Annotated in this window: 59 protein-coding genes (2 of these 59 running past the window's edge); 26 read left to right on the top strand and 33 right to left on the bottom strand. The window is 58.4% G+C overall.

Translation table 11 applies throughout. From position 1 onward, the window contains the following. The 13 genes from gstA to blr all read right to left on the bottom strand — a co-directional run. A protein-coding gene (gene gstA / locus OHJ17_RS11340) for a glutathione transferase GstA (RefSeq protein ID WP_004175870.1) crosses the window boundary here: on the bottom strand, nt 1–116 show its start. Its footprint begins 490 nt before the window's first position; 116 of the gene's 606 nt are visible here — the first part of the coding sequence; it begins with the start codon at nt 114–116; the stop codon falls past the left edge of the window. Between the two features lie 110 nt (nt 117–226). Beyond that, nucleotides 227–1,732 carry a dipeptide/tripeptide permease DtpA gene (gene dtpA / locus OHJ17_RS11345; protein WP_004151206.1) on the bottom strand — a complete coding sequence of 502 codons (1,506 nt, stop codon included), beginning with the start codon at nt 1,730–1,732 and terminating at the stop codon, nt 227–229. Between the two features lie 607 nt (nt 1,733–2,339). Next, nucleotides 2,340–2,975 carry an endonuclease III gene (gene nth / locus OHJ17_RS11350; RefSeq protein ID WP_002907734.1) on the bottom strand — a complete coding sequence of 212 codons (636 nt, stop codon included), beginning with the start codon at nt 2,973–2,975 and terminating at the stop codon, nt 2,340–2,342. Nucleotide 2,976: 1 nt separating this feature from the next. After that, the gene (locus OHJ17_RS11355; protein ID WP_002907733.1) at nt 2,977–3,675 is read right to left on the bottom strand and encodes an electron transport complex subunit E; all 699 of its coding nucleotides are present in this window, start codon (nt 3,673–3,675) and stop codon (nt 2,977–2,979) included. 2 nt (nt 3,676–3,677) lie between these two features. Beyond that, on the bottom strand, nt 3,678–4,298 hold the full coding sequence (rsxG, locus tag OHJ17_RS11360; protein WP_002907731.1) for an electron transport complex subunit RsxG: 621 nt from the start codon (nt 4,296–4,298) through the stop codon (nt 3,678–3,680). A gap of 10 nt (nt 4,299–4,308) precedes the next feature. Next, on the bottom strand, nt 4,309–5,361 hold the full coding sequence (rsxD, locus tag OHJ17_RS11365) for an electron transport complex subunit RsxD (protein WP_002907730.1): 1,053 nt from the start codon (nt 5,359–5,361) through the stop codon (nt 4,309–4,311). Further along, nucleotides 5,362–7,419 (bottom strand): electron transport complex subunit RsxC, encoded by a 2,058-nt coding sequence (rsxC, locus tag OHJ17_RS11370; RefSeq protein WP_058886408.1) that lies wholly within the window; start codon nt 7,417–7,419, stop codon nt 5,362–5,364. Then, the gene (gene rsxB, locus OHJ17_RS11375) at nt 7,412–7,990 is read right to left on the bottom strand and encodes an electron transport complex subunit RsxB (protein WP_004143816.1); all 579 of its coding nucleotides are present in this window, start codon (nt 7,988–7,990) and stop codon (nt 7,412–7,414) included. The genes rsxC and rsxB overlap by 8 nt, the downstream gene beginning before the upstream one ends. Then, entirely contained in the window at nt 7,990–8,571 is a 582-nt protein-coding gene (gene rsxA, locus OHJ17_RS11380; RefSeq protein ID WP_032433147.1) for an electron transport complex subunit RsxA, read from the bottom strand. The genes rsxB and rsxA overlap by 1 nt, the downstream gene beginning before the upstream one ends. 78 nt (nt 8,572–8,649) lie before the next feature. Next, nucleotides 8,650–9,090, bottom strand: coding sequence for a DUF2569 domain-containing protein (locus tag OHJ17_RS11385; protein WP_002907654.1), 441 nt, complete (start codon nt 9,088–9,090; stop codon nt 8,650–8,652). 75 nt (nt 9,091–9,165) lie between these two features. Then, nucleotides 9,166–9,381, bottom strand: coding sequence for a transcription modulator YdgT (gene ydgT, locus OHJ17_RS11390; RefSeq protein WP_002907652.1), 216 nt, complete (start codon nt 9,379–9,381; stop codon nt 9,166–9,168). A gap of 216 nt (nt 9,382–9,597) precedes the next feature. Then, nucleotides 9,598–10,968 (bottom strand): GH1 family beta-glucosidase, encoded by a 1,371-nt coding sequence (locus OHJ17_RS11395; RefSeq protein WP_004180160.1) that lies wholly within the window; start codon nt 10,966–10,968, stop codon nt 9,598–9,600. Between the two features lie 115 nt (nt 10,969–11,083). Then, nucleotides 11,084–11,221 (bottom strand): division septum protein Blr, encoded by a 138-nt coding sequence (blr, locus tag OHJ17_RS11400; protein ID WP_004898594.1) that lies wholly within the window; start codon nt 11,219–11,221, stop codon nt 11,084–11,086. 190 nt (nt 11,222–11,411) lie between these two features. On the opposite strand from blr, the gene OHJ17_RS11405 reads away from it, so the two are divergent. Further along, a complete protein-coding gene (locus OHJ17_RS11405) occupies nt 11,412–12,452 on the top strand; it encodes an oxidoreductase (protein WP_002907650.1) in 1,041 nt (346 codons plus the stop codon). A 35-nt stretch (nt 12,453–12,487) separates the two neighbouring features. On the opposite strand, the gene add is transcribed toward OHJ17_RS11405, so the two are convergent. Next, complete coding sequence (gene add, locus OHJ17_RS11410) at nt 12,488–13,489, bottom strand: adenosine deaminase (protein WP_023278948.1); 1,002 nt, start codon at nt 13,487–13,489, stop codon at nt 12,488–12,490. Nucleotides 13,490–13,646: 157 nt separating this feature from the next. Then, nucleotides 13,647–14,801, bottom strand: coding sequence for an MFS transporter (locus OHJ17_RS11415; RefSeq protein WP_032433146.1), 1,155 nt, complete (start codon nt 14,799–14,801; stop codon nt 13,647–13,649). 274 nt (nt 14,802–15,075) lie between these two features. Between OHJ17_RS11415 and OHJ17_RS11420 the strand changes: the two genes are divergently transcribed. Next, entirely contained in the window at nt 15,076–15,459 is a 384-nt protein-coding gene (locus OHJ17_RS11420) for a winged helix-turn-helix transcriptional regulator (RefSeq protein ID WP_020802132.1), read from the top strand. Between the two features lie 245 nt (nt 15,460–15,704). Continuing rightward, nucleotides 15,705–15,890 carry a hypothetical protein gene (locus OHJ17_RS11425; RefSeq protein WP_002907644.1) on the top strand — a complete coding sequence of 62 codons (186 nt, stop codon included), beginning with the start codon at nt 15,705–15,707 and terminating at the stop codon, nt 15,888–15,890. A gap of 9 nt (nt 15,891–15,899) precedes the next feature. On the opposite strand, the gene OHJ17_RS11430 is transcribed toward OHJ17_RS11425, so the two are convergent. After that, on the bottom strand, nt 15,900–16,262 hold the full coding sequence (locus tag OHJ17_RS11430; RefSeq protein ID WP_002907642.1) for a hypothetical protein: 363 nt from the start codon (nt 16,260–16,262) through the stop codon (nt 15,900–15,902). Between the two features lie 259 nt (nt 16,263–16,521). On the opposite strand from OHJ17_RS11430, the gene cybB reads away from it, so the two are divergent. The 3 genes from cybB (at nt 16,522) to OHJ17_RS11445 (ending at nt 18,572) form a co-directional block, all read left to right on the top strand. Beyond that, nucleotides 16,522–17,049 carry a cytochrome b561 gene (gene cybB, locus OHJ17_RS11435; RefSeq protein ID WP_002907640.1) on the top strand — a complete coding sequence of 176 codons (528 nt, stop codon included), beginning with the start codon at nt 16,522–16,524 and terminating at the stop codon, nt 17,047–17,049. A gap of 104 nt (nt 17,050–17,153) precedes the next feature. Beyond that, entirely contained in the window at nt 17,154–17,429 is a 276-nt protein-coding gene (locus OHJ17_RS11440; protein WP_002907563.1) for a metal/formaldehyde-sensitive transcriptional repressor, read from the top strand. A 24-nt stretch (nt 17,430–17,453) separates the two neighbouring features. Then, on the top strand, nt 17,454–18,572 hold the full coding sequence (locus tag OHJ17_RS11445) for an S-(hydroxymethyl)glutathione dehydrogenase/class III alcohol dehydrogenase (protein ID WP_004143804.1): 1,119 nt from the start codon (nt 17,454–17,456) through the stop codon (nt 18,570–18,572). A gap of 69 nt (nt 18,573–18,641) precedes the next feature. Here OHJ17_RS11445 and OHJ17_RS11450 read toward each other — a convergent pair whose 3' ends face one another. The 4 genes from OHJ17_RS11450 to pcaH form a co-directional block, all read right to left on the bottom strand. After that, on the bottom strand, nt 18,642–21,014 hold the full coding sequence (locus tag OHJ17_RS11450) for a membrane-bound PQQ-dependent dehydrogenase, glucose/quinate/shikimate family (protein WP_032424194.1): 2,373 nt from the start codon (nt 21,012–21,014) through the stop codon (nt 18,642–18,644). A gap of 299 nt (nt 21,015–21,313) precedes the next feature. Beyond that, on the bottom strand, nt 21,314–22,237 hold the full coding sequence (locus OHJ17_RS11455) for a LysR substrate-binding domain-containing protein (protein WP_004143800.1): 924 nt from the start codon (nt 22,235–22,237) through the stop codon (nt 21,314–21,316). A 177-nt stretch (nt 22,238–22,414) separates the two neighbouring features. Continuing rightward, nucleotides 22,415–23,035, bottom strand: a complete 621-nt coding sequence (gene pcaG, locus OHJ17_RS11460) for a protocatechuate 3,4-dioxygenase subunit alpha (RefSeq protein WP_004184258.1) — start codon at nt 23,033–23,035, stop codon at nt 22,415–22,417. Continuing rightward, on the bottom strand, nt 23,032–23,772 hold the full coding sequence (gene pcaH, locus OHJ17_RS11465) for a protocatechuate 3,4-dioxygenase subunit beta (RefSeq protein WP_002907552.1): 741 nt from the start codon (nt 23,770–23,772) through the stop codon (nt 23,032–23,034). Before pcaH ends, pcaG begins: the two co-directional genes overlap by 4 nt. A gap of 239 nt (nt 23,773–24,011) precedes the next feature. Here pcaH and OHJ17_RS11470 point away from each other — a divergent pair, with 239 nt between their 5' ends. Together OHJ17_RS11470 and OHJ17_RS11475 are read left to right on the top strand one after the other, a co-directional pair. After that, complete coding sequence (locus OHJ17_RS11470; RefSeq protein ID WP_002907549.1) at nt 24,012–25,355, top strand: 2-oxoadipate dioxygenase/decarboxylase HglS; 1,344 nt, start codon at nt 24,012–24,014, stop codon at nt 25,353–25,355. A 41-nt stretch (nt 25,356–25,396) separates the two neighbouring features. Further along, complete coding sequence (locus OHJ17_RS11475) at nt 25,397–26,902, top strand: carboxylesterase/lipase family protein (RefSeq protein WP_021466042.1); 1,506 nt, start codon at nt 25,397–25,399, stop codon at nt 26,900–26,902. Nucleotides 26,903–26,948: 46 nt separating this feature from the next. Here OHJ17_RS11475 and OHJ17_RS11480 read toward each other — a convergent pair whose 3' ends face one another. Continuing rightward, nucleotides 26,949–28,037 carry an NAD(P)-dependent alcohol dehydrogenase gene (locus OHJ17_RS11480; RefSeq protein ID WP_009484803.1) on the bottom strand — a complete coding sequence of 363 codons (1,089 nt, stop codon included), beginning with the start codon at nt 28,035–28,037 and terminating at the stop codon, nt 26,949–26,951. A gap of 437 nt (nt 28,038–28,474) precedes the next feature. On the opposite strand from OHJ17_RS11480, the gene OHJ17_RS11485 reads away from it, so the two are divergent. Further along, nucleotides 28,475–30,130: a glucan biosynthesis protein D gene (locus tag OHJ17_RS11485; protein ID WP_002907489.1), complete on the top strand. Its 1,656-nt coding sequence runs from the start codon at nt 28,475–28,477 to the stop codon at nt 30,128–30,130. A 53-nt stretch (nt 30,131–30,183) separates the two neighbouring features. After that, the gene (rimL, locus tag OHJ17_RS11490; protein ID WP_002907487.1) at nt 30,184–30,762 is read left to right on the top strand and encodes a 50S ribosomal protein L7/L12-serine acetyltransferase; all 579 of its coding nucleotides are present in this window, start codon (nt 30,184–30,186) and stop codon (nt 30,760–30,762) included. Here rimL and ydcK read toward each other — a convergent pair. After that, complete coding sequence (ydcK, locus tag OHJ17_RS11495) at nt 30,748–31,728, bottom strand: YdcK family protein (RefSeq protein ID WP_004148564.1); 981 nt, start codon at nt 31,726–31,728, stop codon at nt 30,748–30,750. The two genes, rimL and ydcK, sit on opposite strands and share 15 nt — an antisense overlap. 111 nt (nt 31,729–31,839) lie before the next feature. On the opposite strand from ydcK, the gene tehA reads away from it, so the two are divergent. The 3 genes from tehA (at nt 31,840) to OHJ17_RS11510 (ending at nt 34,366) form a co-directional block, all read left to right on the top strand. Beyond that, nucleotides 31,840–32,844 (top strand): dicarboxylate transporter/tellurite-resistance protein TehA, encoded by a 1,005-nt coding sequence (tehA, locus tag OHJ17_RS11500; protein WP_002907483.1) that lies wholly within the window; start codon nt 31,840–31,842, stop codon nt 32,842–32,844. Further along, nucleotides 32,841–33,437, top strand: a complete 597-nt coding sequence (gene tehB / locus OHJ17_RS11505) for a tellurite resistance methyltransferase TehB (RefSeq protein WP_002907481.1) — start codon at nt 32,841–32,843, stop codon at nt 33,435–33,437. Before tehA ends, tehB begins: the two co-directional genes overlap by 4 nt. A gap of 260 nt (nt 33,438–33,697) precedes the next feature. Next, on the top strand, nt 33,698–34,366 hold the full coding sequence (locus OHJ17_RS11510; RefSeq protein ID WP_002907480.1) for a DUF3313 domain-containing protein: 669 nt from the start codon (nt 33,698–33,700) through the stop codon (nt 34,364–34,366). 46 nt (nt 34,367–34,412) lie between these two features. On the opposite strand, the gene OHJ17_RS11515 is transcribed toward OHJ17_RS11510, so the two are convergent. Then, a complete protein-coding gene (locus tag OHJ17_RS11515; RefSeq protein ID WP_004180146.1) occupies nt 34,413–35,309 on the bottom strand; it encodes a DMT family transporter in 897 nt (298 codons plus the stop codon). Nucleotides 35,310–35,489: 180 nt separating this feature from the next. Between OHJ17_RS11515 and OHJ17_RS11520 the strand changes: the two genes are divergently transcribed. Beyond that, entirely contained in the window at nt 35,490–36,359 is an 870-nt protein-coding gene (locus OHJ17_RS11520; protein WP_004151213.1) for an AraC family transcriptional regulator, read from the top strand. On the opposite strand, the gene OHJ17_RS11525 is transcribed toward OHJ17_RS11520, so the two are convergent. Further along, nucleotides 36,336–37,502, bottom strand: a complete 1,167-nt coding sequence (locus OHJ17_RS11525) for a benzoate/H(+) symporter BenE family transporter (RefSeq protein WP_009307732.1) — start codon at nt 37,500–37,502, stop codon at nt 36,336–36,338. The genes OHJ17_RS11520 and OHJ17_RS11525 overlap by 24 nt on opposite strands. Before the next feature lie 185 nt (nt 37,503–37,687). Between OHJ17_RS11525 and OHJ17_RS11530 the strand changes: the two genes are divergently transcribed. After that, complete coding sequence (locus OHJ17_RS11530; RefSeq protein ID WP_002907473.1) at nt 37,688–38,257, top strand: helix-turn-helix domain-containing protein; 570 nt, start codon at nt 37,688–37,690, stop codon at nt 38,255–38,257. A 10-nt stretch (nt 38,258–38,267) separates the two neighbouring features. On the opposite strand, the gene OHJ17_RS11535 is transcribed toward OHJ17_RS11530, so the two are convergent. Beyond that, nucleotides 38,268–38,435 carry a hypothetical protein gene (locus OHJ17_RS11535; RefSeq protein WP_014343127.1) on the bottom strand — a complete coding sequence of 56 codons (168 nt, stop codon included), beginning with the start codon at nt 38,433–38,435 and terminating at the stop codon, nt 38,268–38,270. A gap of 33 nt (nt 38,436–38,468) precedes the next feature. On the opposite strand from OHJ17_RS11535, the gene OHJ17_RS11540 reads away from it, so the two are divergent. Beyond that, on the top strand, nt 38,469–40,430 hold the full coding sequence (locus OHJ17_RS11540; protein WP_002907469.1) for a peptidase U32 family protein: 1,962 nt from the start codon (nt 38,469–38,471) through the stop codon (nt 40,428–40,430). A gap of 12 nt (nt 40,431–40,442) precedes the next feature. Here OHJ17_RS11540 and OHJ17_RS11545 read toward each other — a convergent pair whose 3' ends face one another. From OHJ17_RS11545 to OHJ17_RS11565, 5 genes are all read right to left on the bottom strand, one after another. Beyond that, the gene (locus OHJ17_RS11545; RefSeq protein ID WP_004143781.1) at nt 40,443–40,673 is read right to left on the bottom strand and encodes a DUF2554 family protein; all 231 of its coding nucleotides are present in this window, start codon (nt 40,671–40,673) and stop codon (nt 40,443–40,445) included. A gap of 149 nt (nt 40,674–40,822) precedes the next feature. Further along, the gene (locus OHJ17_RS11550; protein ID WP_032433143.1) at nt 40,823–41,149 is read right to left on the bottom strand and encodes a hypothetical protein; all 327 of its coding nucleotides are present in this window, start codon (nt 41,147–41,149) and stop codon (nt 40,823–40,825) included. Between the two features lie 95 nt (nt 41,150–41,244). Continuing rightward, entirely contained in the window at nt 41,245–41,370 is a 126-nt protein-coding gene (locus OHJ17_RS11555) for a DUF2474 domain-containing protein (protein WP_004180143.1), read from the bottom strand. Then, a complete protein-coding gene (gene cydB, locus OHJ17_RS11560) occupies nt 41,370–42,380 on the bottom strand; it encodes a cytochrome d ubiquinol oxidase subunit II (RefSeq protein ID WP_031589990.1) in 1,011 nt (336 codons plus the stop codon). Before cydB ends, OHJ17_RS11555 begins: the two co-directional genes overlap by 1 nt. Beyond that, entirely contained in the window at nt 42,380–43,777 is a 1,398-nt protein-coding gene (locus OHJ17_RS11565; RefSeq protein WP_004189768.1) for a cytochrome ubiquinol oxidase subunit I, read from the bottom strand. The genes cydB and OHJ17_RS11565 overlap by 1 nt, the downstream gene beginning before the upstream one ends. 687 nt (nt 43,778–44,464) lie before the next feature. Here OHJ17_RS11565 and OHJ17_RS11570 point away from each other — a divergent pair. The 6 genes from OHJ17_RS11570 to patD all read left to right on the top strand — a co-directional run bounded on the left by OHJ17_RS11570 (nt 44,465) and on the right by patD (nt 51,534). Further along, nucleotides 44,465–45,877 carry an aminotransferase-like domain-containing protein gene (locus OHJ17_RS11570; protein WP_004175937.1) on the top strand — a complete coding sequence of 471 codons (1,413 nt, stop codon included), beginning with the start codon at nt 44,465–44,467 and terminating at the stop codon, nt 45,875–45,877. 304 nt (nt 45,878–46,181) lie between these two features. Beyond that, the gene (ydcS, locus tag OHJ17_RS11575; protein WP_002907384.1) at nt 46,182–47,327 is read left to right on the top strand and encodes a putative ABC transporter substrate-binding protein YdcS; all 1,146 of its coding nucleotides are present in this window, start codon (nt 46,182–46,184) and stop codon (nt 47,325–47,327) included. A gap of 16 nt (nt 47,328–47,343) precedes the next feature. Beyond that, nucleotides 47,344–48,357 carry an ABC transporter ATP-binding protein gene (locus OHJ17_RS11580; RefSeq protein WP_004151215.1) on the top strand — a complete coding sequence of 338 codons (1,014 nt, stop codon included), beginning with the start codon at nt 47,344–47,346 and terminating at the stop codon, nt 48,355–48,357. Nucleotide 48,358: 1 nt separating this feature from the next. Continuing rightward, nucleotides 48,359–49,288 (top strand): ABC transporter permease, encoded by a 930-nt coding sequence (locus tag OHJ17_RS11585; protein ID WP_004189770.1) that lies wholly within the window; start codon nt 48,359–48,361, stop codon nt 49,286–49,288. Then, on the top strand, nt 49,278–50,084 hold the full coding sequence (locus tag OHJ17_RS11590) for an ABC transporter permease (RefSeq protein ID WP_004143773.1): 807 nt from the start codon (nt 49,278–49,280) through the stop codon (nt 50,082–50,084). Before OHJ17_RS11585 ends, OHJ17_RS11590 begins: the two co-directional genes overlap by 11 nt. A 22-nt stretch (nt 50,085–50,106) precedes the next feature. Beyond that, complete coding sequence (gene patD, locus OHJ17_RS11595) at nt 50,107–51,534, top strand: aminobutyraldehyde dehydrogenase (RefSeq protein WP_004151216.1); 1,428 nt, start codon at nt 50,107–50,109, stop codon at nt 51,532–51,534. 340 nt (nt 51,535–51,874) lie between these two features. Here the strand turns inward: patD and OHJ17_RS11600 are convergent, their stop codons facing one another. After that, on the bottom strand, nt 51,875–51,997 hold the full coding sequence (locus OHJ17_RS11600) for a small membrane protein (protein ID WP_004175940.1): 123 nt from the start codon (nt 51,995–51,997) through the stop codon (nt 51,875–51,877). Between the two features lie 148 nt (nt 51,998–52,145). Here OHJ17_RS11600 and OHJ17_RS11605 point away from each other — a divergent pair, with 148 nt between their 5' ends. Both OHJ17_RS11605 and OHJ17_RS11610 read left to right on the top strand, forming a co-directional pair. Next, nucleotides 52,146–52,343, top strand: coding sequence for a hypothetical protein (locus tag OHJ17_RS11605; RefSeq protein ID WP_032433142.1), 198 nt, complete (start codon nt 52,146–52,148; stop codon nt 52,341–52,343). 137 nt (nt 52,344–52,480) lie between these two features. Next, nucleotides 52,481–52,732 (top strand): hypothetical protein, encoded by a 252-nt coding sequence (locus tag OHJ17_RS11610; RefSeq protein WP_002906893.1) that lies wholly within the window; start codon nt 52,481–52,483, stop codon nt 52,730–52,732. Nucleotides 52,733–52,783: 51 nt separating this feature from the next. Here OHJ17_RS11610 and yncL read toward each other — a convergent pair whose 3' ends face one another. Next, complete coding sequence (yncL, locus tag OHJ17_RS11615; protein ID WP_002906891.1) at nt 52,784–52,876, bottom strand: stress response membrane protein YncL; 93 nt, start codon at nt 52,874–52,876, stop codon at nt 52,784–52,786. 194 nt (nt 52,877–53,070) lie between these two features. Here yncL and OHJ17_RS11620 point away from each other — a divergent pair, with 194 nt between their 5' ends. After that, nucleotides 53,071–53,244 (top strand): GhoT/OrtT family toxin, encoded by a 174-nt coding sequence (locus tag OHJ17_RS11620; RefSeq protein ID WP_002906888.1) that lies wholly within the window; start codon nt 53,071–53,073, stop codon nt 53,242–53,244. Nucleotides 53,245–53,332: 88 nt separating this feature from the next. Next, nucleotides 53,333–54,082: an alpha/beta fold hydrolase gene (locus OHJ17_RS11625; RefSeq protein ID WP_004200090.1), complete on the top strand. Its 750-nt coding sequence runs from the start codon at nt 53,333–53,335 to the stop codon at nt 54,080–54,082. A gap of 13 nt (nt 54,083–54,095) precedes the next feature. Here OHJ17_RS11625 and OHJ17_RS11630 read toward each other — a convergent pair whose 3' ends face one another. After that, nucleotides 54,096–55,315 carry the 3' portion of an aldehyde dehydrogenase gene (locus tag OHJ17_RS11630; RefSeq protein WP_004180137.1) on the bottom strand. It continues 214 nt past the right edge of the window, so only the last 1,220 of its 1,434 coding nucleotides appear in the window; its start codon lies beyond the right edge, outside the window; its stop codon occupies nt 54,096–54,098.

Raw genomic sequence — 55,315 nt, forward strand, 5'->3', positions numbered from 1 at the left:
TTTTCCAGCCGTTTCTGGGCCAGATCCACGCTCTGCAGGGTAAAATCCAGACCGCTTTCGCGCAGGGCAATATGCGAGGCAAGGGAACAGGCGCCGGGTTTGTAGAACAGTTTCATGCGTGACTCCTCGTGGCTGCAGTTTTCTGTATGTTAGTCCTGCCAGGGGTAAAAAAAAAGCCGCTAAACTAACGTTAGCGGCTTAAAAATAATTAGTTTTCCCTGCGGCGTCAGGCAGCCGCGGTTTCGCGTGCTTTAATGTCCGCGCTGTCGTCCTGAGTCATACGATTCAGTTTCGGCGCGGTCAGCAGCATCAGGGCGGCGATAACCGCGGTGACGATACCAATCTGCAGGAATACGTGACCGTACACTTCCAGCGACACCAGCGGATCGGTGACATTCTCCGGGACTGCCATCAGGTTAGCGATTTTCCCGGCGATGATCGCCGCGCCTGCCGTGGTGAGGAACCAGCTGCCCATAATGAAGCCCATCAGACGCTGAGGAACCAGCTGAGCGACCATCGCCAGGCCGAGGCCGGAAATCATCAGTTCACCGATAGACTGCAGCGCGTAGCTCAGAATCAGCCAGTTGACCGAGACGATACCGGCGTCGCTGGCGAACTTCGCCCCTAAAGGCAGGACGAGGAATGCGCCAGAGCACAGTACCATACCGATAGCAAATTTGTGCGGCATCGGCAGGCGGTCGCCCATCTTGTTGTAGATGGCGGCCAGAATCGGGCTACCAATCATGATCCAGAACGGGTTCAGCGCCTGATACTGTTCCGGTTCAAAGGCGAGACCGAGGATCGAGTGCTCCACGTTACGGATGGCGAAGAAGTTCAGCGAGGTCGGCATCTGGCTGTACAACACGAAGAAGACAATCGCTTCTACCATCAGCAGGAAAGCGACGATCATTTTACGACGCGGAGCGCCTTTCAGGCCTATGGTTTCTTTGGCGAAAATCACGACGATACCCAGTGCGACGACGCCCAGCACCATACGTGCGATACCCTGGTTGTGCAGCAGCCAGGTGGCGATAGCGACCAGCACCACCACGCCAGCGATGGTCGCCAGCAGTTTACCCATGTGTACCGGGGCAAAGTCCGGTTTAGAGCCGTACTGTTTAACCCATTTCTGACAGAAGGCGAAGTTAATAATGGTGATCACCATCCCCACCACGCTGAGGGCAAACGCTACGCTCCAGCCAAAACGTGCGGCCAGCCACGGGGTTGCCAGCATAGAGAAGAACGAACCGATGTTGATGGACATGTAGTACATGGTAAATGCACCGTCCAGACGTGGGTCGTTTTTGTCATAGCAGGTAGAAAGCAGGGAGGACGGGTTGGCTTTAAACAGGCCGTTACCGACGGCGATGGTCGCCATACCCATATAGACGATAGCGGCGTCATGACCGGACCAGGCCACCAGCGCATAGCCAATCGCCAGCACGATAGCGCCCAGCATGATGACACGCTTGGTACCCAGCACTTTATCACCCAGCCAGCCGCCAATGGCGACGAGGCCATAAACCAGCGCGCTAAAGGAGGAGAACAGAGTAATGGAATCCGCTTCCGACATACCCAGCTGTTTTACCAGGTAAACGGCCATGATCCCTTGCAGGCCGTAGTAACCAAAACGCTCCCACAACTCGATCGAGAAAATGAGATAGAACGCGCGTGGTTGTTTGAAAGCGTTCAGACTCACGCTTTCTGCTGGTTTATTGTTTGCAGTAGACACATATACCTCTTTTTTTACATCCCATATTTACTGGGGGGTGTTCGGGGCGCAATCTCGTTGGACCGCCGCCTTTATAGTTATTCTTGGAGGGAAAACGGCAAGTAATGTTCACTATCCTGGCGCATCAGGCAAGGCTTTTGTAATAATCTGTTACACATAATCAGGGTGGTATAATGCTCCAGACATATGAATGTTATACAGCGTTAAATTTTACCGTTTCGATATCGTTGGTATTTTTATCTTTTGGGTTCGCCGGTTTTCCGGGAAAAGGCGATATATTCTACTGATCTGGCGTAAGCATAGTGATATGGTCCATTATCTTAAAAAATCATGGGTCATTATCCTGACAATCTTTACTCATCCGTTGTATTGCCTGACATTTATTTCCATTCCAGTAACATTCATTCAACATAAAGTTGCGAGCATGATCTGGATCACAAATGCATAGAAATTTTGCGCTGATAAAAAATGAATGAACTAGTTGTTTGTTATATAACCGGATAATCATCCATAATCATGATGATTATGTGGTGTTAATGGCCGGTGAAATAGATGAATGCGGGCCATAACCCAGAGTTAAGCTATGACCGCAATAGAGACGAGACAGTCAGGCGTAGACTTTATCTTTGTATTCGCAAAGATCTTCAATCAGGCAGGAGCCGCAGCGCGGCTTGCGGGCAATACAGGTATAACGCCCATGCAGGATCAGCCAGTGATGACAATCGACCTTAAACTCGGCGGGGACCACCTTCAGAAGCTTCTCTTCCACCTGTTCAACGTTCTTGCCCGGGGCGAACTGCGTCCGATTACAGACGCGGAAGATGTGCGTGTCCACGGCGATGGTCGGCCAGCCAAAGGCGGTATTCAGCACCACGTTGGCGGTTTTACGGCCCACGCCGGGCAGCGCCTCCAGCGCTGCTCTGTCTTCCGGCACCTCGCCATTGTGCTGCTCCAACAGGATGCGGCAGGTTTTGATGACGTTTTCCGCTTTGCTGTTAAACAGGCCGATAGTCTTGATATACGATTTCACCCCATCCACCCCCAGGGCCAGCATCGCTGCGGGCGTATTGGCCACCGGATAGAGTTTGGCTGTCGCTTTGTTGACGCTTACATCGGTGGCCTGCGCAGAAAGCAGAACGGCAATCAGCAGCTCGAACGGCGAACTGAAATGCAGTTCGGTGGTGGGGTGGGGATCGTTTTCCCGCAGCCTGGTGAGGATCGCCAGGCGTTTGGCTTTGTTCATATTATGCTTTCCCTGTCACGTCGGACGGGGCGACAGAGACGGCCCGGGCCGCTTGCGCCTTCCGCTGTTTGCTACGTTCATCGATAAGGTATTTAATCGCCAGCATCATGCCGAGGCCAATAAAGGCGCCTGGCGGCAGCATAGCCAGCAGGAAAGGGGTGTCGGTGTGGAAAACCTCGATGCGCAGAACCTTCGCCCAGCTGCCAAGCAGACTGTCGGCGCCGTCAAACAGGGTGCCGTTGCCAAGGATCTCGCGCAGGGAGCCCAGCACAAACATCGCGCAGGTAGCGCCCATGCCGATCGAGAAACCGTCCAGCGCCGACAGCGCCGGCCCTTTTTTGGCGGCAAAGGCTTCGGCGCGGCCGACCACGATGCAGTTGGTCACGATAAGCGGGATGAAAATCCCCAGCGACTGATAGAGGCCGAAGGCATAGGCGTTGATCAGCATCTGCACGACGCTCACCACCGAGGCGATAATCATTACGTAGATGGGGATCCGGATCTCCGCCGGCGTCCAGCGGCGCAGGCTGGAGATGGTCAGGTTGGTCAGGGTTAACACCAGGGTGGTGGCCAAACCCAGCCCGAGGGCGTTGGTGGCGGTCGAGGTGACCGCCAGCAGAGGACACATACCTAACAGCTGAACCAGGGCGGAGTTATTTTTCCACAGGCCCTGGACGATGACGTCTTTAACTTCGCTCATGGTTATTCTCCACAGGCGGTGAATTCAGGAAGTTGCGCAGGCAGCGTTTGTGCATATAAGCCTGCGCGCTTAACGGCATTGACCACCGCCCGGGGGGTGATGGTGGCGCCGGTGAACTGGTCAAAATCGCCGCCATCCTTTTTGACCGCCCAGTGGCTATCGCCCTGGCCGTGGATGACTTTCCCGGCAAAATGGGTAATCCAGTCCGACAGGCGAAGTTCGATTTTATCACCCAGGCCCGGCGTTTCATGATGCTCAGTTACGCGGGTGCCGAGGACCGTGCCGCTAAAATCGGCGGCAACCAGCAGCTGTATTGCTCCGGAGTAGCCGTCCGGCGCAGTGGCTTCCATCACCGCGCCGATCGGTCGATCGTTATTTTTGGCGATCCACACTTTATGCTGGCCTTTGCCCAGCGCCGGGGCGCTGACCAGATAGCAACTCTTAAGCAGATCGTTATTATAGCGGTCGGCAGGTAAAACCTGGTCGAATAACGCCTTTTGCTGCAGGGCCGCCTGCTGGTCGATGGTGCTTTTGGTCAGCTCATTGATCGCCGCCGTCAGCCCGGTGGAACCGGCGGCAAACAGCGCCAGCGTGACGCCGTGTTTACGCATCGTTTTTAACATCATTGCTCTCTCAACGGTGGCCATATACGCGCGGGCGCGTGTAGTAATCGATCAGCGGCACGGTAATATTCGCCAGCAGAACGGCAAACGCCACGCCGTCCGGATAACCACCGAAGCTGCGGATGAGCCAGACCAGCAGGCCAGCGAGGGCGCCAAAGATCAGACGGCCGCGGTTGGTTGTTGAGGCCGTCACCGGATCGGTCAGGATAAAGAAGGCGCCAAGCATGGTCGCCCCGGAGAGCAAATGCATCTGCGGTGAGGCCAGGCTCTGCGGCGAAAAAATCCAGCCGAGGGTGGCGCACAGGCCGAGGCTAACAAGGAAGCTGACCGGGATATGCCAGCGGATCGCCTTCTGCCACAGCAGGAAAAGGCCGCCTGCCAGCCAGGCGATATTCACCCACTGCCAGCCCAGACCTGCCAGCACGCCGCCGTAGACCGGCAATTGGAGCACCTGCTGAACGCTATGTCCGGCATGCAGGGAGGTTTTAAAGGTATCCAGCGGGGTGGCCTGGCTGACGCCGTCGATACCCAGCCGCAGACTGGCCATGTCGCCTCCGGCGGCGGTATGACCGGTGAAGATCATCTGCAGCGCGTCGCTGAATGCCGGGATATGTGCGGCTATCTCATAGGAAGGCAGCCAGGAGGTCATCTGCACCGGGAACGAAATCAGCAGCACGACATAGCCGATCATTGCCGGGTTGAAGGGGTTATGGCCCAGGCCTCCGTACAACTGCTTGGCAATGACTACGGCAAAGGCAGTGCCGAGCACCACCATCCACCACGGGGCCAGTGGCGGAATACTCACCGCCAGCAGCAGGCCGGTGAGCAGGGCGGAATTATCTTTCAGCGTGGCAGCAACAGGCTGTTTACGCAGTTTGAGAATAGCGGCTTCGGTCGCCCAGGCCGTCAGGGCGGCGAGGACAATCTGCAGTACGGTGCCCCAGCCGAAAAACCAGGTCTGGACCACAATGCCAGGCACAGCGGCGAGCAGCACCAGCAGCATAATACGCGAGGTCTGCCGCTGGTTATGGGTATAGGGGGAGCTTGCGATTCTGAAAACCATTTATTCCTCGTTAACTGCCTGCTGTGTTGCTTTACGCGCCTGAACGCGGGCGATAGCCGCGGCGACGGCCGCTTTACGCGGGTCGTCATTGGCTGCGGCTGACGCGAGATCCTGTTGTGCGGCCTGCTGTTCGGCTTTACGCGCTTTGGCGCGGGCGATGGCGGCTTCCACCGCCGCCTTGCGCGGGTCGACCGGTTCGGCGGCCGGGGCGTCCACCGGCGCGGCCTGCTGTTCTGCTTTACGCGCTTTGGCGCGGGCGATAGCGGCTTCCACCGCCGCCTTGCGCGGGTCGACCGGTTCGGCGGCCGGGGCGTCCACCGGCTCGGCCTGCTGTTCGGCTTTACGCGCTTTGGCGCGGGCGATAGCGGCTTCCACCGCCGCCTTGCGTGGATCGACCGGTTCGGCGGCCGGGGCTACCATCGGCGCGGCCTGCTGCTGCGCTTTGCGCGCCCGGGCCTCAGCCTTACGCGCTTCGCGGGCGGCAATCGCCTCGCTGTTGTCAGGTTTGGCGCCGGCCTGGATCACGATCGGCTGCGCGGCATCGCGCTGTTTATGCCGTACCCGGGCCAGGGCGGCGCTAATCGCCTCCTGATCTTTGGCGGCAGGCTGAACGGCGGCTTTTTTATGCCGCTCGGCGCGGGCCGCTTTCTCACGCTCCAGGCGCGCCTGTCGGGCCTCGAATCGGGCTTTGGCTTCCGCAGCGCGCTGCTCTTCCTGACGAATCGCCGCGATCTCGGCCTTTTCCTGACGGAAGTACTGCACCAGCGGAATATTACTTGGACATACCCAGGCGCAGGCGCCGCACTCGATGCAGTCCGCCAGATTATGGGCAGTGGCTTTATCGTGCTGCTGACCTTTGCTGAACCAGTACAGCTGCTGCGGCAGCAGATCGGCCGGGCAGGCGTCAGCGCAGGCGCTGCAGCGAATGCAGCCTTTCTCTTCCTGCGGTTCGCCCATCTCGCTGGCGGAAGGCGCCAGCAAACAGTTGGTTATCTTCACCACCGGGACGTCGAGCCACGGCAGGGTAAAGCCCATCAGCGGGCCGCCCATGATCACCATTGGCTCGGCGCTGGGGCAGAAGCCGGCATCGTTCAATAGATGGCGCACCGGCGTGCCAAGACGCGCCCAGACATTGCCCGGTCTGGTTACCGCTTCGCCGGTGAGGGTGACCACGCGCTCGGTTAACGGCTCACCGTCAATCACCGCGCGTTTCACCGCATAAGCCGTACCGACGTTCTGCATCAGCACGCCAATGTCCGATGAACGACCGCCGTGCGGTACCTGTTTGCCGGTGAGAATTTGGGTGAGCTGCTTGGCGCCACCGGAGGGATATTTGGTGGGGATCACGCGCAGCGAAATGCCATGGGCGTCGCAGAGCACCGCCCGCAGCATTGAGATGGCCTGCGGCTTATTGTCTTCAATGCCGATCAGCACTTCTTCAGGCTGCAGTATATGAGCGAGGATGCGGATACCCTCGACAATCTGCGCCGCGCAGTCCTGCATCAGGCGGTCATCCGCCGTGATATAGGGCTCGCACTCGGCGGCGTTAATGATCAGCGTTTTAATTTTATCTCCGCCACCGCGCAGTTTACTGCCGGTGGGGAAGCCTGCGCCGCCGAGGCCAGCAACGCCAAACTGGTGGATACGCTCGATCAGCGCTTCACGCGTGCGGGTCTGATAGTCGCTCCAACCATCGCGCTCGATCCAGCGGTCTTCGCCGTCGGCGTCAATGATCACGCTCATCTCCGCCAGCGCCGACGGGTGCGCGGTAGTGTGCGGAGCGATGGCGGCAATGGTGCCGGAAGTCGGGGCGTGAACGGGCAGCATTCTTCCCCAGCCGCGGGTCAGCGGCTGGCCGCGCAGCACCCGGTCGCCCACTTTAACGCACAGTTCGCCCTCGGCGCCAATGTGCTGCTTCAACGGGATAACAAAGCGCTGCGGCAGGGAAACCTGACGCAGCGGGGTGCCGTTAGACTGGGTTTTCATTTCAGGCGGGTGAATACCGCCGTTGAAATCCCAGACCTTGTCTTTTCGGAAAGCGGAAAATAGCTTAAACATGTTGTTCCACAGGAATATTTCGCACCGGGATCGTATGCAGATCCCATTTCCAGGTCTCCGGGGTGGTGGCCACCGGAACGAGTGAAATGCACTGGGTCGGGCAGGGGGCGACGCACAAATTGCAGCCGGTGCACAGGTCGCTCATCACGGTATGCATGGCGCGGGTCGCCCCAACGATGGCATCCACCGGACAGGCCTGGATACACTTGGTACAGCCAATGCAGTTCGGCTCGTCAATTACCGCGAGCATGCGGGCCGGCTCCGCTTCCTGTGCATCGCCGTCGACAGGCTGCGGGTCGACGTTCAGCAAGGCGGCGATTTTTAACATCACCGCTTCGCCACCCGGCGCGCAGCGGTTTATTTTCTCACCCTGTACGCCGACTGCTTCCGCATAGGGGCGACACCCAGGGTACCCGCACTGCCCACACTGGCTCTGCGGCAATAGCTCATCAATTTTTTCCACCACCGGGTCGTCCTGCACCGCGAAACGACGCGAGGCGTATCCCAGTATTAAGCCGAAAATCAGCCCTAACAGGCTGATGGCGATCACGGCTATCCAGACTGCGCTCATTACAACTTCACCAAACCACTAAAGCCCATGAAGGCCAGAGACATTAAACCGGCGGTAATCAGCGCGATGGCATTACCGCGAAACGGCGCGGGGACATCGGCCACCACCAGGCGTTCACGGATCGCCGCGAACAGCACCATTACCAGCGAGAAGCCGACGGCGGCGGCAAAGCCGTACAGCGCCGACTGCAGGAAATTGTGGCCCAGATTAATATTCAGCAGCGCTACCCCGAGTACGGCACAGTTGGTGGTGATCAGCGGTAGAAAGATCCCCAGCAGGCGATAGAGCGCCGGGCTGGTTTTACGCACCACCATCTCAGTAAACTGAACCACCACGGCGATAACCAGAATAAAGGCCAGGGTACGCAAATAAACCAAATTTAGCGGGGTAAGGATCCAGGTATCAATCAACCAGGCGCAAATAGAGGCCAGGGTCATCACGAAGGTGGTAGCGAGCCCCATCCCCATTGCGGTTTCCAGCTTTTTGGAAACCCCCATAAACGGGCACAGACCAAGAAACTTCACCAGAACGAAGTTATTGACCAGGACTGTACCAATAAAGAGCAGTAAATAATCAGCCATCATGCGACCTGAAACGAAAAAAAGCCGCTTATTATCGAATAAAACGATACCAGCGACAACAGGTTAAGTGTGGGGGTATTACGGATTAACAAAAGTCCGTTTTACCCGCTGCGAACGGCGAAAATAGGGCGCCAGCAGCGCAGCGGCCAGCAGCGGAAACAGCAGCTGACGCAGGGCAAGCACATCCGAGACCGGCGAGAAGGCAAAAGCCTTTATCGCCAGCAGCAGGGTGATGAGCAGCCAGATAATGTAGTGTTTCGGCACCACCGAGCGCCGCTTGAAAAAGGCGATAGTCAGCCAGAGCGTGTAATACCACATGGCGAGGGCAAACAGCAGCGAGGCGACCCACAGCGCCATATGGCCCGCGCTCATGGCGCGCAGTAGTGTATAGGTCTGCGGCGACATCAGCGCATTGGCAAAAAACAGCAGCGATAACGAGGCGCTCAGCAGCGCCACCAGCAACCAGGCCAGCGGAGCCAGCAGCCATCCGCCGATGCGCTCTGCAGATTGAGACGTCATGTTTCTCCCCTATTCAACGCCAGTGAATAAAATCAGGCCGGGAAGTATAAGCAACTGGCGTGAAGGATGACAGCCTTACTGCACGAATCGCCAAACGGATTTAGGAACCTGGCCCACATCGAACAATTTACCACCGGAGACCAGCTCTGCGCGACGATGATCGGCGGCGCGATACATATTCACGATCTCCTGGGTGTCAGTCAGGGAGTAGTTAAGGTGATCAAATAGTTTTTCAAGGCTTTCCAGCGAACTGATTTTGCGAAATTTTAATAAGTAGTCCAGCACGGTCATTTTCGTATCCATTTTATAATCGGAATTATTGCGTTGAATATTATCAGCATTCACTAAACCTACTCTCAACCAACGGCGCCTTCTGCTGGGGCCGCGTGGAATGAATCAGGTTATATAAACCCATGACAAGGGGCAAAGCCAGCCTTGAAGAGCAGGGAGAAGTTTAAGAATATTCTAAAATCAGACCGGGCGCCGAATGGCGCCCGCAAGAGAAGATTAACGCTGTTCGCCGTGACTGGCAATAACAGATTTGTACCAATAAAAACTCTTCTTTCGTTTCCGCGCCAGATTTTGCTGGTGATCGACATAGACAAAACCATATTGCTTTTGATAGCCGTTGAGCCAGCTCAGCAGATCGATAAATGACCAGGGGTAATAGCCGCGCACATCTGCCCCCAGCGCCAGCGCTTTTTCGAGGGCGCCAATATGGCTGCTGAGATAATCAATCCGCGGGTCGTCGACCACTTCCCCGTCAATAATCGGGTCCTTCGCGCCGAGGCCATTCTCGGTGATATATATCGGAATATCGCCATAGCGCGCCTTAATCATCATAATGCCGTCAGTTAGCCCCTGCGGCCAGATTTCCCAGCCCCATTCGGTATATGTACTCTGGGGATTACGCACGAAATAGAATAATCCCTCCACGCCAGGCTCACCGCCGGTAGCGATCTCAGGCGGCTGGGCAGATACCGTTTCCCGGCGATAGTAATTCAGACCGATAAAGTCGCAGCGGTTGTCACGGAGCAGCGCGTCGTCGCCTGGAGCAAAGCGAGGTACCCCCCACAGCGCCTGGGTCTGCGCCAGCAGGTCGGCAGGATAGGTGCCTTTCAGCACCGGATCGTACAGCCAGTGAGTATGGATGGCGTCAGCCAGTTCGGTGGCCTTAATGTCCGCCTCGCTGTCGGTGAGCGGGGTATGCGGTTGCAGTACGTTGACGAAGCCAATCTCGCCGGCCACAGCCATCTCGCGAAAGGCCTTCACCGCCAGCGCATGGGCGATAAATACGTGGTGGCAGGCCTGAATAGCACGCGCCGGATCGCGGACCGCCGGGGGATGGAGGCCGTTAATGTAGCCGTGCCCAATGAAGACAATGGTTTCGTTGAAGGTAGCCCACAGCTTCACCCGTGAACCAAAGCGCGCATAGCACAGGCGGGCGTACTCGGCGAAGGCCTCGGCGGTAGTGCGCGCTTCCCAGCCGCCCTCATCCTGCAGGGCCTGCGGCAGATCCCAGTGATAGAGGGTGATCATCGGCTCAATATTGTGCGCCAGCAGTTCGTCGATCAGATCGCTGTAAAACTGGACTCCCGCTTCATTCACCTTACCGCGCCCGGCGGGCAGCAGGCGGGGCCAGGAGATGGAGAATCGATAGCTTTGCAGGCCCATTTCGGCCATTAACGCCACGTCTTCGCGAAAACGGTGATAGTGGTCGACGGCAATATCGCCGGTGGTGCCTTCAAAGGTGGTACCCGGCAGATGAGAGTAGATATCCCAGATTGACGGTCCTTTACCGTCGGCGTCGTGTCCTCCCTCAACCTGATACGCTGCGGTAGCGGCACCCCATAAGAAATTGTGCGGAAAAGCGGCCATGAAAAAGCTCCCTGTCTGATGATAAAGGGAGTGTAATAAAAGCGCGAGCATACGTGCAACCGGTTTCTGAAACCGGTTGCACAGTTGCGAGGCGGGTCACTGTTTTAACGCGGAGCTACTTCGTGTGCACCACATCCGCTGGCGGTGGGGACTGATAGTTATCTATATGGTGTGCGATAACCAAAAGCAGTGCCGAAATACCAAAAACAACCCAGCCAATAAGTTCTACAATACGGGTAAAAACAGTTGTCATAACACTTCAATATCCTTTGAACACAGCGTGAAATGTTACTCGATGGTCAGCAGATCACAAGGGGTATCTGTCTGATTTCTCACACTTGCATGTAAGTCGCAAAGTAAGGAATGATAAGTTTTGCTCACGGTTTGTAAAATTATTCTCATTAACCTGGTGTTGATATCAGTTGCATAAGCGAGGCGGTAAGATGAGCGATGCGATCCGGGTGGGGCTGGTGGGGTTCGGTTACGCCAGCAAAACGTTTCATGCGCCGTTGATCGGCGGCACGCCGGGTATGGCGCTGAAGGCGGTCGCCAGCAGCGACGCCGATAAGGTCCATGCCGATTGGCCTGGCGTGAAGGTAATGAGTGCGCCGGGGGATCTGCTGGACGACCCGGATATCGATCTGGTGGTCATCGCCACCCCGAACGACACCCACTTTCCGCTGGCGAAAGCGGCGCTGGAGGCGGGAAAGCATGTTGTGGTGGATAAACCCTTTACCGTGACACTGTCACAAGCTCGCGAGCTGGAAAGCCTGGCGAAGCACTGCGGTCGGATACTTTCGGTGTTTCATAACCGGCGCTGGGACAGCGATTTCTTAACGGTCAGCGCGTTGATCAACGAAGGTCAGCTGGGGGAGGTGTGTTACTTCGAGTCGCATTTCGATCGCTTCCGACCACAGGTGCGCCAGCGCTGGCGTGAGCAGGCAGGTCCTGGCAGCGGCATATGGTATGACCTCGCGCCGCATCTGCTCGACCAGGTCGTGGTGCTGTTTGGCCTGCCGGTAAGCATCACGGTGGACCTCGCGCAGCTTCGGCCCGGCGCGCAATCCACCGACTATTTTCACGCCGTGCTGGCCTATCCGCAGCGGCGGGTAGTACTGCATGGTACGTTACTCGCCGCCGCGGAGAGCGCGCGCTTTATCGTCCACGGCTCGCGGGCCAGCTATATTAAGTACGGCCTTGACCCGCAGGAGGAGCGGCTAAAAAACGGTGAACGGCTGCCGCAGGAGGACTGGGGATATGATATGCGCGACGGTACCCTGACCCGTGCGGAAGGGGATGAACGTAGTCAGGAGAAATGGCTGACGCTACCGGGTAATTATCCCGCTTACTATGCCGCTATCCGCGACGCGCTTAACGGCGTAGGGGAAAACCCGGTCCCGGCCAGCGAGGCGATTCAGATAATGACCCTGATTGAGTTGGGTATCGAGTCGGCCAGACATCGCGCCACGCTCAGCCTGGTCTGAGGAGGAGCCCGGCAGCACGGCTGCCGGGCCGGTTATCAGCCTTTGGCAACCCGCTGAATGAGGGCGGCTTTTTCCTGTTCGCCGAGGAACGCCAGGGTCAGGCCGTTGATCTGCGCCTGACGGATCTGCTCCCGGCTCAGCCCTGCCGCCGGCGCCGCCACGGTATACTCGTGAATGATGTCCACACCCTGGACCGCCGGATCGTCGGTGTTGAGGCTCGCCAGCACGCCGTGCTCAAGGAACTGCTTCAGCGGATGCTGGGCCAGGGAGGCCACGGTGCTGGTTTGCACGTTCGAGGTCAGGCAGGATTCAATCCCGATGCGGTGCTCGGCCAGGTAGTCCATCAGGGCTGGATCCTCTACCGCTTTAACCCCATGGCCGATGCGCTCCGCGCCCAGCTCACGTATGGCCTGCCAGATACTTTCCGGGCCGGCCGCTTCGCCCGCGTGGACGGTGATATGCCACCCGGCGTCGCGGGCCTGGTTAAAATGGTTGCGGAACAACGTACCCGGGAAGCCTAGCTCATCGCCGGCGAGGTCGAGGGCAGTGATGCCCTCGCGGTGGGCGAGCAGCGCCGCCAGCTCTTCCTGACAGGCGGCTTCGCCGAAGGTGCGGCTCAGAATACCGATCAGCCGGGCGTCGACCTGGAAATCGCGGCATCCCTCTTGAACCCCGGCAATTACCGCCTCTACCACGCCGTCGACCGGCAGCCGGTGGGTCATCGCCATATAGCGGGGAGAGAAGCGCAGCTCAACGTAGTGCAGGCCATTTCGCGCCGCGTCTTCGACGTTCTCATACGCCACGCGGCGACAGGCTTCCAGCGAGGCCAGGACCTTTACCCCCCAGTCGAGCTTGGCGAGGAAACTAACCAGATCGGGCTCAAGGCTGGTGACCTGGACATGAGGACGCAGCCTGTCGAGGGTGGTTGCGGGAAGAGCGATATTAAATTCGCGGCCAAGATCGAGGATGGTTTGGGCCCGGATGTTACCGTCAAGATGACGATGAATGTCGGTTAATGGCAATGAGGAATCAATCATGGTCGCACTCTTTTTTTAGTTAAAGTGCACGTCATTATACAACATGAACATAACTGTTCAAAAGCATTGAAAAAATGTATGCGATACAAATAGCTGGCAGCAATCAGGTCAGTGTTACGGTCTTTTTGACTGGCCCTTTTAAAACGCAGAACGAATATCATGATTGACGCGATCCTGACCAGATCAGAAATGCACACGCGCTGACCGCGGCCCCCGCAAGGCAGACCGCCTGCCATCCCCAGTGGGAATAAAGCTGTGTGGCAACGATAGCCCCTGCCGCGCTGCCCAGCGAATAAAAACACATGTAAGCCCCAACCAGGCGGCTTGCCGCTGCAGGCCTGGCGGCAATGATCAGGCTCTGGCTGGAGACATGAACGGCCTGTACCGCAAAGTCCAGCGCAATGACGCCAGCTATCAGCCAAAGCAGAGAGGTTTCGGCATAGCCGATAGGAAGCCATGAAATGGTCAGCAGCGCCAGCGCCAGGCCGGTAGTGCGCTGAGCCCATCCCTGGTCAGCCCACTTGCCCGCTCTGGCGGCGGCCAGCATGCCAGCGAAGCCGGCTAAGCCAAACATCCCCGTCTGGGTGTGCGAGAGGGAAAGGGCGGTGAGCGGCATGACCATGGTCGTCCATAGCATGCTGAAAGCGGCGAAGATAAATAGCGCCAGGATCCCGCGCTTTCTCAGTTGCGGCTCGGTGAGGTACAGCTGAAACACGGACTTCAATAAGGAAAGGTAAGTCGGCTTTTGCGGCTGCGGCTGCTGCGGGGGCGAAGGCATGATTTTCCAGACGATCCCGGCAATCATCAACATCAGACAGGCAGCCGTGAGATACACGGCTCGCCAGCCGGCGATATCGGCTATCGCGCCTGAGATAAACCGAGATAACAGGATGCCTGAAACAATGCCGCTGGTCAGGGTACCCACCGCCTGGCCTCGTTTCTGCGGCGTCGCCAGTATTGCCACCCAGGCCACCAGCACCTGCACCACAACGGCCATCAGGCCGACGATCAGCATGGCGCCAAGCAGCGTTGCTATATTGGGGGATAACCCTGCCGCGACTAACGCCGCTACTGAAAGCAACAGTTGACTCATCACCACGTATTTACGGTTCAACCAGTCCCCGAGCGGAACCAGGAACAGCAGGCCAATGGCATAGCCCGCCTGCGTAGCGGTGATGACGCTGCCAATAATGCCTGGCGACACCTTCAGGCTGACCGCCATCGAGTCGAGTAAAGGCTGTGCTGAATAAACATTGGCTACTGCCAGCGCGCAGGTTAGTGAAAACAACGCCGTTATCCCTGTGGTCAGCATCGTGTCAGGGACTGACGCAGTTTGGATCCTTTGGCCGGTACATCTACTTGCCTTACATTTCATAAGAGATTCTCTGTCTGGTTGCTTTTTAAAACTAGTGTGCCTATAGAATTAGCCTTAGTGGTTTTTTTTTGCAACTGGTAAAGGTGAGGATTAAGCTAGATCAGTAGATAAATTGATAAGGAGCGCGCAGATGGCAAAGCAGGAATCACTTAGAACCAGTGAATGTCCGGTGGCGAGAACGTTGGAATCAATTGGTGAACGCTGGTGCCTGATGATTATCCGCGAAGCATTTGACGATGTGCGGAGATTCAGCGAGTTTCAAAAAAATTTGGGGCTGGCCAAAAATATCCTTGCCTCGCGGCTGAAGCATCTGGTTGATATCGGTATTTTCGAGATTTTACCGGCATCGGATGGCAGCGCATACAAGGAATATGTCCTGACTGAAAAGGGGCGCTCCGTGTTTCCCATAGTTGTGGCGCTGCGGCAATGGGGAGAGCGTTATATGTTTGAGCAAGGGGAAACCTATTCGGTCCTGCTGGATAACGCGCACGGCCAGCCCCTTCCGTATCTGGATGTGCGTTCCGCTCAGGGGGATAAACTGCAACCAGGCGACTGTCATCGCCGGCGCATTGTGTCAGATACCCGCGCCGAATAATGGCGTGAAGAATTTGCAGGATACCAGCGAGAATACGAGCGTACCGCTAAAGGGTCATGGAACAATCCTGACGTGTTTTTTTGCGAACTGTGCTTCTGATGCCAAAGCTCCGGACGCGTGAAAGTGACCCACCGCCAACCGCAGGAGGCGGTGCATAACCATTTACAATTATATTTTATTTGAATGTATTCATGTTACATATTAAATTCTGCTAACTTTATCGACGATGAGGCAAGGATGCGGATGTGGAGAGCGTAATCCATAACAATATTGAGGGTTTTCTGCTGTTGTTATTAAGCATGTGGCCGATTCTGCTGGTGGTATTCATTGGCGTCGCAATTTCATTCTATACCATGCTGTTACGCAAGACGGCGCTGGCCTGCCTGCTTTTCGCCCTCGCCATCGGCGCCGCAGGCTGGAGTCTCGCTTAGCCGCTGGCCTCAGGGTTTATCCAGCAGGCTCATACTGGAGGTGGCGGCGCCATCATTCAAATTGGCGGGCGAATGCCAGTCGCGACCCGCCAGCGCACTGTCGCTCTGTCCGCTGCCGACGACTTGCTGCGTCGACAGCGATGAACCTTCCAGTGCTTCATCCGCCCCTGACCGATCGGGCAGGGAACTGGTATAGCCGCCATTATTCGAGTACGTATCCATGCCGTTGACTTCGTTAGGCACCGTGTCGGTAGTCGTACCGTCATCGTTAATGCAAAAAGAGCCGCCAATGCCGTTTGGCTGACAGTCTGCAGCAAAAGCCGGACTGGCCAGCGCGGTCAGTAGCAATAACGGTAAGCCGATTTCCTTCATTCTTATCTCCCAGGGCCGTGTGGTCTGCCAGACATTCTGTACTATAGCGGCGGCAGTAGCGCGGTAAGTAACAAAACTGTGTAATTTTGTAATGACCGGTGGACGGTTTGTCGTTCGGCCAGGAAAGAGCGTGCGCTAAGCGTGGTATAGCGGCTCGGCAGAAAGCGGTAATCAATTGTTAATTCTACGTAAAGGTTAATGAAAATTTAAGGGAACGCCGCTATGTTGGCAGCATCATACTTTCCATAAAGGATATGCCATGCGCGATAAATATTCCGGCCTGCAGATTGGGATTCACTGGCTGGTTTTTTTGCTGGTAGTAGTAGCCTATGCGGCGATGGAGCTGCGCGGGTTTTTCCCCCGCAGTGAGCGGCCATTGATTAATATGGTGCATGTTTCCTGCGGGATCACCATTTTCGTGCTGATGGTGGCGCGTCTGCTGGTGCGGCTGAAATCGCCGGCGCCGCCGATCGTACCGAAACCATCGCCGATGATGACCGGTTTCGCCCATCTTGGTCACCTGGCGATCTATTTGCTGTTCATTGCCTTGCCGTTGATCGGCATGGTGATGATGTACTGGCGCGGTAACCCCTGGTATGCCTTTGGTCTGACCATGCCGTATGCCCCGCAGAGCGATTTTGAGCGGGTGGATACCCTGAAGGCGATCCATGAATGGTTGGCCAATGCCGGGTACTTTGTGATTGGCCTGCATGCTCTCGCCGCGCTGCTCCATCATTACTGGTGGAAGGATAATACTCTGCTGCGAATGATGCCTCGTAAGCGCTAAATCATCCTCTTTCACTTCCTGACCCCGTCCCGCGACGGGGTTTTTTTTGCCTTCACCGCTAATAGAATATAGTATACCCCCCTATATGATACGGAGGCGTAATCGTGCCACATTCACCTGAAGATAAAAAACGGGCGCTCAGCCGCGTAAGACGCATCCGCGGCCAGGTCGAAGCCCTAGAGCGCGCGCTGGAGTCCGGCGAGCCCTGTATGACTATTCTGCAGCAGATCGCCTCGATTCGCGGGGCGGCGAACGGCCTGATGGGCGAAATGGTGGAGATCCACCTGCAGGACGAGCTGGTCAGCGGCGACACCACCCCTGAGCAGCGGGCCGCGAGAATGGCAGAGGTCGGTCATCTGCTACGATCCTATTTAAAATAACATCACGACGAGGAAGAGACAGTTATGAAATCACGCGCAGCAGTGGCCTTCGGCCCCGGTCAGCCGTTAAAAATCGTTGAGATTGACGTCGCGCCGCCGAAAAAAGGCGAAGTTCTGGTGAAAATCACCCACACCGGGGTGTGTCATACCGATGCCTTCACCCTCTCCGGTGACGATCCGGAAGGTGTCTTCCCGGCGGTGCTGGGCCATGAGGGCGGCGGGATTGTCGTGGAAGTAGGCGAGGGCGTCACCAGCCTTAAGCCGGGCGATCACGTCATTCCGCTGTATACCGCCGAATGTGGCGAGTGCAAATTCTGTAAGTCGGGTAAAACCAACCTCTGTCAGGCGGTGCGTGCCACCCAGGGTAAAGGACTGATGCCTGACGGCACCACTCGTTTCTCGTACAATGGCGAACCGATCTATCACTATATGGGCACCAGCACCTTCAGCGAATATACGGTTTGCGCCGAGATTTCGCTGGCGAAAGTCAATCCGCAGGCGCCTTTGGATAAAGTGTGCCTGCTGGGCTGCGGCGTAACCACCGGTATCGGCGCGGTGCATAACACGGCGAAGGTCAAGGCCGGGGATAGCGTCGCGGTCTTTGGTCTGGGCGGCATTGGTCTGGCGGTGATCCAGGGCGCGGTGCAGGCGCAGGCCGGGCGCATTCTGGCGGTTGATACCAACCCGGATAAGTTCACTCTCGCTAAAGAGATGGGCGCGACCGATTTTATCAATCCGAACGACTACGATAAGCCGATTCAGGATGTGATTGTTGAGCTGACCGACGGCGGGGTGGATTTCAGCTTCGAGTGCATCGGCAATGTAAATGTGATGCGCGCGGCGCTGGAGTGCTGCCATAAAGGCTGGGGTGAGAGCGTGATCATCGGTGTAGCCGGCGCCGGGCAGGAGATCAAGACCCGTCCGTTCCAGCTGGTGACCGGCCGCGTGTGGCGCGGTTCCGCCTTCGGCGGCGTAAAAGGGCGCAGTCAGCTGCCGGGAATGGTGGAAGACGCCATGGCGGGTAAAATTCGCCTCGATCCGTTTATTACCCATCGCCTGCCGCTGGAGCAGATTAACGAGGCCTTTGATCTGATGCATGAAGGTAAATCGATTCGCACCGTGATCCACTTTGGCGACCAGTAATCGCCGACGCTGAAGGCGAATCGTCACCCATAAAAAAAGGGCCCGGATGGGCCCTTTTGTGTATGTCGATCAGTGATGGTCTGGGAGCGCGTAGGCGATGATGTAATCGCCGCGATCCGGTGACTGGCGGGCGCCGCCGGCATTGATAATGATGTACTGCTTACCGGTTTTCGGTGAGACGTAGGTCATCGGGCCGGACTGGCTGCCGACCGGCAGACGCGATTTCCAGATCTCTTTGCCGTTCGCGGTATCAAAGGCGCGCAGGTAGAAATCCTGGGTGCCGGCGAAGAACAGCAGTCCGGACTGCGTTGCCAGCGATGCGCCAAGGGTCGGCATGCCGATTGGAATTGGCATGTGCATACGTATGCCCAGCGGCCCGGTGTCTTCTACGGTGCCAACCGGCACCTGCCACACCAGTTTCCCGGTTTTCAGATCCACCGCGGACATGGTGCCGAACGGCGGCTTCTGGCACGGAATGCCCAGCGGCGACAGGAAACGTTCGCGCATCGCGCCAAACGGCGTGCCTTCCATCGGCACGATGCCCATCTCGATCCCGCTGGCGTCTTTCGCCACCTTCGCGCGCGGCACCATATAGTTGGCCAGGCCCAGACGCATATCGTTGACAAACATCAGGCTGTTGTTTGGATCCAGCGAAACACTGCCCCAGTTCATGCCGCCGAGCGAGCCCGGGAACTGCAGGGAACGATCTTCACCTGGCGGGGTAAAGACGCCCTGATGGCGCATCTCTTTGAACTGAATACGGCACAGCAGCAGGTCGATCGGTGTCGCTCCCCACATATCGGACTCGGTCAACGTCTGGTTGCCGATCATCGGCATCCCTACCGAGTAAGGTTGCGTCGGCGAGTAGCGTTCACCTTTGACGTTGCCCGCCGGCACCGGACGCTCTTCCACTTTGGCCACCGGCTCGCCGGTCTCGCGGTTGAGCATAAAGATCATGCCCTGCTTGCTGGTCTGCACCAGCACCGGGGTGGTGCCGCCCTTGCCGTCAGGCAGATCGTACAGCAGCGGCTGAGACGGCAGGTCAAAGTCCCACAGATCGTGGTGTGTGGTCTGGAAGTGCCAGCGCACCTGGCCGGTGGTGGCATCCACAGCCACGATAGAGGAGCTGTATTTATCGTCCAGCGCGGTACGTTCGCCGCCAAAGAAATCTGGCGTGGCGTTGCCGGTGGGCAGATAGATCAGATTCAGCTTCGCGTCGTAGGACATCGCCGACCAGACGTTTGGCGTACCGCGCGTGTAGGTCTGGCCTTCCGGCGGAACACCGGTCAGCGCTGGATTGCCCGGATCCCACGCCCATGCCAGTTTGCCGGTGTGGACATCAAACGCGCGGACCACGCCCGGCGGTTCGCCAGTGGAGTAGTTATCCGCGACGCGGCCGCCCACCACCACCACATTGCCCGCCACCAGCGGGGTGGAGGTCTGCTGATAGTAACCCGCTTTCACTTCACCCATGCCGACGCTGAGGTCGACAATACCGCCATCGCCGAAGTTTTCGCACAGTTTGCCGGTATCGGCATCAATGGCGATCAGGCGGGCGTCGATGGTCGGCAGGAACAGACGACGGGAACAGGCGGCCGGCTGCGTGCCTGCCGCTGGCGCGGTTTGCGCCTGGCTATCTTCGTAATAGCCTAAGCCGCGGCAGCGCTGCCAGTTGGGTGAAGAGGATTTGGAGTCATAGCGCCATTTCTCTTTTCCGCTGTCCACATCCAGCGCCAGCACTTTACTGTAAGGGGTACAGACGTAGAGAGTATCGCCAATCTGCAGCGGGGTGTTCTGATCTTCCGCGCCGGAGCCATTGCTCTGCGGGATATCGCCAGTATGCGCTACCCAGGCAACCTGCAGCTGGTTGACGTTTTGTTTGTTGATTTGGTCGAGGGCGGCGAAACGGTCGCCGTGGGTGGTGTTACCCCAGTGCGCCCAGTTTTTCTGCTGTTCGCCTGGCGCGACGGGCTTGACTGGTACCGCTTCAGTCGCGCTGACCAGCGGTGCGGATTTGAACATCCAGCCAAAGCTCACCGCCAGCGCCACGGCGAGAACGGCGGCGACGCCATAGGCCGGGCCTTTTTTCGCCGGTGGGCTGGCGAGGAAAGGCCAGACCAGGGCGGCCAGGAAGGCCAGTACGCCGAGCGCAAACAGGCGCGAGAAGAGCGGCCAGTAGTTCCAGCCAGCGTCACTAATCGCCCAGATCACCGAGGCGATAAACGCCACGGCGTATAACAGAATACCGCCGCGGCGGTTGCGGAAAATCAACACCGCCGCGATGACCATGACCACGCCCATCAGCGCGAAGTACAGTGTACCGCCGACGAGGGCCAGTTTTGCCCCAAGAATACCCACAGCCAGACCGATGATGAGCATCAGTCCGGCGAGAAGCCACTGCAGGATCCGGGGGAATCCGCGCGGCGCATTGCCAGTTGCCATGTAATCTCCTTAACCACACCAGCCACCTCACTGTGAACCAAATGAAACATTTTGCTATTGAATCATTTTTGAATGAAGTGGTTTTAACCTTCATAAAACTGTATTTGTTGCTTGATTAGATTTCGAGTGAACCATTTGGTGAAATCGAGACATGATAGATCTGTTAAAGAAGTTTGCGCAAATGTTAATAAATAATTTCGCACTAAATGATTATTTTGCCGAATATGTCTAACGTTATGGGGAGCGGCGTCGGCGCGTTTGCAGGTTCCCCGGCCGCTGCGGGCCGGGGAGAAAGGGGGTCAGGCAGGCATGGACTTACGGATAGCGCTGAGCAGCGTCTGCGTACCCGGAGTCAGTGTCGCATCGACGCGGGTTAAAATGCCGATGGGCTCTCCGGCGCCCTGGGTGGCGATCGGCAGGGCGGTTAGCACGCCACGGCGAAGATCGTCTTTTACCGCCCCGGAAGGGACAAACCAGACATAGTCAAAATCCACCGTCAGCTGGCGCGACAGGGAGGCGGAGAGGGTCTCGATGCAGCCGGCGGGCATCTTACAGCCCTGGCTCTGGAGCAGCGCTTCGGCGTTTTGCCGCGGCACGGTGCCTTTAGGTGAGACCACCACCGGCCACTCCATCACCCGACTAAGGGTCACCGTCTCCTGAAGCAGGGGATGTCCCGGGCGAACCACCAGCTTCAGGGATTCAAGGAACAACAGTTCGTAATGCAGCCCGCTCATTAGCTCCGGGTCGGACATACGTCCAATGCCGATGTCGATCTCCCCGGATTTTAAGCCGGCAAGCAGCATGGTGTTGTTCATAGTGGCGACCTGCAGCGTGATATCTTTTTGCTGCTTGTGAAACTGGCCGATCACCGTCGGCAGGATCCCCAGCGCGGCGGTGGGCAGCGCGCCGATGCGCACGATGTCGTTATTCAGGCCCTCTTTGCGGTTCAGCGCCTGGCCGGCCGAATTAAGGGCGTCAAGCACCTTAACGGCATGCGTCAGAAACTGTTCGCCGACCAGGGTTAGCTGCGCCCCAAGACGACCCCGCTCGAACAGCCGGGTACCGGTCAGCTGTTCTAGCTCGTTAAGCGTTTTCGAGAGTGCTGGCTGGCTCAGATTTAATGTTTCAGCCGCGCGCCCCAGCGTTCCCTGTTGAGCGACGGCCACGAAGGTGTGTAGATGGCGCAAGCGAATGCGCTGACTGAAGAGACCATTTTTTTCCATAGTAAGATGATGTTAAAAACACAGCGGTGAAAGAGACAAGCGGACTTGTTTAAATTTGATAACCAGATAGCAAAATATTATTAACATTTAAGTTGGTTACATGACAAGATCTTTCCCTGTGGTTGAAAACGCCTTCGCCCCGCAGAACCGGGGCGAAGGTGGTGGTCACCGCGACGGCTAAATATCGAAAAAGACGGTTTCGTTCTCGCCCTGCAGATGAATGTCAAAACGATAGACCACTTCCGTACCGCGAACCTCGCGCTCGGCGATTAAGGTTTTGCGCCTCACCTCCCACTCGATGAGATTCAGCACCGGGTCGCTGGCGTTAGCCTCGTGTTCATCGGCAAAGTACATCCGCGTATTCAGGCCAATATTGATCCCCCGCGCCACCACCCACAGGTTGACGTGCGGCGCCATCAGCCGGCCATCGCGACCGACCACCGGACCCGGCTTGATGGTTTCAAAGCGCCAAATGCCGGAGGTGAAATCAGAGCAGGTACGCCCCCAGCCGCGGAAGGCCGGGTCGACGGCTTTCTGCTGTTGACGATCGTCAGGATGGTTATAGCGACCCGCGGCGTTGGCCTGCCAGATCTCCAGCAGCACATCGCGGACCGGCGTCCCGGAGCCGTCGATAACCCGGCCTTCAATGGTGATGCGCTCCCCGGCGGTATCGGCGGTAGTGAGGACCGGGCCAAAATTTTTCTCAAAAATATGAAAGCCTGCGGCGTCCGGCGCCAGGCCGATATGAACATAGGGTCCCGCCGTCTGCGAGGCGGTTTCAGGCAGATACTCTTTCATCGGGCGGCCCCCTGAGTGCGATTTTCAAACAGCGTGGCGCGGTGGCCGCGCAGAACAAGGTCGAAGCGGTAGGCCAGACAATCCAGCGGTACGGCGGCGTGCATGTCCAGCTCGGCGATCAGCGTGCGCACGGCGTCGTCATTATTAATAGTCCTGACGATCGGGCACTGCTTAATCAGCGGGTCGCCTTCAAAATACATCTGGGTGATCAGGCGCTGGGCCCAGGCGTCGCCCGAGAGAGAAAAATGGATATGCGCCGGACGCCAGTCGCTGGCCTGGTTGCGCCAGGGGTAGGGGCCGGGTTTGATGGTGCGAAAACAGTAATAGCCGTTTTCATCGGTAAGCACCCGGCCGCAGCCGCCAAAGTTCGGGTCAATCGGCGCCAGATACTGATCTTTTTTATGCCGGTAGCGACCGCCAGCATTGGCTTGCCAGACTTCCACCAGCGTATTTTTCATCGGTCGGCCGAATCCATCGCGCACGTAACCGTGGACGATGATCCGCTCGCCGATAGGCAGGCCTTCTTTGGCATAGTTCAGGATTAGGTCATTATCCAGAGGGCCGAGGTCGTCGCGGCTAAATACCGGGCCGGTGATCTCTGACAGCGAGTTCTGCAGAGAGATGAGGGCGTTTTTTGGCGAGCGCAGGACGCTGGTTTTATAGCCCGGCGCGTAAGCGGGCGGGTGGCTACTGTAATCGCGATGGACAACCTCACGTGGGGACCATTTGTCGTTCATAGGGTACTCCGTGTAGACGGTAGAGGGGCATATTGTTGTAATGTCGCCAGAAGCAGTGTGTGTAAATGCATTGTTAATTTAAAGTGAAATTACCGGGTGTTTTTCATAACTATGGGTTATGTTTTGCGCAATGACCTGGGCCGGCGGCAGGTTATCGCCATCACAGTTTGTAAATTCTTCCCCCCGCCGCGAGGCAGCTTTCCTACACTCCAGGAAGTATTCACTGGAGGTAACACATCATGGCGAACACCATCACGGCTGATGAGATTCGGGAGCACTTTTCACAGGCCATGTCGGCCATGTACCAGCAGGAAGTTCCGCAGTACGGAACGCTGCTGGAGCTGGTGGCTGACGTCAACCTGGCGGTACTGGAAAATAATCCGCAGCTGCATGAACAGCTCGCTAACGCTGACGAGCTGGCGCGCTTAAACGTGGAGCGCCACGGCGCGATTCGCGTGGGCACAGCGGAAGAACTGGCGACGCTCCGTCGCATGTTTGCCATCATGGGAATGTATCCCGTTAGCTATTACGATCTCTCGCAGGCCGGCGTGCCGGTCCACTCCACGGCGTTTCGTCCCATCGACGATGCCGCGCTGGCGCGCAATCCATTTCGGATTTTCACCTCGCTGCTGCGCCTGGAGCTGATTGAAAATCGCGCCCTGCGCGAGCGGGCCGAGGCGATCCTCGCGCGGCGCAAAATCTTCACCCCCCGCTGCCTGGCGCTGATTGCGCAGTATGAAGCAGAGGGCGAATTCACCTCTGCCGACGCGCGCGAGTTTGTCCAGGAGGCGCTGGAGACGTTCCGCTGGCACCGGCAAGCCACCGTCGATGAGGAGACTTACCATGCTCTGCATCGCGAGCACCGCCTGATTGCCGATGTGGTCTGTTTCCCGGGGTGTCATATCAACCATCTCACGCCGCGGACGCTGGATATTGACCGCGTCCAGTCCCTGATGCCGGAGTGCGGTATTGAACCCAAAGCGTTGATTGAAGGGCCACCGCGCCGGGAGGTCCCGATCCTCCTGCGGCAGACCAGCTTTAAGGCGCTTGAGGAGCCGGTGATGTTCGCCGGAGAACACCGAGGCACCCATAGCGCCCGCTTTGGCGAAATTGAGCAGCGGGGCGTGGCGCTGACGCCGAAAGGGCGCGCGCTGTACGATCGGCTGCTGCAGGCGGCAGGAACCGGGAAAGACAATCTCAGCCACCAGCAGCATCTACAGGAGGTGTTTAGCGAATTTCCCGACAGCGAATTTCTGCTCCGTCAGCAGGGGCTGGCCTGGTTTCGCTACCGCCTGACGCCCACGGGTGAGGCACATCGCCAGGCGTTTCGCCCGGGCGACGATCCGCAGCCGCTGATTGAGCGCGGGTGGGTGGTCGCCCAGCCGATTATTTATGAAGATTTTTTACCGGTCAGCGCGGCGGGCATTTTTCAGTCCAATCTGGGCAACGAAACCCAGGCGCGCAGCCACGGGAACGCCAGTCGCGAGGCGTTTGAGGCAGCTCTGGGCTGCCCGGTGCAGGATGAGTTTGAACTATACCGACAGGCGGAGGAGCGCAGCAAACGACGTTGCGGTCTGCTGTAAAATCAGTACCCTGCTGGCATCAGCCTTACAGGGAGCAGGTTATGCAACATCCGTCGAAACCGTTGGCGAAAACCCGTCAGGGAACGCTGGCCGGGAGCGCAGAACAGGGGATTCATATCTGGCGCGGCATTCCGTACGCCGCGCCGCCCGTGGGCCCGCTGCGCTGGCGCGCGCCGCAGCCAGCCGCCCGCTGGCAGGGGGTACGTCCAGCCGAGACCTTTTCCGCCGCCAGCTGGCAGGACATTGACTACTGCCGCGAGCTCGGCGGCGGCGATCCTGGCGCCTTCAGCGAAGACTGCTTATATCTCAACGTCTGGGCCCCGGCCAGCGCAGCGCAGCCGCTGCCGGTGATGGTCTGGCTGCACGGCGGCGGGTTTACCATCGGCGCCGGCAGCCTGCCGCCTTACGATGGCAAAGCGCTTGCCAGCCGCGACGTGGTGGTGGTGACAGTTAACTACCGGCTGGGCCATCTCGGCTTTTTCGCCCATCCGGCGCTGGAAGAAGAGGCGGGCGAACGTCTCTATAATTTCGCGTTGCTCGATCAGATTGCCGCTCTGCAGTGGGTTCAGGAGAATATCCACGCCTTCGGCGGGGATGCCGCCAACGTCACGCTGTTTGGCGAATCCGCCGGGGCGCGCAGCGTGCTGTCGCTAATGGCCTCCCCGAAAGCGAAAGGGCTGTTTCATAAAGCGATTATTCAGAGCGGGTATACGCTACCCGATCTGCCGCGGGAAAAAGCGCTGGAAAAAGGGCGCCTGCTGGCGGAACACTTCGCCTTACCGCAAGCCAGCGCTGAGGAATTGCGGGCGATCCCCGCGGAGGCCTTCTGGTCGCTCACCGCGCCGCTGAATACCGGGCCAGCGCCTATTGCCGGAGACGCGGTGCTGCCGCAGCCGATGCTGGAGACCTTCTTTGCCGGCCGCCAGCATCCGATACCGGTGATGATCGGCTCCAATAGCGATGAAGCCAGCGTGATGGCCGTGTTCGGCGTCGATATTGCCGGGCAGATCCAGAAGCTGCGCCGAGAGCGCCGTCTGGGGCTGGGGCTGATCAAACTCCTCTATCCCGGCGTGAAGGGCGATGAAGCGCTGGGGCGGGAAGTATGCCGCGACATGGCCTTCACCACCCTTGGTTATGTAGTGATGCAGGCGCAACAGCGCGTGGGGCAGCCGTGCTGGCGCTACTGGTTTGATTATGTCGCGGAAGCGGAGCATGACGCCTACCCGCATGGGGCCTGGCATGGCAACGAGGTGCCCTACGTGTTTGATAACCTGCGGTTGACCGACCCGGTGCGGCAGTACGCCAGCGAAGCGGATCTGGCCTTCGCCGCTCAGGTCGCTGACTACTGGGCGCAGTTTGCCCGCCTCGCCAGCGGCGAGCAGACGCTTTCCGGCGCGGTGCGCTGGCCGGCGTGCCTGCGCGGGCGGGATCGCCTGTTGCGCATTGGCTTGCATAAGCGCGCCGGGTTTAAAGTGGAGAACCGCTTTATGCGCGCCAGACTGGCGCTGTTTCGCCGGGTGATGAAGCATCACGTGACGCTGGATTAAATCCCATAATGCGCAACTGTCGCCACCGACCGGTGGCGACGTTATCTCACATGACCACCACCGGCTTGATCACCTTGCCGGACGCCGAGTCGGCGAAGGCCTGGTTGATATCGGCCAACGGATAGCGGGCGATAAGCTTATCGATAGGGAATTTTCCCTGTTTATAGAGTTGCACCAACAGCGGAATAAACAGCGCCGGCACGGCGTCGCCTTCAATCACCCCGACCAGCGATTTTCCCTCCGCCATCAGGTCGTTCTGCACGTTAAGGGTGATATCTCCGGTAAAGCCCACAATCGCCACCGTTCCCAGCGGTTTCACCGCGTGTACGGCCTGCAGAACGATAGCGGAGACGCCGGTCGTTTCCACCGCGTAGTGGGCGCCTTTACCGGTGATTTGTTTAATCACGGCGACGGCATCCTGTTCCTTGCCGTTGATCTGATGGGTGGCGCCCAGTTCGCGCGCCAGGGCGAGGCGGCTGGCATGGATATCCACTGCGATAATCTGCGAACAGCCGGTTAATTTCGCTGCCATGATGGCGCTGAGCCCCACCGCGCCGCAGCCAAACACCACCAGCGATTCGCCGACCACCGGTTTCAGGCGGTTGAGCACCGTCCCGCTACCGGTCTGGATACCGCAGCCCAGCGGGCCGAGCAGGGTGAGATCAACCTCCGGGTCGACCACGACCGCGTTGCTGGCGCGGGTGACCACATACTGGCTGAAAGACGACTGGCCAAAGAACAGGGACAGATCCTGGTCTCCCAGCCGGTAGGGGGTGGTGCCATCCTCGCGTCGGCCGCCAAAATTAAGCGTATTAAAATCTTCGCAAGCCGAAGGGTGGTTGCTTAAACAATTTTCGCAGTGGTGGCAGGCGGCGTAGCTGAGCACTACGTGGTCTCCTACTCTGATGCCGCTAACCGCCTCGCCGACGCTGGCAACGATCCCGGCGCCTTCATGGCCGAGGATCGCCGGCATAGGCACCACCCCGGGGTTGTCGCGCATCACGGCGTCGGTATGGCAGACGCCGGTGGCGACAATTTTCACTAATATCTCGTCCTTCCCCGGCGGGGCGACCTCGACGTCTTTGATGACAAAAGGCTGCTGGTAGCCCAGCGTGACGGCTGCTTTCACTTGCATGGCATGACTCCTGAATGAATTCCCTGGAGAGCGTGGCGGGACAGCCCGAACGGCTCTCCCCTGTTGGCCGCTAACGTGAAGAAAGATAGCGGTTATCGGGGAAAAGTTAGCACCAGGCGCGATGGAAATTTGCGCGAATCGTGCCTAAAAAACGCGCGCGGCGAGGAGCGATACATGGGATGAATATTCAACACTGGAGAATAGATTTCCCTTGAATAGTCAGGGGTAAAAAGCGGCAGGCAGCGTGTATGCCCTGGCTACACGCCAGAGGCAATGAAAAAAACAGGCTGTTCCTCTGGACAGGGCTTTTTTACCTTTTTTCTGCTGGCAACAATTGGATTATTAATCGTTTTTGTCTAGAGTGGGCGGAAATTATCACGCAGCGTGATGACGCGTTGCGAATCAATTCACCCGTGCAGAAGGACGCTTTCTCAGGCATGAACCGCAGACGTTTTCTTAAATCTTCCATGGCTGTTGCCGCCGTATGCGGAACGTCAGGAGTCGCTTCCTTATTCAGTCAGGCCGCTTTTGCCGAAGACGCGGGCATTGCCGACGGGCAAACGCGTCGTTTTGATTATGCTGTTCTGCAGGCGATGGCTCACGATCTGGCGCGCCAGCCGTGGGGCGGCGCCCCGCGCGATCTGCCGCCGACGCTCGCCAATCTCACCCCGCAGGCCTATAACAGCATCCAGTACGATGCCAACCACTCGCTGTGGAACAATATTGAAGAGCGTAAGCTGGACATCCAGTTTTTCCACGTCGGGATGGGGTTCCGTCGCCGCGTGCGGATGTTCTCTTTAGACGCCAGCACCCAGCAGGCGCGCGAGATCCACTTCCGTCCGGAGCTGTTTAAGTACAATGACGCCGGTGTGGATACCCGTCAGCTGGAAGGACAGTCTGACCTCGGCTTCGCCGGGTTCCGGGTGTTTAAAGCGCCGGAGCTGGCGCGCCGCGATATCGTGGCGTTCCTCGGCGCCAGCTACTTCCGCGCGGTAGACAGCACCTATCAGTATGGCCTGTCGGCCCGCGGTCTGGCGGTGGATACCTTTACCGATACCCCGGAAGAGTTTCCCGACTTTACGTCGTTCTGGTTCGAAACGGTCAAAGGGGACGCCACGGTGTTTACCGTTTACGCGCTGCTGGACAGCCCGAGCATCACTGGCGCCTACAAGTTCACCATCCACTGCCAGGATACCCAGGTTATCATGGACGTGGAAAACCACCTTTATGCCCGCAAGGATATCAAACAGCTGGGTATCGCGCCGATGACCAGTATGTTCAGCTGCGGCAATAATGAGCGGCGGATGTGCGACACCATCCATCCGCAAATCCACGACTCCGATCGGCTGTCAATGTGGTTGGGCAACGGGGAATGGGTCTGCCGGCCGCTGAATAACCCGCAGAAACTGCAGTTCAATGCCTTCCAGGACAAGAACCCGCGCGGCTTTGGTCTGTTGCAGTTGGACCGTGATTTCTCCCACTACCAGGATGTGATGGGCTGGTATAACAAGCGTCCCAGCCTGTGGGTTGAGCCGCGTAACCAGTGGGGCAAAGGGGCGGTCAGCCTGATGGAGATCCCAACTACCGGCGAAACGCTGGATAATATCGTCTGCTTCTGGCAGCCGGAAAAGGCGGTGAAGGCGGGCGACGAACTGGACTTCCGCTACCGTCTTTACTGGAGCGCGCAGCCGCCGGTGAGCACTCCGCTGGCGCGCGTTCTGGCCACCCGCACCGGGATGGGGGGCTTCCCCGAAGGATGGGCGCCGGGTGAACACTACCCGGATAAGTGGGCGCGTCGTTTTGCCATCGACTTTGTCGGCGGCGATTTGAAGGCGGCCGCGCCGCGCGGTATTGAACCGGTGATCACCCTCTCCAGCGGGGAAGCGAAGCAGATTGAGATCCTCTACGTCGAGCCGTTCGATGGCTACCGGATCCTTTTCGACTGGTATCCGACCACCGACTCAACCGACCCGGTGGAGATGCGTCTGTTCCTGCGCTGTCAGGGAGAAGCCATCAGCGAAACCTGGCTCTATCAGTATTTCCCGCCGGCAGCAGATAAACGCAACTACGTTGACGACCGGATCATGAAATAACCCTGAGTCACCCGACGCCCGCAGGCAGTCCCTGCGGGCCAGAAGAGAGCGCTATGACCGCAGATATCCCAGCAGTACCTGAGTCGATCCCGGTAACCGACGCGCTGACGCTAATCGCCATTGATGAGCGCTACGTTAGCGACCTGCACCAGCTGGTGGTCAAAAACCAGCGCTGGCTACAGCAGTCGCTCAGTTGGCCCGCCGAGGTGCGCAGCGAAGACGAGACCCGACGTCATGTGCAGGGCAACGTGATGCTGCATCAGCGGGATTACGCCAAAATGTTTTTGCTGTTTCTCGATAAGCAGCTAGTCGGGGTCCTGTCGTTCAATCAGATCGAGCCGCAGAATAAAACGGCCTATATTGGCTACTGGATCGATGAAGAGCACCAGGGGCAAGGGCTGCTTTCCCGTTCATTACAGGCCTTTATCCGCCATTATGCCGCCAGCGGGCTGGTGCGCCGGTTTGTGATCAAATGCCGGGTGGCGAACACCCGCAGCAACCAGGTAGCGTTGCGCAACGGGTTTGTTCTGGAAGGCTGTCTCCGACAAGCCGAGTATCTGAACGGTAGCTATGACGATCAGAATATCTACGCCCGCATTATTGACCGCGATGAGGCATTAAAGCGCGCCTAACAGCGGCGTGCGGGTGATGTGCTGCTGGCCGTCAAGCGTTTTCGGGCCGCGCAGATGAATGGCCTCTCCCTCCTGTGCGGCAATCTGCACCTCGTCATTGATGGAGACCTGGTGCTCAACGATCACATCGCCGATGATGACTGTCCGCCCCTGGATCAGCACATCGTCGTCGAGCAGAATCGGACCACCTCGCAGCTGCGCCTCGCCGCCGACCATCGCCCGATGCTTCAGCAGGCAGTTGCCTTCAATCACCGCATTCTCTGCCACCTGCGAACTGTAGCGTACGGTGGGAATGGCATCCTCTCCGCGACCGGCGATCAGGCGCGCGTTCCCGTATACCCGGGCGTTATCGCACACCCAGACGTCGTTTTCTTCGTTCCCTTCAAGTCTTGCCTGGTCAAACACTTCCGCCCGATGTTCGACAAACGCATGCTCAACGAAGGCATCGCCGTAGATTTGCGCCTGGTGGAGAATGCGCGAGGCACTGACGGTGGCTCGCTGATAGATCTGCAGGACTTTGTCGCGATCGGCGGTTAACCCGCGCGCGGCAATCACCTGGCAGTGGGGGAGAAGACGCGCCTCGTCGGCAAGGCGACAATAACCGCGCACCTGGCTCTGCGTAACCGTGACGTTGTCACTGATCTGCGCGTGATGGCTGATCTGCGAGGTGTGAATGCAGGCCCGTCCGCCGATGGTGGCCTCATGGCTGACCACGCAGAACCCGGTTAAGCGGGCGTCGTCGCGGATGCGCGCCCCGGCGAAGACCACGCTGTTGACATCGTAGATCCAGCACTCCCCCTGCTGGCTGAGAGCGCATTCCTCATCCACCCAGCCGCCTTCGCTGCCCGCTTTAACGTCAGCGAAATCAATAAGCGCCACGATCTGGCGCAGGGTGACGCTTTGTTTGCCATGCTCTTCCTCATAACAATACTGCCGGGTCTGTTCGCTGAGACGGTATTTACGCATGGCCGATCCTTATTACTTATGGTTAACATAAACATAGCAAAGATCGCCATAGCGCGCGGGATAAGGTTCCTTTAGAATGCAACTTCAAATTAAATTGATATCATCAATAAAATGAATAAAACGCAAACGCCGCGGCAGGTGCTAAACCTGCCGGCGGGTTATTTTGGCATGGTGCTCGGCACTATCGGAATGGGCTTCGCCTGGCGTTACGCCAGCACCCTCTGGCCGGTCAGCCGCAGCATTGGTGATGGGCTGGTGACGCTGGCGATGGCGATGTGGGTCCTGCTCAGCATGGCGTTTATCAGCCGGGCGATCCGCTTTCCGGCGAGCGTGCTGCGGGAGATGCGTCATCCGGTGAGCAGCAGCTTCGTCAGCCTGTTTCCGGCCACCACGCTGTTGGTGGCGATTGGTTTGGCTCCCTGGTGCAGGCCGCTGGCGATCGGGCTGTTTGTGCCGGGCGTGGCGCTGCAGCTCGCCTATGCCGCCTGGCAAAGCGGTGGGCTATGGCGGGGGAACCATCCTCGCGAGGCCACCACGCCGGGGTTGTATCTGCCGACAGTAGCCAATAATTTTATCAGCGCGATGGCCTGCGGCGCGCTGGGATTTTCCGATGCCGGACTGGTGTTCCTCGGCGCCGGGGTCTTCTCCTGGCTGAGCCTCGAGCCGGCGATCCTCCAGCGTCTGCGCAGCGCAGGCGAGCTGCCGACGCCGCTGCGCACCTCGCTGGGGATCCAGCTGGCGCCTGCGCTGGTGGCCTGCAGCGCCTGGCTCAGCGTCAACGGCGGGGAGGCCGATACCTTCGCTAAGCTGCTGTTTGGTTACGGCCTGCTGCAGCTGCTGTTTATGCTCCGTCTGATGCCCTGGTATCTTCGTCAGCCGTTCAATGCTTCTTTCTGGAGCTTTTCGTTCGGCATTTCCGCGCTGGCCACCACCGGTCTGCATCTCGGCCAGGCCAGGGGAGACGGCTTTTTTCATCATCTGGCGATGCCGCTATTTATTTTTAGCAATCTGGTTGTCGGCCTGCTGCTGCTGCGTACAGCGTTGCTGTTGGTCAGCGGGAAACTGTTGCTCCAGGTCGACCGGGAAACACTCCTGAATAAGAAGGAAGGATCATGACAAAGCGTGACGCGGATTATTTTAGTCAAAAATACAGCCTGACCCGCACCCATTCCGAGGTGCTGCATGCCGCGACGATTGTGCCGCCGGGGCGGGCGCTGGATCTGGGCTGCGGCAACGGGCGTAACAGCCTTTATCTGGCGGCGAACGGCTTCGCGGTGACGGCGTGGGATAAAAATCCGATGAGCGTCAACAATCTGGAAAGTATTCGCGCCGCCGAGCGACTGGATAATCTGCAAACGGCGGTGAAAGACCTCAACAGCCTGAGCTTTGACGGCGAGTATGACCTGATCCTCTCCACCGTAGTGATGATGTTCCTCGAGCCTGACACCATCCCGGGCCTGATCGCCAATATGCAGCGCTGCACCGCCGCCGGCGGCTATAACCTGATTGTGGCGGCGATGGATACCGAAGACTATCCCTGCACCGTCGGCTTCCCGTTTGCCTTTAAACCTGATGAGCTTCGTGATTATTACCAGGGCTGGGAGCTGCTGAAATACAATGAGGACGTCGGCGAGCTGCATCGCACCGACGCCAACGGCAATCGCATCAAATTGCGCTTCGCCACCCTGTTGGCGCGCAAGCCTGCCTGATTCGCCGCGGCGTGGGAAGCTGAGCATGGCCCGCGCCGCATTCCCCGCCAGAGCCTGGGCAAGACAGAGACCCGTTGCGGCGAAAATGAGCCTGGAAAACCGCGCGATACCCCTTTTAAGTGATTATTTATTAACGTAATGTTCAGGCCATCAATATTTATAAATCTTCCTTGACGAAGCCCTTTTTTTGTCACAAAACTAGTGGGTCCTATTTGCTATAACGTCTGCCGAAAAAAAACTGCATTTACAGGGATCTCTCTATGCGTACTCGCGTTTTACTGAAAGTCGCCGCTCTGGCGGGAATATTGGCGTTGACCGGCTGCGCGGCGAAAGTGGCGCAACCGGATCAGTATTCGGGCTTCTTAAAAGATTATTCCAGTTTGAAAGAAACGACCTCTGCCTCCGGCAAGCCGGAGCTGCGCTGGATCGATCCGAACTTCAATCCGGCCAACTATGACAATATCGTTTATCACCCGGTGACCTACTATCCGGTACCGAAGCCGACCACCCAGGTAGGGGAGAAGGCGCTGCAGGATATTCTTAACTACACCAACAAAGAGCTGAAACAGGCTATTTCCGAGCGTAAACCGCTGGCCACTACCGCCGGCAAGCGCAGCCTCATCTTCCGCGGGGCGATCACCGGGGTGGACTCCAGCAAAGAGGGGCTGCAGTTCTATGAAGTGATCCCGGTCGCTATGATTGTCGCCGGCACCCAGGCCGCCACCGGCCATCGTACCATGGACACCAATCTGTACTTTGAGGCGGAGGTCATTGACGCCAGCACCAATAAGCCGGTCATCAAGGTCGTTCGTAAAGGGGAAGGCAAAACCCTGGCGAATGAGAATACACCGCTGACCGTCGATACCCTGAAGCAGGTTATCGATGATATGGCGGTCGACGCCGTTAAATTCGATCCCTCTCAGCGTTAATCGTGCCAGCGCCGTCTGACGACGGCGCTGGTTTTCTTCAGCCTCCTCAGGCCAGCCTTCGGCGCAGCAATAGCTGTTCCGGTTTGGCAAACATTACCAGGTTACCCAGCAGGATCAGCGCCAGCCCGATCACGGCGCTGCTGTGCCAGACATACCCTTCATAAACGGTGGAAATGGATAAGGCGACCAGCGGAAACAGCAGCGTACTGTAGGCGGCTTTGCTGGCGCCGATGCGCCCCACGAGAGTGAAATAGGCGCCAAAGGCGATGACCGAGCCGAACAGCGCCAGGTAAAGCAGGGCGCCCAGATAGCTGACGGTCCATTCTGGCATAAAATTATCGCCGCGCAGCAGAGCGATCGCCCCCATCACCAGCGTGCCGTAGAGCATCGCCCAGCTGTTGGTGGTCAGCGTTTCCAGCCCGCGGCGCTGGTGGCGAATACTGAACATATTGCCGAGCGAAAAACCGTAGGTACCCAGAGCGCTCAGCCCGATCCCCCACAGCAGCGAGGCGTTCAGTCCGTTGGCCAGCAGGTCGTCCCAGAACAGGATGACGATACCGGCGAGACCCAGCGCGGCGGCGGCCCAGAAGCGGCCCGGCGGCTGCTGGCGGAAAAAGAGAAAGCTGTTGATGGCGTTAAACAGTACCGCCATCGAAAAGATCACCGATTCCAGACCGGTATTGATCCAGGCGGCGGCGGTATAAAAACACCAGAAATTAAAGCAGAAGACGCAGCAGCCCTGCAGCAGGCAGCAGAGATGATCTTTCGCGCCCAGCGGCCGCAGGCGTCGTGTGACGAGCAGAATCGCCAGCATCGTGACGCTGGCTACGGCGAAACGCCAGAAAATCGATACCGGCGCGGCCACCGGTCCCTGTTGTAAAAAAATCGCAATCCACGTTGTACCCCAGATCACGACAACGAGTGCATAGAGTAATGCGTTCACCCTGGTTCTCCTCTACCTGTTGATGGGAGGAGTATGCCGGCTGCCGCCTGCTGCGGCTTTCACCGGTTTGTTGTCGGCTTGCAAATTCTTGCGCTTATTTGCCCTCCGCTGGCGGTGAGGACTGGAAACCGCGCCGTAGTCTCCCTAGACTAGGGCTTTTACAGACAATGTGTGAAGACGATGGGTTACGGGACATTTGAAACATTACGGCGACAGAACGCGGTGCTGAAGGGAACCGTGGAGCTGAATTCCGGTATTCAACTGGCCGCCTGGTATAACAATTGCGATACCGTGACGGTGCGCAGCGACCATCATACCTTAAGTCTGTACGTGGCTGATGGCTACGAAAGCTATCAAAAGACGCCGCACGGCTGGAAAAATGGCGGCGGCCCGGACCGTTTTTGTCTGATGCCGAAAGGCGATGAAAGCGTATGGGATATCCGCGGCGATCTGTCGTTTGTGCATCTTTACTGTACCGATGCGCACCTGCGTCGCGTCGGCGAGGAGGTGTGGGACCGCAGCCCGGCGAATTTCACCCTACAGGAAAAGACCTTCGCCAGCGATGATAAAATCACCGCAGTGTATCGTCAGTTTTTGCTGGCTAACGACTGGCGGCAGCCGGCGAACCAGCTGACCCTCAGCGCTGCCAGCAGCTTACTGCTTACCCATCTGATCCAGCACTATTCCACCGTGCAGTGGCGTTTGCCGACGGTCACCGGCGGGCTGGCGCCAGGCGTAAAGCGTCACGTACTGGCCTGGATCGATGCTCATCTCGATCAGCCCTTGACCCTGGCCGACCTGGCGCAGCAGGCGGGTCTGAGTGAGTTTCATTTTGCTCGTATGTTTCGTCAGTCGCTAAATATGGCTCCGCATCAGTACGTCATGCAGCAGCGAATGGCGAAGGCGCAAAACCTGATCTGCCATAGCGCGCTGCCGTTAACCGAGATAGCGCTGGCCTGTGGTTTTAGCTCCCCCAGCCATTTCAGCCATCGGGTCAAAGCCGCTACCGGCCTGACGCCCTCCCAGCTACGGGCGGCGCAGCGCGGATAGCACGCCGTAACTCACCCCGCCGAGCACCACGCCCCAGAAGGCGGAGCCAATTCCCGCCAGCGTCACCCCGCTGGCGGTGACCAGGAAGGTTAGCACTGCCGCATCGCGCTCACTGGCCTGATGCACTGCCTGAAACAGACTCCCGCCGATGGTGCCGAGCAGCGCCAGACCCGCCAGCATCTGGATCCACGCCGGCGGCAGGGCCGACATCAGGGCGGTGATTGACCCGCCGAACAGACCGGCTAGCAGATAAAAACCGCCCGCGGCTATGGCCGCCAGCCAGCGCTGGTTCGGATCCGGGTGCGCCTCCGGGCTCTGGCATATGGCGGCGGTGATCGCCGCGATGCAGATGGAATAAACCCCAAACGGCGCCAGCAGTAGTGCCAACCCCCCGCAAACGACGATCAGTGCGGAGACCGGTACGGTATAGCCTGATGCCTGCAGGGTGGCGAACCCTGGAGCGTTCTGCGAGGCCATGGTGACGAGGAAGAACGGCAGACCGACGCTGAGCAAAAGCGCCGGAGTAAACTGCGGGGCGACCCATTCCGGCGTCACAAATGCCAGCGGCACGGCGGCGCTAGCCACATCCCCGGACGCCGCCGCAATCAGCGCTCCAATCACCAGCGCGGCCACCACGGCGAAGCGGGGCCACAGCGCTTTACACAGCAGCCAGGCGGCGAGCATCCCGCCGCACAGCGGCAGATGATCCTGTAAGCCGGCGAAGGCCTGCAAACCAAACCGTAGCAGGATCCCAGCCAGCATCGCGGCGGCCAGCGAATGGGGAATGATCTTCATCAGCCGGGCAAACAGGCCGGTGGCGCCGCAGATAACGATCAACGCGTTGGCGAAAATAAAGATCCCCACGGCCTCGGCGAGGGTCACCCCCTGCAGGCCGCTAACTAACAGCGCAGCGCCCGGCGTTGACCAGGCGGTGAGCACAGGAACTTTCCGCCAGGCGCTCAGCGCGAGAGTACTGATGCCCATGGCGAGGCCAAGAGCCGTCATCCAGCCGGCGATCTGCCCGGGGGTAGCGCCGGCCGCGGCGGCGGCCTGCCAGATGATGGCGGCGGAGCTGGCGTACCCCACCAACACGGCGACGAAGCCAGCGAACAGAGTGGGAAGCGGAAGACTAAACGAGCGCATAGATGATTCTCATGTGCGTTATAACATCCATTCAATGTATCATTGTGCGTTATAACGCACAAGCGGTGGTTCGCGCAGCTACCCTGGGAGAAAAACTCGCCGCCAGTGGCGTACGATGCCGTTAAACGTCCTGAAAAAATCAGACAAATGGCGGTATACTTTGCGCAGTAAAAACAGGAGGAAGGATGAATATTGCGCAACATCTGGCGGCAACGCTTAAAACCCTGCGCCAGCAGCGAGGCTGGAGCCTGTCGCGACTGGCGGAAGAGACCGGGGTGTCGAAAGCCATGCTCGGGCAGATTGAGCGGAATGAATCAAGTCCAACGGTGGCGACGCTGTGGAAGATTGCCACCGGGCTGAACGTACCGTTTTCGGCGTTCATCGTCCCGGACGCCAGCGCCGCGCCCTCCGCGTTTGATCCGCAGCAGCAGGCGATGGTGGTGACGCCAGTATTCCCGTGGGATCCCGAGCTGCGCTTTGACCATTTTTCGATAACCCTTGCCCCCGGCGCGCTGAGCGAATCAACGCCGCATGAGAAAGGGGTGATTGAGCATGTGGTAGTGATAAGTGGTACGCTGGATTTGTGCTTACAAGGGGAGTGGCACTCGCTGCAGGCGGGTGAGGGTAGGCGTTTCGCCGGCGACGCGACGCATGCGTATCGTAACCGCGGCGCCCAGGCGGCCCATTTCCATTCTCTTATCCATTATCCAAAAGAAAAAACCGCGAGCGAACCCGCGGCCAGACAAGATGACTGATGATAACCACTCACAACGTGACGAGGAAAATCCGGAATACGTGATGACAGTACTCTTCGCCGTGATTTGAGGGAAATATCTTTTCCGTCAATACTTTGTTGAAAAGTGAAAATTCGTCGTCGCGCGACGGCGGAAAAGGTTTTCGTCTGCGCCCGGTTCTGACTACAATAGCCGCCATTTCGACCCCCTTATACTGGATAACAACACGCGTATGCGCCTGCACAATCATCGTCTTGAACTTCTTAGTCCTGCCCGCGACGCCGGTATCGCTCGCGAAGCGATCCTTCACGGCGCCGATGCCGTTTACATCGGTGGACCTGGCTTTGGTGCCCGCCACAACGCCAGCAACAGTCTGAGCGATATCGCCGGGCTGGTGCCTTTCGCTCATCGCTTTGGCGCAAAGGTATTTGTGACGCTGAACACCATTCTGCATGACGATGAACTGGAGCCGGCGCAGCGGCTGATTACCGATCTCTACGACGCAGGCGTCGATGCGCTGATCGTGCAGGATATGGGGATCATGGAGCTGGATCTGCCGCCGATTGAGCTGCATGCCAGCACCCAGTGCGATATTCGCAGTGTGGAAAAAGCGAAGTTTCTCTCCGACGCCGGCTTCAGTCAGATCGTGCTGGCGCGCGAACTGAACCTCAGTCAAATCAAAGCCATTTACGACCACACTGACGCCACTATCGAATTCTTTATCCATGGCGCGCTGTGCGTGGCCTATTCCGGGCAGTGTTACATTTCGCACGCCCAGACCGGACGCAGCGCCAACCGCGGCGACTGCTCACAGGCTTGCCGCTTGCCGTATACCCTGAAGGACGATCAGGGGCGGGTGGTGGCCTATGAGAAACATCTCCTGTCGATGAAGGATAACGATCAGACCGCCAACCTGGCGGCGCTGATCGACGCTGGCGTACGCTCCTTCAAAATTGAAGGCCGTTACAAAGACATGAGTTATGTGAAAAACATCACTGCGCACTATCGTCAAATGCTGGATGCCATTATCGAAGATCGCGGCGACCTGGCGCGCGCCTCGGCTGGACGCACCGAGCATTTCTTTATCCCGTCCACGGATAAAACCTTCCACCGGGGCAGCACTGACTACTTTGTTAATGCCCGCAAAGGCGATATCGGCGCCTTTGATTCGCCGAAATTTATCGGCCTGCCGGTGGGTGAAGTTCTGAAGGTAGGCAAAGACCATCTCGACGTTGAAGTCAGTGAACCGTTAACCAACGGCGATGGTCTCAACGTGATGATTAAGCGCGAAGTGGTGGGCTTCCGTGCTAATACCGTGGAAAAAACCGGCGAAAACCGTTATCGGGTATGGCCGAACGAGATGCCAGCGGATCTGCATAAAGTGCGCCCCCATCAGCCGCTCAACCGCAACCTCGATCATAACTGGCAACAGGCGCTGCTAAAGACCTCCAGCGAACGCCGCATCGCGGTAGATGTGACGTTGAGCGGCTGGCAGGAGCAGCTGGTTCTCACCATGACCTGTGAAGATGGCGTCAGCGTGACCCACACCCTTGACGGGGAGTTCGCCGAAGCTAACCAGGCGGAGAAAGCGCTGGCCAACCTGCGTGACGGTGTCACAAAACTGGGGCAAACCATCTACTATGCGCGCGAGGTGCAGGTTAATCTGCCGCCGCTGTTTGTGCCCAACAGCCTGCTCAACCAGCTGCGTCGGGAAACTGCGGAGATGCTGGATGAAGCGCGCCTCAACGCCTGGCAGCGCGGCACCCGCAAGCCGGTCTCCGTACCGCCGCCGGTCTACCCGGAGACCCATCTCTCCTTCCTCGCCAACGTCTATAACCACAAGGCGCGGGCGTTCTACCAGCGCTATGGCGTACAGCTCATCGACGCCGCCTATGAAGCGCACGAAGAGAAGGGCGATGTGCCGGTGATGATCACTAAGCATTGTCTGCGGTTCGCCTTCAACCTCTGCCCGAAGCAGGCGAAAGGCTCCATCAAGAGCTGGAAAGCCACGCCGATGCAGCTGATCCATGGCGATGAGGTCCTGACCCTGAAGTTTGACTGCCGTCCGTGCGAAATGCACGTGGTCGGCAAGATCAAAAACCATATCCTCAAAATGCCGCACCCGGGCAGCATTGTGGCCTCCGTCAGCCCGGACGATCTGATGAAGACGCTGCCGAAGCGCAAAGGGGCCTGATTCGAGTCGATGCTATTGGCAGGATGCCCGCGGTTTACGGTCGTCCTGCCAGCGGTGATGTTCGCGCAGGTCTGCGGCGGCCTCCTCGTGCTGGCTGCGAAGCTCATCGCTATCCGCTTCGTGCAGCAGCTGCTGTTCGAGACTTTGCACCGGAAAGTACTCGTGTCCCTGACGATGGGCCAACAGATGCCCGGAAAATAATGCGCACAGCAACAGCAGGGCGCTTATGCTTCTCTTTAACATACCTTTTCTCGACGGAACAATGGCGTGGACATACTATGTCAGGCGCAATGCAGGCTTTTTTTCGGGCATCTCAAAGAACGGCAAGAGTTTGTCAACGATGGCTGACGAAGGATGTAAAAAGGCCTGACGCGGAAGGCCAGGCCAGAGTGTTACGCTTTCGGCGGCAGCGGTTTCCCGCTGTGCTCGCTCCCTTTTGGCGGCTGCTTGCCGTTGTGCTGCGGCTGTTTACCGTTGTGCTGCGGCTGTTTACCGTCGTGCTGCGGCTGTTTGCCGTCGTGTTGCGGCTGTTTACCGTCTCGTTGTGGCTGTTTGTTGTTGTATTGCGCTTGCTTACCATCGTGTTGGCCGTTTTTCACCGGCGGTTTACCCTGATGCTGCGCGCCTTTTTCCGGCGGCGGCGGCGGGTTGTCGGCAGCAAAAGCCCATGACGACATTCCAAGCGTCATTACGGCGGAGAGTAAAGCTAACTTCTTCATAGCAATATCCTTTCTTCAGATGTATCGCCGTATTTCATCAGGCAAAAGTGAAGATAAGATGGAGAAGTCCCTTTTCGGACTTCTCTGCATCCCACTCAGACTTTTAGCCCTGCGGCGGTCATCAGCAGGCGAAACAGCAGGCTTATGGCGGCCAGCGTCAGTACGCTGCCTCCCCAGAGCGCGATCAGCCACAGCAGACGTTTAGGCCAGGCAGTACGCATCAGTGATATCCCTCCCCAGGCTGAACTTTGCCGCGGAACACGTAATAGCTCCAGCAGGTGTAGCCAAGAATGACCGGAATAATCAGCAGGGCGCCCACCAGCATAAAGCCCTGGCTTTGCGGGGGAGCGGCAGCCTGCCACAATGTGATGGCCGGCGGGATAATATGCGGCCAGATGCTGATCCCCAGTCCGCTGAAGCCGAGAAAGACCAGGCCCAGCGTCAGCGTGAAGGGCGAAACATGGCGGTCGCGCTGATGCAGCGTGCGCCACAGCCAGCCGCTAACGAGGATCACCAGCAGCGGTACCGGCAGCAGGAAATAGAGATTCGGCAGGCTGAACCAGCGGGCAGCAATCACCGGGTGCGCCAGCGGAGTCCACAGGCTGATGACGGCAAACACCGCCAGCAGGGCACCCAGCAACTGCCGCGATGCGCTGCGCATTCTCTGCTGCAGCGCGCCTTCACTTTTCATCACCAGCCAGGTGGCGCCGAGCAGCGCATAGGCCACGCACAGTCCGAGTCCGCAGAACAGGCTGAACGGGGTCAGCCAGTCAAACATGCCGCCGCTGAAGGCGCGACCGCTGACGGTGAAACCGTTGATCACCGCCCCGACCACCACGCCCTGGCTGAAGGTTGCCAGCAGGGAGCCGCCAAAAAAGGCGCGATCCCAGAATGGCCGGTGCGATGGCGTGGCCTGGAAGCGAAACTCAAAGGCCACGCCGCGAAAAATCAGGCCGATCAGCATCAGGGTCAGGGGGATCGACAGGGCGTCGATGATCACCGCGTAGGCGAGGGGAAAGGCGCCAAACAGGCCGGCGCCGCCGAGCACCAGCCAGGTTTCATTGCCATCCCATACCGGCGCGACGCTGTTGACCATTACGTCGCGATCCCCGCCGCCCCGCACCGTGCTGAACAGCAGGCCGATGCCCAGATCAAAGCCATCCATGACGATGTACATCAGCGTGGCAAAGACGATAATCACGAACCAGATCACCGATAATTCGATACCCATTAGCGGGACTCCTTCTGCAGATAACCTTCAGTGGCGGCAGACAGCGGGCGGGCTGGCGTACCGGTTGTCGCCGGGAGCATCTCCTGCGGCCCCTTGCGGATCAGGCGCAGCATATAGCTGTAGCCGACGCCGAAGACGGCGCTGTACACTACGATAAAGGTCAATAAACTGACCGACATATGCAGATCGCCATGAGCGGAAACGGCATCGGCGGTGCGCTGAACGCCATACACCACCCAGGGTTGGCGGCCCACCTCGGTGGTCACCCAGCCGGCGAGAATAGCGATCAGGCCGGATGGCCCCATCCACAGGGCAAAACGCAGAAACGGCCGCGAGTGGTATAGCCGGTCGCCGCGACGCAGCCACAGGGCCAGTACGCCCAGCAGCAGCATCAACATGCCCAGCCCGGCCATCAGGCGAAATGACCAGAACACCACAGTAGAATTCGGGCGCTCCTCAGGAGCGAACTCTTTCAACGCCGGCACCTGTTTATCAAGACTGTGGGTGAGGATCAGACTGCCCAGGGCCGGTATCTCAAGCCCGTAGCGGGTGCGCTGCTGGTCCATATCGGGCCAGCCAAACAGCAGCAACGGCGTTGGCTCACCCGGCGGATTTTCCCAGTGCCCCTCAATGGCGGCGATTTTCGCCGGCTGGTGCTTCAGGGTATTCAGGCCATGCATATCGCCGATCAGCGCCTGGACGGGGGCGACCAGCAGCGTCATCCATAGCGCCATCGAGAACATCTTACGGATCGCCGGCGACTGATTGCCGCGCAGCAGATGCCAGGCCGCCGAGGCGCCGACAAACAGCGCGCTACTGAGAAACGCCGCTACTGTCATATGCAATAATCGGTAGGGGAACGACGGATTAAAGATCACCGCCAGCCAGTCGACGGGCACGACCTGGCCATCAACGATCTCAAACCCCTGCGGGGTCTGCATCCAGCTGTTAGAGGCGAGGATCCAGAAGGTGGAGATGATAGTACCCAGCGCCACCATGCAGGTGGCGAAAAAGTGCAGCCCCGGCCCCACGCGGTTCCAGCCGAAAAGCATCACCCCGAGGAAGCCCGCTTCCAGAAAGAACGCCGTCAGGACTTCATAGGTCAGCAGAGGGCCGGTTATGCTGCCTGCAAACTGTGAGAAACCGCTCCAGTTGGTGCCGAACTGGTAGGCCATCACCAGCCCGGAAACGACCCCCATACCGAAGTTGACGGCGAAAATCTTCGACCAGAAATGGTACAGCGAGCGCCAGACGGGATTTTTTGTTTTTAGCCATAAGCCTTCGAGCACCGCCAGATAGCTGGCCAGCCCAATAGTAATGGCGGGGAAGATAATATGAAATGAGACCGTAAAAGCGAATTGAACTCGCGCCAGATGGAATGCATCAAGACCGAACATGCAGGACTCCACAACAAAATTGATTCAGCGCAATTTTAGGTGGGGTGACGACTGAGGGGCAGAGGCAGTCACGCCATTTTTTATCATAACAGTTGGCCGCTGTTATGATTTTTCAGCTGTTGCCAGGGCGAGAAAATATCCTTGCGCAACCTTGATTAATCCCTGCGGAAGGTGATTAGGCGTCTATTCCGCTGTCTGTCATATTATTGCTAACGGCTGGCTACGCGGCCCTGCCGCCGGTATGGCGTAGTCACCTGGTCGGCATAATATATCCTTACCACTCGCCGTAGCTCATATTTTGGCTTACGAAATCCGCCACGGATTTTTACTCTGATTTATTGTCACTCATTAGTATGAGAATAAGTAAAAACGCTGAGCCGGTTAATCGTAAATTAAAAAATAATAAATTGTCGGCTCCGCGGCTAATTTGTACTGTATAAGCTCGGGAATAAATAAAAGGGAATGCCAATGTCTGAAAAAGGATTACAGAGTCTGTGCATTACGCTTGGCGTAATGATTATCTTCTGGTTTGTTTTAATCTCGCTATTCTGGGTGGTGATATTTTAAACCCATCCCGTGCTATCACGGCGACGCGGCCGCCGCTGCAGATATAACAGTTACAGGAAACTATGATTTTTTTATAACTGATATATGATAATGGGACGTTATCGTACGGGGACGGCCGCAATGAAAAAGTATCAACAGTTGGCGCAGCAACTGACCGAGCAGATCGCCCTTGGCGTCTGGTTGCCTGGCGATCGGCTGCCGTCGCTGCGCGAGCAGGTGATCAGCAGCGGCATGAGCTTTATGACCGTCAGCCATGCCTATCAGCTGCTGGAAAGCCAGGGGCGCATCGTCGCCCGTCCGCAGTCGGGTTATTATGTTGCCCCCCAGCCGGTGAAGCTCCGCCAGCCGGCGCCGCCTGCCCAGGTCACTCGCGATGAAGCCGTCGATATCAATACCTATATCTTTGAGGTGCTCCAGGCCAGCCGCCAGGCGTCGATGCTGCCCTTTGCCTCGGCCTTTCCGGACCCGCGTCTCTTCCCGCTGCAGCAGCTCAACCGCTCGCTGGCGCAGGTGAGTAAAACCGCCACCGCCATGAGCGTCATTGAGAATCTGCCGCCGGGCAATGCAGAACTTCGGCATGCCATTGCCCGTCGCTATGCCCTGCAGGGGATGAACGTCTCGCCGGACGAGATCGTCATCACCGCCGGGGCGCTGGAGGCGCTTAACCTCAGCCTGCAGGCGGTGACCGAGCCGGGAGACTGGGTGGTGGTGGAAAACCCCTGCTTCTACGGCGCCCTGCAGGCGCTGGAGAGGCTGCGTTTGAAAGCATTGTCGGTAGCCACTGACGTCAGGGAAGGCATTGATCTGACGGCGCTGGAGGCGGCCCTGCAAAACTATCCGGTGAAGGCCTGTTGGCTGATGACCAACGGCCAGAATCCGCTCGGCTTCACCCTCAGCGCTGAAAAAAAAGCGGCGCTGGTGGCGCTGCTGGCGCGCTATAACGTGATGTTGATCGAAGATGATGTCTACAGCGAGCTCTATTTTGGCCGCGAAAAGCCGTTACCGGCGAAGTTCTGGGATCGCCAGGAGATGACGCTGCACTGCAGCTCGTTCTCAAAATGTCTGGTACCCGGCTTTCGTATCGGCTGGGTGGCGGCCGGCAAACAGGCGCGGCGGATCCAGCAGCTCCAGCTGATGAGTACGCTTTCCACCAGTTCGCCGATGCAGTTAGCCCTGGTGGATTACCTGTCCACCAAGCGCTATGACGCCCACCTGCGCCGTCTACGTCGTCAGCTGGCGGAGCGTAAACAGCAGGCCTGGCAGGCGCTGCTGCGCCATCTGCCGCCGGAGGTCGTCGTCCACCACAGCGACAGCGGCTACTTTCTGTGGATCGAACTACCGGAAGGGGCCGACGCTAGCGCACTTAGCGCCCGGGCGCTGGCGTCGCACATCAGCATTGCCCCAGGGAAAATGTTCTCCACCTCCGACAGCTGGACCTCGTTTTTCCGTTTTAATACCGCCTGGGGCTGGGGGGAACGCGAAGAGCAGGGGGTGAAGCGCCTGGGGGAGCTTATTCGCGAACAGCTTGCCTGACCCTGTCGTTTATTTTTCTCATCATAAACATTCTGCGAAAATAAGCGAAAGAGGATTTTTATCGAGGCCGGTCATTATTTTACCGGCGCTCACCATAGGAAATATGCATACCCCTCCTCATTCCCTAACTCGTTGTCTATAATCCATAAAGTCCTGCTTGTGTTGGCGATTTTTACGTAATGCGTCCCGGGTCACAACCTGAATAAATTCCCCTGGGGGCGTTAATCCGCTGACTACCCTTATTTCAGGAGATATTTTTACGGCACGGCTGCCGCTAATTCCTTTGTGACAGGAGTAACACCTGATGAGCAAAAAAATTGCCCGTTGCAGCCTTTATGTGCTGGGTATGGCTTGTTTGACCGTTCAGGCGGCAGAGCCGCTCACCTCGCTGGATAAACCGGAAGGGCGGCTCGATATTATTGCCTGGCCGGGATATATCGAACGCGGTCAGACCGACAAACAGTACGACTGGGTGAGTCAGTTCGAAAAGGACACCGGTTGCCAGGTTAATGTCAAAACCGCTGCCACCTCTGACGAGATGGTCAGTCTGATGGCCAAAGGCGGCTACGATCTGGTCACCGCCTCGGGTGATGCTTCGCTGCGCCTGATCATGGGCAAACGCGTGCAGCCGATCAACACGGCGCTGATTGCCGGCTGGGGCTCCCTTGATCCGCGTATTGCGAAGGGGGCGTGGTTTAACGTCGGCGGTAAAGTCTATGGCACGCCGTATCAGTGGGGGCCGAACCTGCTGATGTACAACACCCGCGTATTCCCGACGCCGCCGGACAGCTGGCGCGTGGTGTTCGTCAAGCAGGATCTACCGGATGGTAAAACCAACCAGGGGCGGGTGCAGGCCTATGATGGCCCGATCTATATCGCCGACGCCGCGCTGTTTGTCAAAGCCACCCAGCCGCAGCTGGGGATCGAAGACCCCTATCAACTGACCGAAACCCAGTACAACGCGGTGCTGAAAGTCCTGCGCGACCAGCAACCGCTGATCCATCGCTACTGGCATGACGCCACCGTACAGATGAACGACTTCAAAAACGAAGGGGTAGCCGCCTCCAGTTCGTGGCCCTATCAAGCCAACGGCCTGAAGGCGGAAGGCCAGCCGGTCGCCACCGTGTTCCCGAAGGAGGGGGTAACCGGCTGGGCGGATACCACCATGCTGCACAGCGAGGCGAAGCACCCGGTCTGCGCCTATAAATGGATGAACTGGTCGCTCACGCCGAAGGTGCAGGGCGATGTGGCGGCCTGGTTCGGTTCGCTGCCGGTGGTGCCTGAGGGCTGTAAAGCCAGCGCGCTGCTCGGTGATAAAGGCTGTGAGACCAACGGCTATGAGCAGTTTAACCGCATTCACTTCTGGAAAACGCCGGTTGCGGAAGGCGGGAAATACGTGCCCTATAGCCGCTGGACTCAGGACTATATTGCGATAATGGGCGGCCGCTAAGGATCGGAGGCAAACAATGACGTACGCGGTCGAGTTCCAGAATGTATCGCGCCTGTATGGCGATGTGCGGGCGGTGGATGGGGTTAGCATTGGCATACGCGATGGAGAGTTTTTCTCGATGCTGGGTCCGTCCGGCTCGGGTAAAACCACCTGCCTGCGGCTGATTGCCGGTTTTGAGCAGCTCTCCGGCGGAACCATCCATATCTTTGGTCAGCCGGCCAGCGAACTGCCGCCCTGGCAGCGGGATGTGAATACCGTGTTCCAGGACTACGCGCTATTTCCCCACATGTCGATCCTTGACAACGTCGCTTACGGCCTGATGGTCAAAGGCATGGCGAAGAAAGCGCGCCATGCCCGCGCCCAGGAGGCGCTGGAGAAGGTGGCCCTTGGCTTTGCTCATCATCGCAAGCCCTCCCAGCTCTCCGGCGGCCAGCGGCAGCGGGTCGCGATTGCCCGGGCGCTGGTGAACCAGCCGCGGGTGCTGCTGCTCGATGAGCCGCTGGGCGCCCTGGATTTGAAACTACGCGAGCAGATGCAGGTGGAGCTGAAAAAGCTGCAGCAGTCGCTGGGGATCACCTTCATCTTCGTGACCCACGACCAGAGCGAAGCGCTGTCGATGTCGGATCGCGTGGCGGTGTTTAACAACGGGCGCATTGAGCAGGTGGATGCCCCGCAGGATCTCTATCTGCACCCCAGGACCGCATTTGTGGCCGGTTTTGTCGGCACCGCCAACGTTTTTGCAGCCGAGGCGGCCCGACGATTGTGCGGGATGGCGGGCAGCTGGTCGCTGCGTCCGGAGCATGTTCGCCTGCAGGGCGGCGGCGAGGTGCAGGTGCAGGGCGTGGTGCAGGCGGTGCAGTATCAGGGGGCGGCGACGCGGATCGAGCTCCGCCTCGCGGATGGCGACAAACTGCTGGTCAGCCAGGCCAACATCGATGGCGCGGCGGCGGCCAGCGTTCCGCGAACCGGGCAAATAGTACAGGCGTCATGGTCGCGCTCGGCGATGACCCCGCTGGAAAGCGGAGGCTGAGATGACCATGGCAATAATTCCTGCGCAGACCGGGCGCATATCGGGGATCTTCTGGCGCCGACCGGCGCTGGGCCTGTTTTTACTGCTGCTCGGGCCGCTGATGTGGTTTGGCATCGTCTATCTGGGATCGCTGCTGACCCTGCTGTGGCAGAGCATTTATACCTTTGACGACTTCACCATGTCAGTGACCAGCGATTTCACGCTGGCTAACCTGCGGGCGCTGTTCAACCCTGCCAACTACGACATTATTGTGCGGACCCTGGTGATGGCGCTGTGCGTCACTCTGGCCAGCGCGCTGCTGGCACTGCCGATGGCCTGGTATATGGCGCGCTACACCAGCGGCAAAATGAAGGCCTTCTTTTATATCGCGGTCATGCTACCAATGTGGGCCAGCTATATCGTCAAAGCCTATGCGTGGGTGCTGCTGCTGGCGAAAGATGGCGTGGCGCAGTGGTTCCTCGGTCATCTTGGACTGGAGGGGGCGCTGAACGCGCTGTTGAGCGTCCCGGCGGTCGGCGGCAATACCTTGTCCACCTCCGGCCTTGGACGCTTTCTGGTGTTCGTCTACATCTGGCTGCCGTTTATGATCCTGCCGGTGCAGGCGGCGCTGGAGCGTATTCCGGGATCGTTGCTACAGGCCTCGGCCGATCTCGGCGCGGCCCCGCGGCAGACCTTTCGCTACGTGGTGCTGCCGCTGGCCATTCCCGGCATCGCCGCTGGGTCGATCTTCACCTTTTCGCTGACGCTAGGCGACTTTATCGTGCCGCAGCTGGTGGGCCCGCCGGGATACTTTATCGGCAATATGGTTTACTCGCAGCAGGGGGCGATCGGCAATATGCCGATGGCGGCGGCGTTTACCCTGGTGCCTATCGTCTTGATTGCCCTCTATCTGGCGTTCGTGAAACGTCTGGGAGCCTTCGATGCACTCTGAACGCGCGCCCTGGTATCTGCGACTGGCGACCTGGGGAGGGGTGATATTCCTCCACTTTCCGCTGCTGATTATCGCCATCTATGCTTTTAATACGGAAGATGCAGCTTTTAGCTTTCCGCCGCAGGGGCTGACGCTGCGCTGGTTCAGCGAGGCGGCCGGGCGCAGCGACATTCTGCAGGCAGTGACACTGTCACTTAAGATCGCCGCCCTGTCGACCGCCATTGCCTTAGTGCTTGGCACGCTGGCTGCAGGAGCCCTGTGGCGCAGCGCCTTTTTTGGCAAAAATGCGGTGTCGCTACTGCTGCTGCTGCCTATCGCCCTGCCGGGGATCATTACCGGCCTGGCGCTCCTGACGGCGTTCAAAGCGGTCGGCCTTGAGCCTGGCCTGCTGACGATCGTGGTGGGGCACGCGACCTTCTGCGTGGTGGTGGTGTTTAACAACGTCATCGCCCGCTTCCGCCGGACTTCGTGGAGTATGGTGGAAGCCTCGATGGATTTAGGCGCTACCGGTTGGCAGACCTTTCGTTACGTAGTGCTGCCCAATCTGGGGTCGGCGCTGCTGGCGGGGGGAATGCTGGCATTCGCTCTGTCGTTTGATGAAATTATCGTTACCACTTTTACCGCGGGGCATGAACGCACCTTGCCGCTGTGGTTGCTGAATCAGCTGGGGCGGCCGCGAGATGTGCCCGTCACCAACGTTGTCGCGCTGTTGGTGATGCTGGTAACGACGATACCAATCTTAGGGGCCTGGTGGCTCACCCGCGACGGCGATAACGACGCCGGAAACGGGAAATAAAACCATGAAACAGGATAATGCTATGCAACACAACCTATTGATAAACGGTAAGTTAGTGGCAGGTGAAGGCGAGAAGGTTCCGGTATATAACCCTGCAACCGGCGAAGTGATCCTGGAGATTGCCGAAGCGACAGCGGCCCAGGTCGATGCCGCCGTTGAGGCGGCGGACCGGGCATTCGATGCCTGGAGTCAGACGACGCCGAAGACGCGTGCGGAATGTCTCCTGAAGCTGGCGGACGCCATCTCGGCGCAGGCTGAAACCCTGGCGCAGCTGGAGTCGCTGAACTGCGGCAAGCCGCTGCACTGCGTGATTAATGATGAAATGCCGGCCATCGTCGACGTCTTCCGCTTCTTCGCCGGCGCCGCTCGCTGCCTGCCGGGGATGGCGGCCGGAGAGTATCTCGAAGGGCATACCTCAATGATCCGCCGCGATCCGGTGGGCGTGGTGGCCTCCATCGCGCCGTGGAACTATCCGCTGATGATGGCGGCCTGGAAGCTGGCCCCGGCGCTGGCGGCGGGCAACTGCGTAGTGATAAAACCCTCGGAGATCACCCCGCTGACGGCGCTGAAGCTGGCGGAGCTGGCAAAAGATATCTTCCCGGAGGGGGTTATCAACGTGCTGTTTGGCCGCGGTAAAACGGTGGGCGACCCCTTGACCGCCCACGTTAAAGTGCGAATGGTCTCCCTGACCGGATCGATTGCCACCGGAGCCCATATCATTGGCCATACCGCCTCGTCGATTAAACGCACCCACATGGAGCTGGGCGGTAAGGCGCCAGTGATCGTTTTTGACGATGCGGACATCGATGCGGTGGTGGATGGGGTGCGGACCTTCGGTTTTTACAACGCCGGCCAGGACTGCACGGCCGCCTGCCGGATCTACGCCCAGCAGGGTATCTATGACCAGCTGGTGGAGAAACTTGGGGCGGCGGTGGCCAGCCTGAAAATGGGGGCGCCGGAGGACGCTGCCACCGAACTGGGTCCGCTGAGCTCGCTGGCCCATCTTGAGCGCGTTAGCGCGGCGGTGGAAGCCGCAAGGGCGCTGCCGCACATTAAGGTGGTCACCGGCGGCAGTCGGGCTGACGGCGCGGGCTATTACTTCCAGCCGACGCTGCTCGCCGGCGCCCGGCAGGAAGACGCTATTGTCCAGCGCGAAGTGTTTGGTCCGGTAGTCAGCGTGACGCCTTTCAGCGATGAAGCGCAGGCCCTGAGCTGGGCGAATGACTCTCAGTATGGCCTGGCCTCCTCGGTATGGACGAAAGATGTCGGTCGCGCCCATCGTCTTAGCGCCAGGCTGCAGTACGGCTGCACCTGGGTCAATACCCACTTTATGCTGGTCAGCGAAATGCCGCACGGTGGCCAGAAGCTGTCAGGCTACGGCAAGGACATGTCGATGTATGGCCTTGAGGATTATACCGTGGTCCGCCATGTGATGGTTAAGCATAGCTAAAGGATTGACCATTTAGCGCCAGGCGACTATTGCGCGATGGGTGTGTTAGGCCGCTAATAGTCACAATGGCAAAAATTGTCAAAACTCAACCCAGGGGATATGAGATTATTCTGATGCCCCTTCAAGAGCTAAGCCATCATGAGTGCCGGAGATAAGCGCCGGATGGGGTCCGCCAGTCACCCTGGGCGCACAGCGCCCGGCGGGTGGGGCGGCAACATCGCGGTTCGCGACCGAATTGCGGCCCCTGTCTGTCGGCAGGGGCTTTTTTGTGCTCGCAGAAGAGCGAAGAGATGAGCCGGCCAGTCGCGCCGGGATGACGAGAATACCGCTTTAACTACTTTCAGCGCTTGGTTTTTTTGCTGGGCAGGCTGGCGCTGCGCCGGTCACGAATGTAGGAAATAAGATTATACACCGCCGCGACCAGCAGGATTAGCGCGATGACCAGCGTGATGATTCCGGACATATCCACCTCGAAATTCACAGCGCGAACTGCGCTAAAGCATTACCAATGGTTATGAATGTAAGTATTATCTGACGCGAAGGCAAATGATATTTGTTGTCATTTAGCGCTATTTCTGGCTCTTATCCGTGATGACGGAGATGAAGAGGTTATGTTACAACGGCTTGCCATCGCCATTTATCTTCTTACGATGACGGCCCGTGCGATATATTGCGCCTGTGGCGAAGGCGGCGATCCTTTTCCCCTTGCCGACGGCGAAATATTTTCCTTATTAGCGAAATTAACTCGCCTGAACAGAAAGTATTTCACGGCTAGAGATAAGCTTTTAATATTTACGGTTATCGCATGATATTTGTTCTGAATATTTTATAGCCCTGAGGCAGAGGCAAATACCGGATGCCGCCAGGTAGCGCGCCCCGGGTTTGACTTTCCGCCGCCGCTCATGCGATCATTTAGGGCATATTAGGTTTTGACGTTGATGTCGCTGTGAAAATTTTTGCTTTTATTCTGCTGGCTATCGGCGCTGTGGCGCTGAGCTATGGTAATGCCCCGGCGAAACGAATCCAAAGCTGTGAGAAGATGGGCGTAGGGCAGGCCGTCTGCGCCGCCGCCGAATGGGATAGTGAAAAAGTCAATGTACTGCCGCGCTATAACCCCAGTCTTAATAAGGTAATAGCTGCCGCGCAGTTAGCCCCCGCCGCCCGACAGCAAGATAACAACTCTGTTGTTCGCGCGTAAAAAAGCAGCCTCCGGGGCTGCTTTTTTAGGTTTCGTTGCTGAATTAAATGATTAAAACCAGCCAAATCTTACGGACAGCAGGCTGATAAGCGCGAACGCGGCGCAGACATTAATCATAACGACGGTTTTACTGGAGACATCCATAGCGCCACCCTAATGAGTAAGTCCTAAAGGTATAGTACGGCGCCAGCGGTTGCGCTATCAGATTAAGACGAATCAGGCTTTATTCTGAATATTCAGCCCGTTTCTGATTTTGTTATACAGGTATCTCTGAATCACGACGTCATGGCAGATAATCATCCCACCATGGAACGCCCTCAGGGAAGGAAAAAGTAAGAATGACGTTATATCAAAAAATGTTGGTGTTTTACGCCATTATGGGCGTGATATGCGCCGTGATTAGCTGGTTTTTAACCAAAGAGAGCCGGATGATCCGCCTGCTGGCGGCCCTGCTGATCGGCGCCACCTGGCCGTTCAGCTTCCCGATGGCGCTGCTCGTCTCGCTGTTTTAACCCTCAGGCGCTAGACGGCAGAAAGGGGTAGCACAAAGGATAAGGTTACTGTATAAAAAAACAGTAACCTTATCATGGAGGCATACAGGTGAACGGTTTTTATTCGTCCGTCGCTGGCGCCACGCTGCGCTGGCACGATTTCCCGGGAGATGGCCTTCCGGTGGTGTTTATCCACGGCCTTGGCTGCGCGTCATCCTACGATTATCCCCGAATTGCCAGCGATCCCGCGCTCCGAGAACGGCGCAAAATACTCATCGATCTGCCGGGCTTCGGCTATAGCGATAAACCGCGCGTGTTTAGTTACAACATACATGAGCAGGCTTTAGTTTTGGAGCAGTTCCTCAGCCACCTGCGCCTGCAGCGCTTCGCGCTGTTCGGGCATAGCATGGGAGGGAGCATCGCCATCGAAGCGGCGGGGCTACTGGGCGAGCGGGTGACCACGCTGCTGGTCTCGGAACCCAACCTGTTCGCCGGCGGCGGCGAGTACAGCAGGCGCATTGCGGCGCAGTCAGAGTCAGCCTTTGTCGCTGACGGCTATGCCAGGCTGCTGGCGGAGGAGCGCTCGCCGTGGGCGGGTTGTTTACAAAACAGCGCCCCCTGGGCCGTCTGGCGGGCTGCCAGCAGCCTGATACGCGGCAGCGACACGCCCTGGTTTACCCAGCTATGCCAGCTGCGCTGCCAGAAAATGCTGATCGTCGGAGAGCGGTCGCTCCCTTATGCGGATAGCGACCTCGTTCAGGCACAAGGGATCCCGGTCGGCATCGTGCCCCATGCCGGACACTCGATGGCGTGGGAAAACCCGCAGGGGCTGGCGCAGCTTATCGCCAGCCATAGTTAAGAGGCGCTGGGCCTCAGAAGGGAAGCTCGCGGGGCTGGGTCTGGATCGTTATCCAGCGCAGCTCGGTGAATTCCGCGATCCCGGCCCGCCCGCCAAAGCGGCCATAGCCGGAGGCTTTGCAGCCGCCAAACGGCATTTGCGCCTCATCATGCACCGTTGGGCCATTGATATGGCAAATCCCGGTATGCAGACGTTGCGCTACGTTCCACGCTCTGGCGCTGTCGCGGCTGTAGACCGCAGCGGAAAGACCATATTCGCTGTCGTTGGCCACCGCCAGCGCCTCCTCTTCGCTATGAACGCGAATAATCGCTTTCACCGGACCGAAGGACTCTTCACGCCACAGGCGCATCTCGCGGGTCACGCCGTCCAGCAGGGTCGGGCTCATATGGGTATCGTTGGCTCTACCACCGGTCAGCAGGCGAGCGCCTTTCGCTAACGCATCGTCAATGAGCGCGTTGCAGCGGGCGATGGTGTTCATATCGACAACCGGGCCCGTGAGGGCGGCAGGCAGGGCGGCGGCGCGCCTGGCCAGCAGCGGGATAAACGCCTCCGCTACGGCATTGTCGACAATAATGCGCTCGGTGGACATGCAGATCTGCCCGGCGTTGGCGAAGGCGCCAAAAACAGCGCCCGCCGCCGCTTGCTCAATATCAGCATCGTCCAGCACCAGCAGGGGCGCTTTTCCACCGAGCTCGAGCACCGCTGGTTTCAGATACTGTCCGCAGGTGCGGGCGATAATGCGCCCCACCGGTGTGGAGCCGGTAAAGTTAACGCGCCGCACCGCCGGGTGGGCGATCAGCGATTCCACCAGCGCCGGCGCATCTTCAGGCGCACAGGTAAGATAGTTCACCACGCCCGGCGGGAAGCCCGCCGCGTCAAGGGCGTCGATAATCAGTCCCTGAGTGGCGGGGGAAAGTTCGGCGCCCTTAAGGATCACCGTGTTGCCACAGGCCAGCGGCGTCGCCAGGGCCCGGGTGGCCAGAATCAGCGGCGCGTTCCACGGCGCCATGCCCAGCACCACTCCCGCCCCCTGGCGGACGCCCATCGCCAGGTTACCCGGCACGTTGGACGGAATTATTTGCCCTTCAATCTGGGTGGTCAGCGCCGCCGCTTCACGCAGAATATCTGCCGCCAGATGAACGTTAAATCCGGCCCAGTGCGCGGTCGCGCCGGTCTCCGCGGCCATGGCGGCGATAAATTTCGCCTCCCGCAACAGCATCTGTTCCGCCGCCT

The sequence above is a fragment of the Klebsiella sp. KP20-425-1 genome (genome assembly GCF_025813515.1).
Classification (GTDB): Bacteria; Pseudomonadota; Gammaproteobacteria; order Enterobacterales; family Enterobacteriaceae; genus Klebsiella; species Klebsiella pneumoniae.

Excerpts from the sequence above, each read along its gene's own strand:
- nth (WP_002907734.1), bottom strand. The coding sequence starts at position 2,975 with ATGAACAAAGCCAAACGCCTGGCGATCCTCACCAGGCTGCGGGAAAAC.
- OHJ17_RS11355 (WP_002907733.1), bottom strand. The coding sequence starts at position 3,675 with ATGAGCGAAGTTAAAGACGTCATCGTCCAGGGCCTGTGGAAAAATAAC.
- rsxG (WP_002907731.1), bottom strand. The coding sequence starts at position 4,298 with ATGTTAAAAACGATGCGTAAACACGGCGTCACGCTGGCGCTGTTTGCC.
- rsxD (WP_002907730.1), bottom strand. The coding sequence starts at position 5,361 with ATGGTTTTCAGAATCGCAAGCTCCCCCTATACCCATAACCAGCGGCAG.
- rsxC (WP_058886408.1), bottom strand. The coding sequence starts at position 7,419 with ATGTTTAAGCTATTTTCCGCTTTCCGAAAAGACAAGGTCTGGGATTTC.
- rsxB (WP_004143816.1), bottom strand. The coding sequence starts at position 7,990 with ATGAGCGCAGTCTGGATAGCCGTGATCGCCATCAGCCTGTTAGGGCTG.
- rsxA (WP_032433147.1), bottom strand. The coding sequence starts at position 8,571 with ATGGCTGATTATTTACTGCTCTTTATTGGTACAGTCCTGGTCAATAAC.
- OHJ17_RS11385 (WP_002907654.1), bottom strand. The coding sequence starts at position 9,090 with ATGACGTCTCAATCTGCAGAGCGCATCGGCGGATGGCTGCTGGCTCCG.
- ydgT (WP_002907652.1), bottom strand. The coding sequence starts at position 9,381 with ATGACCGTGCTGGACTACTTATTAAAATTTCGCAAAATCAGTTCGCTG.
- OHJ17_RS11395 (WP_004180160.1), bottom strand. The coding sequence starts at position 10,968 with ATGGCCGCTTTTCCGCACAATTTCTTATGGGGTGCCGCTACCGCAGCG.
- blr (WP_004898594.1), bottom strand. The coding sequence starts at position 11,221 with ATGACAACTGTTTTTACCCGTATTGTAGAACTTATTGGCTGGGTTGTT.
- OHJ17_RS11405 (WP_002907650.1), top strand. The coding sequence starts at position 11,412 with ATGAGCGATGCGATCCGGGTGGGGCTGGTGGGGTTCGGTTACGCCAGC.
- add (WP_023278948.1), bottom strand. The coding sequence starts at position 13,489 with ATGATTGATTCCTCATTGCCATTAACCGACATTCATCGTCATCTTGAC.
- OHJ17_RS11415 (WP_032433146.1), bottom strand. The coding sequence starts at position 14,801 with ATGCTGACCACAGGGATAACGGCGTTGTTTTCACTAACCTGCGCGCTG.
- OHJ17_RS11420 (WP_020802132.1), top strand. The coding sequence starts at position 15,076 with ATGATTATCCGCGAAGCATTTGACGATGTGCGGAGATTCAGCGAGTTT.
- OHJ17_RS11430 (WP_002907642.1), bottom strand. The coding sequence starts at position 16,262 with ATGAAGGAAATCGGCTTACCGTTATTGCTACTGACCGCGCTGGCCAGT.
- cybB (WP_002907640.1), top strand. The coding sequence starts at position 16,522 with ATGCGCGATAAATATTCCGGCCTGCAGATTGGGATTCACTGGCTGGTT.
- OHJ17_RS11445 (WP_004143804.1), top strand. The coding sequence starts at position 17,454 with ATGAAATCACGCGCAGCAGTGGCCTTCGGCCCCGGTCAGCCGTTAAAA.
- OHJ17_RS11450 (WP_032424194.1), bottom strand. The coding sequence starts at position 21,014 with ATGGCAACTGGCAATGCGCCGCGCGGATTCCCCCGGATCCTGCAGTGG.
- OHJ17_RS11455 (WP_004143800.1), bottom strand. The coding sequence starts at position 22,237 with ATGGAAAAAAATGGTCTCTTCAGTCAGCGCATTCGCTTGCGCCATCTA.
- pcaG (WP_004184258.1), bottom strand. The coding sequence starts at position 23,035 with ATGAAAGAGTATCTGCCTGAAACCGCCTCGCAGACGGCGGGACCCTAT.
- pcaH (WP_002907552.1), bottom strand. The coding sequence starts at position 23,772 with ATGAACGACAAATGGTCCCCACGTGAGGTTGTCCATCGCGATTACAGT.
- OHJ17_RS11470 (WP_002907549.1), top strand. The coding sequence starts at position 24,012 with ATGGCGAACACCATCACGGCTGATGAGATTCGGGAGCACTTTTCACAG.
- OHJ17_RS11475 (WP_021466042.1), top strand. The coding sequence starts at position 25,397 with ATGCAACATCCGTCGAAACCGTTGGCGAAAACCCGTCAGGGAACGCTG.
- OHJ17_RS11480 (WP_009484803.1), bottom strand. The coding sequence starts at position 28,037 with ATGCAAGTGAAAGCAGCCGTCACGCTGGGCTACCAGCAGCCTTTTGTC.
- OHJ17_RS11485 (WP_002907489.1), top strand. The coding sequence starts at position 28,475 with ATGAACCGCAGACGTTTTCTTAAATCTTCCATGGCTGTTGCCGCCGTA.
- rimL (WP_002907487.1), top strand. The coding sequence starts at position 30,184 with ATGACCGCAGATATCCCAGCAGTACCTGAGTCGATCCCGGTAACCGAC.
- ydcK (WP_004148564.1), bottom strand. The coding sequence starts at position 31,728 with ATGCGTAAATACCGTCTCAGCGAACAGACCCGGCAGTATTGTTATGAG.
- tehA (WP_002907483.1), top strand. The coding sequence starts at position 31,840 with ATGAATAAAACGCAAACGCCGCGGCAGGTGCTAAACCTGCCGGCGGGT.
- tehB (WP_002907481.1), top strand. The coding sequence starts at position 32,841 with ATGACAAAGCGTGACGCGGATTATTTTAGTCAAAAATACAGCCTGACC.
- OHJ17_RS11510 (WP_002907480.1), top strand. The coding sequence starts at position 33,698 with ATGCGTACTCGCGTTTTACTGAAAGTCGCCGCTCTGGCGGGAATATTG.
- OHJ17_RS11520 (WP_004151213.1), top strand. The coding sequence starts at position 35,490 with ATGGGTTACGGGACATTTGAAACATTACGGCGACAGAACGCGGTGCTG.
- OHJ17_RS11525 (WP_009307732.1), bottom strand. The coding sequence starts at position 37,502 with ATGCGCTCGTTTAGTCTTCCGCTTCCCACTCTGTTCGCTGGCTTCGTC.
- OHJ17_RS11530 (WP_002907473.1), top strand. The coding sequence starts at position 37,688 with ATGAATATTGCGCAACATCTGGCGGCAACGCTTAAAACCCTGCGCCAG.
- OHJ17_RS11535 (WP_014343127.1), bottom strand. The coding sequence starts at position 38,435 with ATGGCGGCTATTGTAGTCAGAACCGGGCGCAGACGAAAACCTTTTCCG.
- OHJ17_RS11540 (WP_002907469.1), top strand. The coding sequence starts at position 38,469 with ATGCGCCTGCACAATCATCGTCTTGAACTTCTTAGTCCTGCCCGCGAC.
- OHJ17_RS11545 (WP_004143781.1), bottom strand. The coding sequence starts at position 40,673 with ATGTTAAAGAGAAGCATAAGCGCCCTGCTGTTGCTGTGCGCATTATTT.
- OHJ17_RS11550 (WP_032433143.1), bottom strand. The coding sequence starts at position 41,149 with ATGAAGAAGTTAGCTTTACTCTCCGCCGTAATGACGCTTGGAATGTCG.
- OHJ17_RS11555 (WP_004180143.1), bottom strand. The coding sequence starts at position 41,370 with ATGCGTACTGCCTGGCCTAAACGTCTGCTGTGGCTGATCGCGCTCTGG.
- cydB (WP_031589990.1), bottom strand. The coding sequence starts at position 42,380 with ATGGGTATCGAATTATCGGTGATCTGGTTCGTGATTATCGTCTTTGCC.
- OHJ17_RS11565 (WP_004189768.1), bottom strand. The coding sequence starts at position 43,777 with ATGTTCGGTCTTGATGCATTCCATCTGGCGCGAGTTCAATTCGCTTTT.
- OHJ17_RS11570 (WP_004175937.1), top strand. The coding sequence starts at position 44,465 with ATGAAAAAGTATCAACAGTTGGCGCAGCAACTGACCGAGCAGATCGCC.
- ydcS (WP_002907384.1), top strand. The coding sequence starts at position 46,182 with ATGAGCAAAAAAATTGCCCGTTGCAGCCTTTATGTGCTGGGTATGGCT.
- OHJ17_RS11580 (WP_004151215.1), top strand. The coding sequence starts at position 47,344 with ATGACGTACGCGGTCGAGTTCCAGAATGTATCGCGCCTGTATGGCGAT.
- OHJ17_RS11585 (WP_004189770.1), top strand. The coding sequence starts at position 48,359 with ATGACCATGGCAATAATTCCTGCGCAGACCGGGCGCATATCGGGGATC.
- OHJ17_RS11590 (WP_004143773.1), top strand. The coding sequence starts at position 49,278 with ATGCACTCTGAACGCGCGCCCTGGTATCTGCGACTGGCGACCTGGGGA.
- patD (WP_004151216.1), top strand. The coding sequence starts at position 50,107 with ATGCAACACAACCTATTGATAAACGGTAAGTTAGTGGCAGGTGAAGGC.
- OHJ17_RS11600 (WP_004175940.1), bottom strand. The coding sequence starts at position 51,997 with ATGTCCGGAATCATCACGCTGGTCATCGCGCTAATCCTGCTGGTCGCG.
- OHJ17_RS11605 (WP_032433142.1), top strand. The coding sequence starts at position 52,146 with ATGTTACAACGGCTTGCCATCGCCATTTATCTTCTTACGATGACGGCC.
- yncL (WP_002906891.1), bottom strand. The coding sequence starts at position 52,876 with ATGGATGTCTCCAGTAAAACCGTCGTTATGATTAATGTCTGCGCCGCG.
- OHJ17_RS11620 (WP_002906888.1), top strand. The coding sequence starts at position 53,071 with ATGACGTTATATCAAAAAATGTTGGTGTTTTACGCCATTATGGGCGTG.